The organism is Burkholderia sp. BE12 (assembly GCF_002959955.1).
Taxonomy (GTDB): Bacteria; Pseudomonadota; Gammaproteobacteria; order Burkholderiales; family Burkholderiaceae; genus Burkholderia.
Genome location: NZ_PREY01000017.1, coordinates 115,344 through 161,153, shown reverse-complemented (window position 1 = coordinate 161,153; position 45,810 = coordinate 115,344). Strand labels below are relative to the sequence as shown.

Below are 45,810 nucleotides of genomic sequence, written 5' to 3'. Positions count from 1 at the left end.
GGGCTGGGCTGGGCTGGGCTGAGCTGAGCTGGGCATCGGCATCGGCTTGGCATCGGCTTGGCATCGGCTTGGCATCGGCTTGGCATCGGCTCGGCATCGGCTCGGCATCGGCTCGGCATCGGCTCGGCATCGCCGTCGCGTCGGGGGCTGCACGTCGCGCAACGCCGCTACCCGCGCAGCGGACCATCCGTATCGCCCGCTTCGATTGCCGGCGCTTCGAGCCGGTGATCGCGCACGCCGTCGTCCAGCAGCCGCAGCATCAGTTCCGCCAGCGCGCGCCCCGATGCATGTCCGGTCGGCTGCACGACCGCCGTGACGCGATAAGGATGCGCGATATCGGGCGGCACGCCGTCATAGACGATCAGCGACATGTTCGCGCCCAGGCGCAGCCCGCTGTCGGCCAGCGCGCGAAACGCGCCGCCGCCCGCGATGTTGTTGTCGACCAGCAGCGCGGTCGGCGGCTCGGCGTGCGCGAGCAACGCCCGCGCCGCCTGCAGCCCGCCGTCGTGCGTAAACGGGCACTCGACGAGCAGCGCCGGATCGATCTCGATACCGGCTTCGCGCAATGCCGACAGATAACCGGCGCGCCGCTGCGCGGCGAAATTCAGCGTCAGCGGCGCGCTGATCATCGCGATGCGCCGATGCCCGAAGCCGATCAGCCGGCGCACCGCCTCGCGCGCGCCCGCCTCGTTGTCGAAGTCGAACCACGCATACGGGCCGGCCGCCTGCGTGCGGCCGTACGCGACATACGGAAACGCGTTCGCTCGCAGGTACGCGATACGCGGATCGTCCACCAGCGTGCGTGCGACGATCAGCCCGTCGACGAGTTTGCCGTCGACGATCCGCCGATACGTGTCCAGTTCCGCGTTCGGTCGCGCGGACGCGATGATGAAATCGAGATTGCGCTCGGCGAGCCGCTCGGTGATGCCCGCGACGACTTCGCCGAAACGCGGGTCGCCGAGATCGCCGGCGCCGAACGGATAGACGATTCCGATCACGTCGGCCCGCCCGGTCGCGAGCCGCCGTGCGGTCGGGTCGGCCACGTAGCCCATTTCCCGCGCGGCCTTCGCCACGCGCTCGCGCGTCGCCTCGCTGACGTCGTCATAACCGTTCAACGCGCGACTGACCGTGGTCCGCGACAAGCCGAGCGCGTCCGACAGCACCTTCAGATTCACCTTCACCGTCATTCCTCGCATTCGCCGATCCGCCCGGCGGCCCGACGACCGGGACACGCCGACCGGGTAATTATTTCCATTGGGTAATCATTACCGTCAAATAAATATCTTTTGCGTTCCAAACCGGTTTGAAATAGCATCCAAACCGGTTTGGACATCGATGCCCACTCAGCCGTTCACTTTCACCTTCCAAGGAAACAACGACGAGATGACATACTTTCCCCTTTTCCGCCCGGCCGCGGCCAAACGTTTGCTGCTCGCTGGCGGCGCACTCGCCGCCTTCGCGTCCGTCGCGCACGCGCAGTCCGGCGGCACGGCCGCGCCCGTGCCCACGCCCCATACGCAGCAAGCCTACGATCCCGAAGGCAATTTCACGATGCGCTGGACGCGGGCGGACATCCGCCAGATCGTCGCGCAATCGCATACCGCCGGCGCCGACAAGAATTCGCTGCCGCAGGCGCTGACGATGCCGGACATCCCGCAGGATTTCCCGCTGATCAACTCGAACGTGTGGGTGTGGGACACGTGGCCGCTGGCCGACCTGCGCGCGAACCAGCTCAGCTACAAGGGCTGGGAGGTGATCTTCTCGCTCACCGCCGATCCGCACGCCGGCTACACCTTCGACGACCGTCACGTCCACGCCCGCATCGGCTTCTTCTATCGCCGCGCCGGCATCCCCGCGTCGCAACGCCCCGCGAACGGCGGCTGGACCTGGGGCGGCCATCTGTTCCCGGACGGCGCGAGCGCCCGGGTGTTCGGCACCGCGCCGATGACCAACAACGCCGAATGGTCGGGCTCCGCACGCCTCACGCACGGCGACAACGTCAGCCTCTACTACACCGCGACGTCGTTCAACCGCTCGGCGCCCGGCGGTGCCGACATCACGCCGCCGCAGGCGATCATCACGCGCACCGACGGCCACATTCACGCCGACGACAAGCACGTGTGGTTCAGCGGCTTCGACGATCACAAGGCGCTGCTGGAACCGGACGGCAAGTACTACCAGAGCGGCCAGCAGAACACCTACTTCTCGTTCCGCGATCCGTTCGTGTTCACCGACCCCGCCCATCCGGGCAAGACCTACATGGTGTTCGAAGGCAACACCGGCGGCCAGCGCGGCGCACGCACCTGCACCGAGGCCGATCTCGGCTACGCGCCGAACGATCCGAACCGGGAAGATCTCAACGCGGTGATGAATTCGGGCGCAGTGTATCAAAAGGCCAACGTCGGCCTCGCGGTCGCGACGAACCCGCAACTGACCGAGTGGAAGTTCCTGCCGCCGATCCTGTCGGCGAACTGCGTCGACGACCAGACCGAGCGCCCGCAGATCTACCTGAAGGACGGCAAGTACTACCTGTTCACGATCAGTCACCGCACGACGATGGCGGCCGGCGTCGACGGCCCGGACGGCGTGTACGGCTTCGTCGGCAACGGCATCCGCAGCGACTTCCTGCCGCTGAACGGCGGCAGCGGCCTCGTGCTCGGCAATCCGACCGACTTCTCCGCGCCGGCCGGCGCACCGTATTCGCAGGACCCGAACCAGAACCCGCGCGAATTCCAGTCGTATTCGCACTACGTGATGCCGGGCGGGCTCGTCGAGTCGTTCATCGATGCGATCGGCCCGCGCCGCGGCGGCACGCTCGCGCCGACGGTGAAGGTCAACATCAACGGCACGTCGACGGCGGTCGACCGCACGTATGGACGCGGCGGCCTCGGCGGCTACGGCGACATCCCGACGAACCTGCCGGCGACGGGGGCCGGTCACAACGACGGCCCGGGCACCCGCCCGTAACGGCGGCGGCAATCAGGATAGCCAACGATAACGATCGTCGCTGAAGGCACGAGGTTCAGGAGGCGCGTATCGCGCGTGTCGCGTGTGCGCCTCCTCTTTTTTCGACTTTTCTTTCGAACCCTTGCGCATGCCGCCGTTGCAGCCGGCGTGCGCCCTCCTTTCCCGCTTCGCCCAACGAAGCGCCCGGCCCCGCATGAAATCGACGTCTTTCCGCTTTTCCGTCCGCCTCGTCCGGCTGCTGCTCGTTTGCATGGCCTGCACGCAGGCCGCCGCCGCTGCGTGCGACACGCAGGCCGACAACGGCACGCCGCAATGGCGGCCCGCCCTCCACTACACGCCGCAGCGTAACTGGATGAACGACCCGAACGGGCTCGTCTACGAGAACGGCCGCTATCACCTGTTCTATCAGTACAACCCGCTCGGCAACGACTGGGGCAACATGTCGTGGGGCCACGCGACCAGCACCGATCTCGTCCACTGGCGCGAGCAGCCGGTCGCGATGCGCGCGAACGCCACCGAGGAAATCTTCTCCGGCTCGATCGTCGCCGATACCCTGAACACGTCCGGTCTCGGCAAACCGGGGCACACGCCGCTCGTCGCGCTCTATACGAGCGTCTACAAGCCCGGCTCGGGTCACGCACCCGGCATACAGGCCCAGTCGCTCGCGTACAGCCTCGACCAGGGCACGACCTGGCAGCCGTATGCGCACAATCCGGTGCTGACGCTCGATCCAGAATCGAAGCAATTTCGCGACCCGAAAGTGTCGTGGTATGCGCCGGGCGGCTACTGGTTGATGACGACGGTCGTCGCCGATGCGCACGTCGTGAAGCTCTATCGTTCCGACGACCTGATCCACTGGTCGTTCCTGAGCGACTTCACGCTGCCGGACGTGCCGCATGCGGGCGCGCTGTGGGAAATGCCCGATCTCGTCCCGCTGCCGCTCGACGGCGATCCCCGCCGCATCAAGTGGGTGATGATCGTCAACGTGAATCCGTGGTCGATCGCCGGCGGTTCCGGCGCGATGTATTTCGTCGGCAACTTCGACGGCCGCACGTTCGTACCCGACCGCGTCGCGCCGGCCGGCTCGGATCCCGCGCAATTTCGCTGGGTCGATCACGGCGCCGATTTTTATGCGGCCGGCACGTTCTCCGGCGCACCGGGCGCCCGGCCGGTCGCGATCGCATGGATGAGCAACTGGGACTACGCGGCAAAAGTGCCGACCACGCCATGGCGCGGCGCGACCACGCTGCCGCGCGAACTGTCGCTGAAGACGATCGACGGCGAACCGCGCCTCGTCGTCGCGCCCGCCGCCGCCTTCGACGCATGGGCCGACGGCCGGCCCGCCGTGCATGAAGGCGACGTCACGGTCGACTCCGCTACCCGGGTGCTGTCGGCCGCCACGCGCGGCGTGGTCCAGCGCATCACGGTGACGATCTCGCCGCAGCGTGCCGCGCGCGCGGGGCTGATCGTCCGGCGCTCAAGCGACGGCTCGATCGGCACCCGGATCGTGTACGACACGGCGAAGCGCACGCTGACGCTCGACCGCTCGCAATCCGGCGAAGCGAATTTCGCCGGCACGTTCAGCCGCGAGCACATCGTCGATCTGCCGCTCGAACACGGGCAACTGCGGCTCGAAATCGTCGTCGATCGCGGGTCGGTCGAGGTATTCGCGAACGGCGGCCGCGTGGTGCTGACGGACCTGATCTTCCCGCCGCTCGATGCGGATCGCGTGGCCGTGTTCGCCGAGCAAGGCCGCGCGACGTTCGCGGGGTTGACGGTGACGCAGCTGGGAGCCGGCGGCGCGACGCATGGCGCCTGTGCGTCCCGATAGGGGTATGTGACGGGGGGCCGCTCGCCCGGCGCCGTATCGGCCGGTGACGGTCCCCGCCCGCCTCGCCCCTCAGAGCAGCCCCATCCCGCCCGACGCGATGATTTCCGCGCCGACGATGAACGCGGATTCCGGCGCGCTCAGGTGCAGCACCGTCGACGCGATTTCATCCGGCGTGCCGAACCGGCCGACCGGTACGAGCCCCCTGATCTTGTCGGCGGTCTCGTCAAGCGCCGCCGCATCGAGCCCGAGCTTGCCGTACAGCGGCGTCTGCACAGGCCCCGGGCTGACCACGTTCACGCGTACGCCCTGCGGCAGCAGTTCCGCCGACAGCGTCTTCGCGAACGAATTGACGGCCGCCTTGCTCGCCGCGTACACCGACGAGCCCGGCATCCCGATATGCGCGTTGATCGAGCCGTTGATCACGATCGATGCGCCGCGGTTCAGCAGCGGCACGAGCGACTGGATCTGGAAATACGCGCCCTTCACGTTGGTGTTGAAGACAAGATCCCACATTGCTTCGTCGCTGTCGGCGAACGGCGCGAGTTTCGCGACGCCCGCGTTGACGAACACGGCGTCGAGCCGCACGCCGGCGGTGGCGATCGCGTCGGCCAGCGCGCGGGCCGATGCGACGCTGCCGGCTTCGTTGCGAATCGCCAGCGCCCCTTCGCCGAGCGTTCGACGGGCGGCTTCCAGCGTGTCGGCGTCGCGCCCGGTGATGAGGACCCGCGCGCCTTCGGCCGCGAATGCCTTCGCGGCCGCCAGGCCGATGCCGCTGTTGCCGCCCGTGACGAGGACCGTCTTTCCTTCGAAGCGTTGCATGATGTTCTCCTGTGAACCGGTGAGTTGACCGTGAACACAGGATGCGCGCGGCGCACGGCATTGCCGTGCGGCCGGCACGACGAACATGTTCGAAAACGTCGAACATGTTGGCGCGGGCGCGCTCAACCGACGACGTCGAGCCCGTCGAGCAGCCGCTGCACGAGTCGCGGCTCGCGCAGTTGCTCCAGCCACCATTGCAGCGCGCGACCGTCGCGGTCGCCGTGCCACGCGACGTACAGCAGATTCGGCTCGCGCGGGTCCGCCGTCTGCTTCTCGACCAGCTCGCCGCGCGCGAGCAACGACGTCACGCGCCGGCGCGGCACCCAGCCGACGCCGAGCGCATCGCGCTGCGCGAGGATCTTCGCGCGCATCGACGGCGCCGCGAGCACCGCCTGCCCGCCGAGCAGGCCATACGCGCGGCCGGCCGCGCGCCGCGACGAATCGGCGACGACGACCGCGCGATGCGCACCGATCGCATCGCGCGTCAGCACCCCGCTCGCGGACGCCAGCGGATGGCGCGGCGACACCGCGAACACCCATTCCATCGCACCGAGTTCGAACCACTTGAGGCCCGGAATCGCCGGCGGCTCGTTGGTCGCACCGACGACCAGATCCGCGCGGCCGTCGCGCAACGCTTCCCAGGTCCCGCCGAGCACCTCATGCGTGAAGCGCAGCGACACGCCCGAAGCGAGCGCATCGAATGCGCGGACGACCGGCAGCAGCGTATCGAACTCCAGCACTTCGTCGGTGACGATCCACAGCCGGTCCTCCCAGCCGCTCGCGACCTGCCGCACGCGCTGCGTCAGCCGTGCGACGTCGAGCGCCAGCCGCGCGGCCTCGTCGGCCAGCAATTGTCCGGCCGGCGTGAGTTGCAGCCGGTAGCCGCGCCGGTCGAACAGCAGCGCGTCGAACCGCGTTTCGAGCTGGCGCGCCGCGTGCGACACCGTCGACGGCGCCTTGCCGAGCCGCGCGGCGGCACGCGACAGGCTGCCGGTAGCGCGGATCGCGTCGAGCAACGCCAGTTCGTCTTCGGACAGCATGAGGTCGCTCCACGATGAAGGTGTCGTGGATCGTAAGGCACTAACGGGCCGCGGTCCAATCGGGCGATGGCGGCGACAGCCGCCTGCCGCGAACCGCCGCCGGCGTCGGCCACTTCCGGTATGCTGATCGAGGCAAAATCACCCCGATCGAGGTAACCACTGCGATGGACATCGCGATCCGCATCGAAGGCCGTCACGACCTGACGGGGCAAATCTTCCGGCAACTGCGCACCGCGATCGTCGACGGGCGTCTCGCAGGCGGCGCGCGGCTGCCATCGACGCGCGACCTCGCGAAACAGCTCGGCGTGTCGCGCAAGACGACGCTCGACGCATTCGAGCGCCTCGTCGCCGAGGGCTACCTGAATACACGCGCCGGCGACGGCACGTTCATCGCCGACGGCCTGGCGCGCGTGCCGCACGCCGCGGCGACGTCGGCGCCGTCGATCGTCGACGAGATGCCGCGCATCGACGCGGTCGATGCGCGTGCGCTGTGGAACGACCTGCCCGATGCGCTCGCGATGCCCGCGCCGCACGACTCGCCCGGCTTCGACTTTCGCGGCGGCGTGACCGACAAGACGCTGTTCCCGTTCGACGCATGGCGGCGCTGCCTGCATCACGCGCTGCGCCAGCAGGCGCGCGGCCCGGGCCAATACCACGACCCGGCCGGCGACCCGCAGTTGCGCGGCGCGATCGCGCGCTACGTCGCATTCAGCCGGGCGGTCGCATGCGGTTGGGACGACGTGCTCGTCACGCAAGGCGCGCAACAGGCGCTCGACCTGCTCGCGCGCGTGGTCGTGCGGCCGGGCGACGTCGTCGCGGTCGAGGATCCCGGCTATCCGCCCGCGCGCGCCGCGTTCGCGTCGCTCGGCGCGACGGTGATCGGCGTGCCGGTCGACGCGCACGGCCTCGTCACGGAACGGCTGCCGGACGACGCGCGGCTCGTCTACGTGACGCCGTCGCACCAGTTCCCGCTCGGCATGCCGATGACGCTCGATCGCCGCGTCGCGCTGCTCGAATGGGCGCAGCGCCGCCGCGCGGTGATCATCGAGGACGACTACGACGGCGAATTCCGCTTCGAGGGGCGGCCGGTCGAATCGCTGAAGAGCCTCGACCGCACGGGCCTCGTCGCGTACGTCGGCACGTTCTCGAAGACGATCTTTCCCGAGCTGCGGATCGGCTACGCGATTCCGCCGCGCGCGTTGCGCGGCGCGCTGGCCAAGGCGAAGCAGATCGTCGACTGGCACACGTGCACGCTGACGCAGGCGGCGCTCGCGCGCTTCATGCACGAAGGCGATTTCGCGCGGCACCTGAAACGCGTGCAGAAGCACTACGACGCGCGCCGCAAGATGCTGATCGCACACCTGCGCGGCGAACTCGCGCCGTGGTTCGACGCGATCGTGCCGACCGCCGGCATCCATCTCGCCGCGTACCTGAAGTCGGGGCTCGACGAAGCGGCGCTGGTCCGCGCGGCGCGCGCGCAGGACATCGGCCTGTACGGGATCTCGGCGTTCCATGCGGGCGTGCCGGTGCGCCCGGGGCTGCTGTTCGGCTATGGCGGAATCGACGCGCTGCGCATCGACACGGCGCTCGCGAAGCTGGCCGGTTTGCTCGATGCCGGCCTCGTAGGCGGATCGCCACTGGTTACCTGAATTTCCACGAAATTGGTTATTCAAGCAGGCCAGTACGCGTCCTAAAGTAGGTCCTGTCGCGCCACCGTGGCGCTACCCAACCGAAAAGGACGTGCCATGCAACCGCGCCTGAACTTCTATGCCGCCAGCCCGAATGCCATCAAGGTGATGCGCAACGCCGAGGAATTCCTCGCGAAGAGCTCGATCGAGAAGCCGCTCGCCGAACTCGTCCGCCTGCGCGCGTCGCAGATCAACGGCTGCGCGTTCTGCGTCGACATGCATACGACCGACGCGCGCAAGGGCGGCGAAACCGACCGCCGTCTCGCGACCGTCGTCACGTGGCGCGAAACGCCGTTCTTCACCGAGCGCGAACGCGCGGCGCTGGAATGGACCGAGGCGCTGACGCTGGTGGCCGGCAGCCATGTGCCCGACGCCGTCTGGGAAGCCGTGAAGCCGCACTTCACCGACGAGGAGCTGTTCGACCTGTCGATGCTGATCGCGACGATCAACTCGTGGAACCGCTTCGCGATCGCGTTCCGCAAGATGCCCGAGTAAGGAGCCGACGATGATCCGTTCCCCGCTCCATCGCGTCGCGCCGTACGCCGGGTTCGTGCTCGTGCTCGCGGCGGCACTGCCGGCCGCCGCCCACGCGCACGACGCCGGCGACGCCGTGCACGCGATCATGCAGCAGGCCGTGCCCGAAGCGCCCGGCAAGCACGTCGTCGTCGCGACGGTCGACTATGCGCCCGGTCAGGCGTCCGAAGCGCACCGGCATCTCGGCTCGGTGTTCGCCGTCGTGTCGAAAGGCGAAGTGCTGTCGCAGGTGAACGGCGGCCCGCTGCGCCGCTACCGCGCGGGCGAAGGCTGGTACGAGCCGCCGGGCTCGCGCCATCAGGTGTCGCGCAACGCGAGCGCGACCGAGCCCGCGCAACTCGTCGTGTTCGGGCTGACAGGCGAGCATCAGCCGCTGAAGTCGCCGATCGATCAGTGATCCTGCGGATCGGGCGAACGCTCGCGACGTAAACGAAAAAACCGGCTCGAAAGCCGGTTTTTTCATACCGCATGCCGTGAGCGGCGCTCGCGCGCCGCGCGACATCAGAAGCGGTGGATCAGGCCGACGCCAGCGGCGATCTGGTTCTGCTTCGAACCTGCGCCCACGCCGTCACCGATCGACGTGGTCGCCGCGATGATGCCGTTGCCCTTGCCGTTCAGCGTGTTGCCGCTTGCGTGCTGATAAGCCTCAACCGCATACAGGCCCGTGCGCTTCGACAGGCTGTAGTACTGCGACAGCGTGACCTGGTGGTACTTCGCCGCGCTCGAGACACCGTTCGACTGCGTTGCCGCCGTGTACGAGTAGCCAACCGCGAAGTCCCACTGAGCAGCTGCCTTCCAGTGCAGCACTGCGCCAGCCGTGTTGAAGATGGCCTTGTTCCGGAAGAACGAACCCGTGCCCGGCGTGTACTGGACGTTCGAGTACGACGCCGAAATATCCCATGCCGGCGTGAACTGATAGCCCGCCGTCACGGCGAGACGCTGCTGCGATTGCGCGGTCGCGTAGCCGTTGTTGATCGACGAAACTGCCGGCTGGTTGCCGTCGCCCGTTGTCGTCAGGCCGTTCTGGACCGTCGAGTTCGCGCCCCACACGCCGCCGCCGAGCGTCGAGTTGTTGACCTTCTGGTAGCCGACCGCGATGCCTGCCGGGCCGTTCAGGTACTGGATCGCCGCGCTCCACGTCGAGCCGCGGTTCGTCGCGCCTGCCACGCCGCCGAACGAGTACGAACCGCCGACCGTGAAGCCGTAGAACTTCGGCGACATGTAGACGAGCGAGTTGTTCGCGCGGTAGCTGGTATCCAGCGAGTCGATATCGCCCGGGTGCGCGCCGTAGTACCCGGTCAGCCAGGTCGTCGGGCTATACGGCGACAGCAGCGTGTAGTACGCCGTGTACTGACGGCCGGCCGTCAGCGTACCGTACGTCGCGTTGGTCATACCGACCCATGCCTGACGCGTGAAGATGCCGTTCGTCCATTGCGACGAGCCGTTGTTCGCGTTGAAGCCCGCTTCCAACTGGAAAATCGCCTTCGTGCCGCCGCCAAGATCTTCGCTGCCCTTCAGGCCGAAGCGGCTGCCCGCCCAAATGCCGGTGGCCATCTGTACTTTCGAGTGACCGCCGGTGGTCGCACCGGTAGCCGACGAGTTGTTCTGCCAAGCGATGGCGTTGTCGACGATACCGTACAGGGTCACGCTGCTCTGGGCGTGGGCGGCGGTAGCGGCGGCGAGACCCACTGCCGTCATGGCGAAAGCGACGCGCTTTTTCATTGATTCTCCGTCCTCAAAGAATGTTTCTTTTCTGGTGTGGTTTTATGACCGACACATGTGCGAGTACATGCCGACGCGATTCTGACGGATTACCAATTGTTTCCCAACATGTGCGGTCGGTCATCGTATGATCGACGCAACGCGGCGGTTCACCAAACGGTTACATAACGACCCGAAACGCTTGTGCGGCGGGCGTTTCCGGCATTTGCCGGTGAAAACCCTAGCTTTACATTTTTACGGGTGCAACGCGACCGTCCGATGTCGTCAGACGCCTTCGGCAACCAAACGTCTTACAAAAGCGCGATCGAAGCTGACGCCGCGATTCACGCCGCCGCGCAGGATCGCCGACGTTCGTGACATCCGCATTTCGAGACACGAAATCATGAAAACGTTTTAGTCGGCGTGCCGGAGAGCGGACGGAAACGGCCCGGCGAACGCGGGCCCGGAGGCGATGCCGGTGCTTATCGCGCCGGCGATCTTCAGTGCTGCGTCGCGAGCCGCGCGCTCACCGCCTCGGCGAGCGCGCTCAGGCGCGCGCGGATCGCCGTGTTCGAACCGACCAGCGCGAGCGACGCCGCCATGATCCGGTAGATGCGCTTTCTCGGCACCTTGGCCGGCTTCGCCGGATCGAGCCACGCAGCGTGGCCGGCCAGCAGTTCGAGCGTTTCGAGGCCGATCATGATCGGCCACAGGCAGGCGAGCCGCAGCCGCACGAAACGGCGCGGAATCGCAAGCGTATACAGACATGCGTCGCGATACTGGTCGAGCGCGACGCGCAGCAGGTCGACCAGCACGCCGCGCGCGCGCGCCGAAGCCTCCGGCTGCATCAGGTCGGCCACGACGAGCCCGTGCGCGCCCAGCACGTCGTCGGGCAGGTAGCAGCGGCCGATGCGCAGATCCTTCGCGCAGTCGCGCAGGATGTTGGTCATCTGCAGCGCCTTGCCGAAACGGATGCCCTTCTCGCGCATGTCCGGCAGATCCCAGCCGCGCGCGGCGCGGGTGTGCGCGCCCGTCATGTCGGTCCAGAACTCGCCGACGCAGCCCGCGACGAGGTACGTGTAGCGGTCGAGCATGTCGCGCGTCGGCAGCGATGCGACCTGGCCCGACTGCTCGTCCGGAAACGTGCGCAGGTCGAATTCCATCCCCGCGGTGAGCGTCGCGACGACCTTGCGGATCGACGCGCGATCGGCCTCCGGCTGCGCGCGCAGCAGTGCGAGCATCGGCTCCATCGAGCCGAGCAGCAGGTGTTCGTGCGAATCGGTCTGCATCCGCGTCACGTCCTCGAGCGAACGCGACAGCGCCGCGCCGTCGCCGAGCCGCTCGACGTCGTCGCGCAGGACGGTCAGCAGGGCCGCGCGGCGGTCGGGCGCGACGAGCGCCGTGTCGGCGATCGTGTCGGCCGCGCGCGCAAGCAGATACGCGAGGCCGACCGGGTCGCGCATGCCGTCGGGCAGCACGCGCAGCGTCAGGTAGAAGGAGCGGGAAACGTTCTTCAGTAGCTCGCCGAGCAGATAGGCGGGATCGGTATGGGTCGTCATGGGTCGGGAAAAATCGGCCGGCGCGGACCCCGGACGCACACGGGCGCCGGGCGCCCGCGCCGGCCCGCGAGTCGCCGCATCGTCGCGCCAGGCGGGCGTCGGCCCCGGTGCGGCGATGCAAAATTCCCGCAAGTTTAGTGCATCCGGCGCGCGGGCAGCCCGCGGCGGCCGGAATGCGGCGCGGGCAAGGCTGGGCTCAATCGCCCCGCCGCGTGCCTCGCTCCCAAAAAACGAACAGAAAGGTCGAAGTAATACATATGTAATTATTCGATGCGACGATCGCGCACCGTTCGATTCCGCGTAGCCCGGCGCCTGCCAGGCCACCGGCGCGAGCGCCCTTTTCCGACTCCGTTTCGAAGGTCCATCGACATGCTCCTCAAGCGCCCGACCTCCCTGCGCTACGTCCCGTTCGCCTGTGCCGCCGCGTTCCTGCTCGCCGCGTGCGGCGGCGACGACGATCTGACGCGCGATCCCACGCAGCCGATTTCCGCGAAGGTCCAGGTGGTCGGCCATCGCGGCGCGAGCGCGCTGCGCCCCGAACATACGCTCGCGTCGTACCGCAAGGCGATCGAGGACGGCGCGGACGTGATCGAGCCCGACCTCGTGTCGACCCGCGACGGCGTGCTCGTCGCGCGCCACGAGAACGAGATCTCGGGCACGACGAACGTGTCGACGCTGCCGCAGTTCGCGAGCCGCAAGGCGACCAAGACGATCGACGGCGCGCAGTTGACCGGCTGGTTCACCGAGGATTTCACGCTCGCCGAACTGAAGACGCTGCGGGCGCGCGAGCGCATTCCGCAGGTGCGCCCCGCCAACACCGCGTACAACGACCAGTTCGAGATTCCGACGTTCGACGAGATCGTCGCGCTCGCGAAACAGATGTCCGCGCAGACCGGCCGCACGATCCACCTGTATCCGGAAACCAAGCATCCAACCTACTTCCAGTCGATCGGCCTGCCGCTCGAGGACCGCCTCGTCGACGCGCTGCTGAAGGATTCGTACACATCGCGCACGGCGACCGTCTACATCCAGTCGTTCGAAGTCGCGAATCTGAAGACGATCCGCAACCGGATCAAGTCGAGCCAGCCGAACTGGAAGCTCGTGCAGTTGATGGACGAAGCCGGTCAGCGCCCGTACGACTTCGTGAAGGCGAACGACAAGCGCACCTACGGCGACCTGTCGACGCGCGACGGCATGCGCGAAATCGCGGCCTATGCAAACGGCGTCGGCCCGTACAAGACGTCGATCATCGCGGTCGCCGCCGATGGCACGCTGCAGCCGCCGACGCCGTACGTGCGCTACGCGCACGAGGCCGGCCTCATCGTGCACCCGTACACGTTCCGCCCGGAGAACAACTTCCTGCCCGCGTCGCTGAAGGACGACGGCACGCCGGCCACGCGCAACACGGCCGGCTCGGTGCGCGAGATCCAGGCGTACCTGCGCGCGGGCATCGACGGCTTCTTCACCGACGATCCGGCCGTCGGCCGCACGGCCGTCGATACGTTCAAGCGCTGATCACGCTGAACGTGCCGAACCGTGCGGCGACCGGGTACGGCGCACGGCGTGCCGCGCCCGGTTGCGCCGCATCGTTCAGATCACGTTGAAGTGGTGCGTGCCGTCCCGCTTCAACTGATCGACCAGCCCGTATTCCCAGTCGAGATACGCCTGCATCGCCGCCGCCGCGTTGTCGGTGCCTTCGTACGGGCGCCGGTAGCGATCGACGCGCGGCGACGCGAGGTGCGTCTCGCCGCTTTCGAGCGGCAGCCCGGCATCGATCCATGCGGCCGTGCCGCCGGTCAGCACCGCAACCTCGGCCGAAGCCGGCAGCAACGCGCGTGCATCATCGGCCGCGAACCGCGCCAGCAGGCTCGACCCGCACGTGAACACGTAGCGCTTCGCGGGCGGAATCACCGCCAGCGCGTCGCGCAACTGCGCGCGCACGGCAAACCACGCGCCCGGGATATGCCGCTTCACGTAGTTCGCGCTGGCCGTCACGTCGACGATCGCGAGCTCGCCGGGCGCGGCCTCCTTCAGCCAGCCGGCGAGCGTCGCGGGCGACACGTCGGTCGCGGGCGGCGTCGCCGGCACGTCGCGCGGCGGCTGGCCGCGCTCGACGAATGCCGCGGTACCGGCCGGTTCGACGACGCGCACGTCCCAGCCCATCTGCGCGAGCCACGATGCGGTCATGTCCGCGCGCACGCCGTCGTCGTCGGCCAGCACGATCCGCGCGCCGCGCACGGCCGCGTGATGGTCGGTCTCCTGCACGAGCTGGCCGCCCGGCGTGCTCAGGAAGCCCGGCAGATGGCCGGCTTCGTATTCCTCCGGCGTACGCACGTCGAAGCGGTACAGCGTGCGGCCCGGTTCGCCGAGCGCCGCGACGTCAGCCAGCGCGATGCGCGGCACGCCGGCGCGTTCGGCCACCGCGCGCGCGGCCCGACGCGCTTCGGCGCGCTGCGTCGCGTCGATCTCGTCCGGAAAACGGCGCGCCGCGCCGCGCTCGAGCGTCTGGCCGGCGAGCGTCCAGCCGATCGTGCCGTTGCGCAGCGCGGCGACCGGATTCGGCAGCCCCGCGTTGACGAGCGACTGCGTGCCGATGATGCTGCGCGTGCGGCCCGCGCAGTTGACGATCACCTGCGTCCGCGGATCCGGCGCGAGCGCGCGCACGCGCAGCACGAGTTCCGCGCCCGGCACGCTCGTCGACGTCGGGATGTTCATCGTCTGGTACTCGTCGAAGCGGCGCGCGTCGACGATCACGACATCGGCTTTCGCATCGATCAGCGCCTGCACCTCCTGCGCGGACAGCGACGGCGTATGGCGCTCGGCCTCGACCCATTCGCCGAACGACTTGCTCGGCACGTTCACGTCGATGAACAGTTCGCCGCCCGCGGCCAGCCAGCCCGCGAGGCCGCCGTCGAGCAGCCGCACGTCGGTGTAGCCGAGCCGCGCGAGCGTCGCGGCCGCGCGCGGCGCGAGATCCTCGCCGCCCGCTTCGCCGAACACGACGATCGGCGTGTCGCGGCGCGGAATCCGCGTCCACGCATCGAGTTCGAGCTTCGACAACGGAAAATTGGCGGCCCACAGCGGATGGCCCTGTGCGTACGGATCTTCCTCGCGTACGTCGATCAGCGCGATCTCGTCGCGGGCCAGCAGGCGCGCGCGTACGTCCTGGTACGACGCGACGGGAAAGCGGGAGGTGGAATCGGCGGATTGCGTCACGATGTCTCTGTGTTGAATACGTTGAAGTCGGTGAAGAAAGCGGAACGGATCGAGCTTGGCCCTGCCGGCGCGCAATCGCACCGGGCCGAGCGAGCGGGCTTTGCGTCAGGCATTCGAATAGCCCGACACGAACGGCTTCACGGTACCGTCGTCCAGGTACACCGCGCGCTCGACCTTGCCGATGTTCGCGCCGTACACGTGGATGCTGATCGATACGCGGTCGGCGAACGCGTTGGTCACGCGATGCACGTCGCCGACGCGCGGCGACACGGCCTCGACCTCGCCCGGCTGCAGCCGCACGGCGTCGCCTGCAGGCACCGGCTTGCCGGTCGCGTCGAACCGGTACGGCTGCGAAAACTCGCCGCCGCGCAGCATCCCGATCAGCCCCCACACCGTGTGGTCGTGGATCGGCGTCGTCTGGCCGGGCCCCCACACGAAGCTGACGACCGAGAAGCGCTCGTCGGGATCGAGATGCAGCAGGTATTGCCGGTAACGCTCGGGATCGGGTTGCGCAAACGCGGCGGGCAACCAGTCGTCGCGCTCGACGAGCGCGGCGAGCAGCGCGCCGCCCTCGTCGAGAATGCGCGCCTCGTTCGCGCCGGACGCGAGCAGCGCATCCAGCCCCTCGACGAACTGACGCAGCGGCGCCTGGTGCAACGAAAGCGTACTCATCGGCCGTCTCCTCGAATATGATGCCGAATATGATGGATCGTCATGATGCACCCGAAAGACCATGCAGAACAAACATGAAAATTAGCGATATCGACGCTTTTGCAGCGGTCGTCCGCTGCCAGACCCTGAGCCAGGCCGCGACCGAGCTCGGGATGACGCAACCCGCGATCACGCGACGCGTCCAGAATCTCGAGGAAGCGCTCGGCGTGACGCTGCTCGACCGCAACACGAAGCCGCCGCGCCCGACCGACATTGGCCGGCAGGTGTTCGAGCAGTGTCGCGCGATCCTGCGCGAGGTCGACGCGCTGCGCGAACTGACGGCCGGCCAGCAGCCGCTCGCCGGCGAATTCCGGATCGGGCTCACGCAAGGGCTCGGCGAGTTGATGCTGCCGGCGCTCATCGCGGACCTCGCCGCGCAGTGGCCCGCGCTCGCGACGCACGTCACGACCGCATGGGGCGGCCTGCTCGTCGAACGCATCGCCCGCCGCGAACTCGATGCGGCGCTGGTCTTCCTCGCGCGCGAAATGGTACTGCCGGCGCAGGTGGAAGGCGAACGATTGCTGGCCACGCGGCTCGTCGCGGTCGGCCGCAAGGGCGACTGGCCGCGCCGCAGCTACCGGCTCGCCGATTGCCACGCGCGCGGCTGGGTGCTCAATCCGGACGGCTGCGGCTTTCGTGCCGGCCTGCGGCGTGCGCTCGACGCGCAGGGCCTGCCGATGCCGGTCACGCTCGATGCGTACGGCCGCGACCTGCAACTGCAAAGCGTGGCAAACGGCTTCGGCCTCGGATTGATGCCGCTGCCGCTCGTCGAAGGCAGCCCATTGCGCGATGGGCTCGACATCGTGCAGCTCGCCGATTTCAAGCCGCAGATCGACCTGTGGCTGCTGCGCCGGCACGATGCGGCCCGCTTCGACGCGCCGCTCGCGGCCGTCGCCGCGCATGCGCGCGCGGCGTTCGCGCTGCCCGAGCAATCGCACGGCAAGGCCGCATAACGCGGCCGCGCGGCGCCGGCGCCGGCATCGCGCCACGCCGTTGCCGTGCGCGGCAACCCGGTCCGGATCACGCATCGTGTCGACCGCGTTCGCCACCGTTGCGTGACGTTGCGTGCGCCTCCGCGCTCGTTACTCCGCGCATCGCCGCATCGAGCACCACCCGCCCCGCCGCCACCGCGATCGCATCGTCCTGCGGCGTATGCACGCGGCTGCACAGCACGTCGCGATAGTGGCGTTCGAGCGGATTGCCGCGGCTCAGCCCGTGATTGCCCGACAGCTTCAGCGCCTGCTCGACCGTGCGGATCGCCTGCTCGGTCACGGTGCGCTTGACGAGGCCGCTGGTCGTCACCGACGGCGCGTTGCCGGCGTCGGTACGCGCGATGTGATCGTCGAGGAGCACACGATTCGTGTGCAGCCAGCCTTCGATTTCGCCGACCGCCTCCTGCACGCGAGACAGCGTCGCGAGCGGCGCGCCGAGCCCGCTCGGGGCACGCGTCGCCGCGAATTCGACCAGCCAGTCCCGCGACGCACGCGCCACCGCGTCGTACAGGCTGCCGAGCAGCGTGACCATCCACGCCTGCTGGTCCGCCTGCGCGTCGGCATCCGCGTGCGTGGCGGCCGACACGGCCCATGCGTCCGGCGCGCGCACGTCGACCGCATGATCGGCCGGCAGCGGCGCCTCGTCGAATACGACTTCATGGCTTCCGGATGCGCGCAGGCCGAGGTGATTCCAGCTTTCGATCACACGGATGCGATCGCCGTCGGTATCGCGGTCGCGCGGCACGAGAAACACGCCGACGCGCGGCGCCGGTTCGTCGGTGCGCGCCCACACGGCCAGCCAGCGCAGCGCCGGAATCCCGGTGCTGTAGAGCTTGTGGCCCGACAGCCGCCAGCCGTCGCCATCGCGGCGCGCGATGGTGGCCGGCAGGCCGCCGCGCGACGGCGAACCGAGCGCGGGCTCGACGCGCAACGCATTGATCAGCGCGCCGTGCGCCACTGCGCTGTCGAACACCGCGCGCCGCACTTCGGCCGGCCAGCGATTGTCGGCGCGGCCGAGCGCGCGATGCTGCAGATACGTCATCGTCAGCACCAGCGCGGTCGCCGGATCGGCCCGCGCGACGGCCGCGACGATCCGGCTCGCCCGCGCCAGCGTCGCCCCGGCGCCGCCATGCTCGCGCGGCACGACCTGCGCGATGAGTCCGGCACGATGCAGCCGCGCGAAATTCTCGTGCGGAAAGCGGCCATCGACGTCGTTGCGGGCCGCATCGGCGGCAAGTTCGGGGGCGAGGCGCTCGAGCAGCGCGGCGAGGCGCGCGTCGTTCGTCTCGTCGGCGGCTTCGGTGGCTTCGGTGGCTTCGGTGGCTTCGGTGGCTTCGGCGGCTTCGGCGGCTTCGGCGGCTTCGGCGGCTTCGGCGGCTTCGGCGACTTCGGCGACTTCGGCGACTTCGGCGACTTCGGCGGCTTCGGCAGCTTCGGCAGCTTCGGCAGCTTCGGCAGCTTCGGCAGCTTCGGCAGCTTCGGCAGCTTCGGCAGACAGGAGACGCAGCGCAGGCTGCTGTGACGACGAGGAAGCGGCAAGGCTGGCGGACATCGAAACGGATTCCCTGGGTAGTTCGAACACGGCGGCAAACACGGCGCCAACGCGCGCCCGATCATTCACGAGCCCATAGCGTATGCGCAACGCATGCGGCCCCAAACCATGCAAATCTGATATTCAAATCGGGATTGATTATTTCCATTCCGCATGATCACGGCGTTAACCTGCGCTCCATTCCTGCCCGGCCGTGCGCCGGGAACGTCCCTGCACCGGAGACCCAGATGAGCGTCGAATTCATCGGCATGATCCAGAGCCAGAAGCAATCGGAAATCCACCCTGCGTCCGGCCCCGTGGTCGATCCCGACTACGTGCGCGACTTTGCCCGCGCCCACGAAACGGCCGGCTTCGACCGGATCCTCGTGCCGCACCACTCGACCGGCCCGTCGGCGACGCTGACGATCGCGTTCGCGGCCGCCGCGACCGAGCGCATCCATTTCATGCTCGCGCATCGCCCGGGCTTCACCGCGCCGACGCTCGCCGCACGGCAGATCGCGACGCTCGACCAGTTCAGCCGCGGCCGGCTCGCGGTGCACTTCATCTCGGGCGGCTCGGACAGCGAGCAGCAGCGCGACGGCGATTTCCTCGATCACGACGCGCGCTATGCACGCACCGACGAATACCTCGGCATCCTGCGGCGGATCTGGACCGACGCGCAGCCGTTCGATCACGACGGCGCGCATTACCGCTTCAAGCAGGGTTTTTCGGAAGTGAAGCCGTTCCAGCAGCCGCACGTGCCGATCTACTTCGGCGGCGCGTCGGAAGCCGCGCTCGCGGTGGCCGGCAAGCACGCGGACGTCTACGCGCTGTGGGGCGAATCGCTCGACCAGGTGCGCGATCTGACGACGCGCGTGCGCGCCGAAGCCGCCAAGCACGGCCGCCAGGTGCGATTCTCCGTGTCGTTCCGGCCGATTCTCGCGGCGACCGAGGACGAAGCGTGGGCGCGTGCGCACCGCATCCTCGACGAAACGCGCCGGCTGCGCGAAGCGGCCGGACTCGGCGCCGGCGGCCCGCAGCAGAGCGAAGGCGCGCGCCGCCTGCTCGCCGCGGCCGACCGCGGCTCGCGCGTCGACAAGCGGCTGTGGACCGAGATCGCGAAGCTCACCGGCGCGCGCTCGAATTCGACGGCGCTCGTCGGCACGCCCGAACAGGTTGCCGACGCGCTGCTCGACTACTACGACCTCGGCGTGACGACCTTCCTGATCCGCGGCTTCGATCCGCTCGAAGATGCGATCGACTACGGCCGCGAACTGATTCCGCGGGTGCGCGGCGCCGTCGCGGCCCGCGACGCGGCGCGCCGTGCCGCATGACGCCAAGGGAGCCGCTCGCCATGTCAGCCGTCCTCGCCCCGCCCGCCCGAACCGCATCGGGCCTCGTGCTCGCCGACACGCCGCGCCAGCACTTCTGGTTCGATCCGCCCGCGCCGCGTGTCGACGTGGCCGCCGAGCGCCGCCACCGGCAGGAGCGGCTCGCGGCCGCGTTCCGCCTGTTCGCGCGCTTCGGCTTCGCGTCGGGCCTCGCCGGCCACATCACCGCGCGCGATCCGGAGCTGCCCGATCATTTCTGGGTGAACCCGCTCGGCGTGCATTTCTCGCAGATCAAGGTCTCCGACCTGCTGCTCGTCAACGCGCGCGGCGAAACCGCGATCGGCAAGCGGCCGCTGAACAAGGCCGCGTTCGCGATCCATGCGGCGATCCACGAAGCCCATCCGCACGTCGTCGCCGCCGCGCACACGCATTCGACCTACGGCAAGGCATGGTCGACCCTCGGCCGCCCGCTCGATCCGCTCACGCAGGACGCGTGCGTGTTCTACGAGGATCACGCGCTGTTCGACGACTTCACGGGGATGGTCGTCGACACCAGCGAAGGCGCGCGGATCGCCGATGCGCTCGCGAAGCCGGACGGCACCACGCACAAGGGCGTGATCCTGAAAAACCACGGCATCCTGACGGCCGGCCCGACGGTCGAGGCCGCCGCGTGGTGGTACATCGCGCTCGACAACGCCGCGCACACGCAGTTGCTGGCCGAAGCGGCCGGCACGCCGCAGCCGATCGATCACGCGACGGCGCGCCATACGCACGGCCAGATCGGCGGCCCCGACGGTGCGCTGCATGCGTTCGACAGCCTGTTCGCGCGCGTCGTCGCCGACGAACCCGACCTGCTCGACTGAGCCGCCCTTGCGCCACACCGGAGACCAGACCATGACCCACACCACCGCACCCACGCCCGCCGACGCGCACGACGACCAGCGCCGCCGTCTGCTGCGCGCGGCCGGCGCCGCCGCGCTCGCCGTGCCGGCGATCACGCTCGGCCGCAAGGCCTGGTCCGCGCCGCCGCTAAAGAAACTCACGTTCGCGTGGAACCAGAACGCGTTCTGCCTGACGCCGATCGTCGTCGCGCAGGAGCGCGGCTTCTTCGAGAAAAACGGGCTGAAAGTCGAGCTGATCAACTACAGCGGCTCGACCGACCAGTTGCTCGAATCGATCGCGACCGGCAAGGCCGACGCGGCGGTCGGGATGATCCATCGCTGGCTGAAGCCGCTCGAAGCCGGCTTCAACGTGAAGATCATCGGCAGCTCGCACGGCGGCTGCGTGCGGCTGCTCGGCGCGAAGGCGGCCGGCGTCACGACGTTGCAGGCTTTGAAGGGCAAGACGGTCGGCGTCAGCGATCTGGCTGCGCCCGGCAAGCACTTCTTCTCGATCCTGCTCGCGAAGAACGGCATCGATCCCGAGCGCGACATCACGTGGCGGCAGTATCCGGCCGACCTGCTCGGCGTCGCGGTCGACAAGGGTGAAATCCATGCGATCGCCGACGGCGACCCGAATCTCTACCTGCTCGAAAAGCGCAGCAACGGCGCGTACACCGAACTCGCGACCAACCTGTCCGGCGAATACGCGCGCAAGGTGTGCTGCGTGATCGGCGCGCGCGGCGACCTCGTGCGCAACGACCGGCCGTCGGCCGCCGCGCTCGCGCGATCGATCGTGCAGGCCACCGAGTACACGCACGACAACCCGAACGAAGCCGCGAAAGTGTTCGCAAAGTATTCGCCGAAGATCAGCCCCGAGGATCTGCGCAAGCTGTACGCGACGCTCACCTACACGCATCACCCGACCAATGTCGACCTGCAGCAGGAAATCGCGTTCTATGCGGATGATTTCCGCCGCATCAGCGTGTTGAAGAAGAGCACGGATCCGCAGCGCTTCGCGCAGCAGGTCTATGCCAACGTACTGGGGTAACGCGATGTCGACGATCGAACACGCTTCCGCCGCACGCGCAGCATCGGCCCCGGCCGGCGGCGCGGCCAACGCCGACGCGACCCCGCGCGCGGCCTGCACGACCTGCGACGCCACGCTGGCCGCCGACGCCCGGCGCGCGCGCACCTGGCCGACCGGGATCGCCGCCGCGCTCGCGTGGGCCGCGCTCGGCGCGCTCACGCAACTGTGGCCGAACCGGATCGTCGGCTTCAGCGACTGGGCGTACACCGACACGTTCGGCTCCGCCGCGTGGACGATCGCCGCGCTGCTGCTCGTCGCCGCGACGCTCGGCCATCTCGTTGCCGCGACCCGCACGCGGCTCGCACGAGTGCGGCCGGCCGGCCCGTGGCTCGTCGCGCTGCCGCTCGTGCTCGCCGCGTGGGAAATCGTCACCGCGAAAACCGGCTGGCTGCCGACGCCGTTCTTCGCGCCGCCGCAGGCGCTGATCGAGGTCTACGTCGACGACTGGCCGCGCCTCGCCGGCAGCGCCGGCAACACGCTGAAACTGCTCGCGCTCGGGTTCGCGTATGGCGTCACGGTGGGCTTCGCGGTGGGCGTGTCGATCGGCTGGTCGCGCCGGATCGGCTACTGGGTGCATCCGGTGCTGCGCGTGCTCGGCCCGGTGCCGGCCACCGCACTGCTGCCGCTCACGTTCTACTTCTTCCCGTCGAGCTATTCGGCCGCCGCGTTCCTGATCGCGCTGTCGACCGGCTTCCCGGTCGCCGTGCTGACGTGGTCGGGCGTCGCGAGCGTCAACCGGCAGTACTACGACGTCGCGCGCACGCTCGGCGCGAACGCGCGCTTCCTCGTGCTCCACGTCGCGATTCCGGCCGCGCTGCCGCACGTGTTCGTCGGCATTTTCATGGGGCTGAGCGCGTCGTTCACGGTGCTGGTCGTCGCCGAGATGATGGGCGTCAAGTCGGGGCTCGGCTGGTACCTGAGCTGGGCCCAGGGCTGGGCGTCGTACGTGAACATGTATGCGGCGCTGATCGTGATGGCGCTGCTGTTTTCCGGATTGATCGCGCTGCTGTTCGCCGCGCGCGACCGCGTGCTCGCATGGCAGAAAGGAACCGTCAAATGGTAAGCGCCGCCGTACTCGAATCGTCCGCGGCCGCCGCGCCCGCCGTCACGCCGCCGCGCGGCGCGCGCATCGACATCCGCCGCGTGAGCCATGCGTTCGACGGCCCCGGCGGCGCGCTGCCGGTGCTCGACGACGTCTCGCTGTCGGTCGCGGCCGGAGAATTCGTCGCGCTGCTCGGCCCGAGCGGCTGCGGGAAATCGACGCTGCTGCGCCTCGTCGCCGGACTCGATGCCGCCCGGCAAGGCACGATCGCGCAGGATGGCGTGCCGATCGAGCATCCCGATCCGTCGCGCATCGTCGTGTTCCAGGACCCGACGCTGTACCCGTGGCGGCGCGTGCGCGCGAACGTCGCGCTCGGCCTCGAAGCGCGTGGCGTGGCGCGCACCGCGCAGCATCGCGTCGACGATGCGCTCGCGCGCGTCGGGCTGCAGGACTTCGCGAACGTGTTTCCGCATCAGTTGTCCGGCGGAATGGCGCAGCGCGTCGCGCTCGCCCGCGCGCTCGTCAACGATCCGCGCCTGTTGATCCTCGACGAACCGCTCGGCAAGCTCGATTCGCTGACGCGGCTCACGATGCAGGCCGAGCTGACCGCCCTGTGGCAACGCGACGGCTTCTCCGCGCTGCTCGTCACGCACGACGTGGAAGAAGCACTGTTCCTCGCGCAGCGCGTGATCGTGTTCGGGCCGCGCCCCGCACGGATCGTCGCCGAACTGCGCGTCGACCTGCCCTATCCGCGCCATCGCGGCGACCCGCGTCTCGCCGAATTGCGCCACGACGCGCTGCGGCATCTCGGGCTCGATGCGAGCTGGTAGATGCCGGGTGCCGTTCGACGTTCGGGTGCGGTACGCCGCAAACGCGCGCGATGAACGCGCCGCCGTTCGCCGACTGGGCCATCGCCTTCCTGCAACTGCTGTATCGCGCGCAGATCGCGCTGGCGCGTGTGCTGCACGCGATCGGCCTGACCGGCGACGCCGATGGCCAGGCGGCGTGGCCCTGGGCGCACCGCATCGCGCTCGAAACGCTGCGCATCGACGCGGGGCTCACGCGGCAGCTCGCGTGCGCCTGCGGCGTGACGGCGCTGGCCGTCGTGCTCGCCTGCATCACGCTGGCCGCGCGCAAGTGGCGTGTCGCATCGGGCGTCGCCGCGCTGGCCCTCGCGTGGTGCGCGCCGTGGCCGCCCGCTTCGCTGTGGCTCGCGCCTGCCGTGCCGACGAGTTTCCAGCGCGATCCCGCGCCGTTTTCCGTCGCGGACGTGATGCGCGGCGCACACCTGTATACGCAACATTGCGCGGCCTGCCACGGCGCGGACGGCCGTGGCGAAGGGCCGCTCGCGGCCACGCTCGCGCACTGGCCGCCGACCTTCGCCGGCGCGCTGCTCGCGCGCAGGCTCGACGGCGAACTGTTCTGGCGCGTGCGCCACGGCACGCAGGACGCGCACAGCGCGTCGACGATGCCGGGCTTCGCGGCCACGCTCGGCCCGCGGGACACGTGGGCCGTGCTCGACTACCTGAAAGCGCTGGCAGCCGGTAGCGGCGCGCAGGCCGAAGGCGCGTGGCCGGTGCCCGTCCCGCTGCCGGCCCTCGACGTGCGGTGCGGCGACGCCGCGCCTCAGGCACTCGAACGCTGGCGCGAAGGCCAGCGCGTGCGCGTCGTCGCGCTCGCGCCGGGCGCGACGCCCCCGCCGGAGGACGCGCGCTGGCAGACCTTGCTCGTCACCGAACGCGGCGCGCCCGTGCCGGCGTCGGGTGACTCGCGTGCGAACTGCGTCGCGACGACCGCCGATGCGTGGCTCGCGTTCGCGACGATTGCCGGCATCGCGCCCGATGCGCTCGGCGGCACGCAACTGCTTGCCGATCGACGCGGCTGGCTGCGGGCGCGTGCGTTGCCCGGCAGCGCCGGCTGGTCGGATGCCGACCTGCTGTGCCGCTCGGATGCGCCGCCCCGACCAGCCGCGCGCGCCACGAGCGGCGACGCACTGACCGCGCTGCTGCTGCGCGTCGACAACGAACCCGTGCGCGACGTACAGGCCGGGCTCCCGCATTGAACCCACGAATCCTTCCTTCGACGGAACTTCACGATGAATCCGACCCGACGCCACTTCCTCGCCCAGGCGAGCGCCCTTGCCACGATCGCCGCCGCGCCGGCCGCCCTGCGCGCGCAATCGGGCGGCCGCCCGCTGCTGCGCGCCGGCGACCAGAAAGGCGGCCTGCGCGCGCTGCTCGAAGCGGCCGGCGAATTGAACGGCCTCGCGTACGACATCGCGTGGACCGAATTCCCGGCGGCCGCGCCGCTCGCCGAAGCGCTGAATGCGGCCGCCGTCGACTGCGGGCCGATCGGCGACGCGCCGGTGATCTTCGCGCTGGCATCCGGTGCCCGCATCAAGGTGATCGGCGCGAACCGTTCCGATCCGTACGGCACGGCCGTGCTCGTGCAACCCGACGCCGCGCTCAAAGGCGCGGCCGACCTGAAGGGCAAGCGCATCGGCACCACGCGCGGCTCGATCGGCCATTTCGTCACGCTGAAGGCGCTCGACGCGGCCGGCCTGCCGCCCGATGCCGTGTCGTTCCGCTTCCTGCCGCCGGCCGACACGATGCTTGCGCTCGCAACCGGTTCGATCGACGCGTGGGCGACCTGGGAGCCCTATACCGCGCTCGCCGAAACGAGCGGCCGCGCGCGCGTGCTGGTCAGCGGCCGCGGGCTGTGGTCGGGCCTCAGCTATCTCGCGGCGACCGACGCGGCGATCGCATCGAAGCGCGACGTGCTGCACGATTTCCTGCGGCGCGTCGTGCGCGCGCAGGCCTGGTCGTACCGGCACGTCGACGCGTATTCGGCGGCGCTCGCGCGCATCATCGGCATTCCGCCGGCCGCCGCGAAGCTGCAGTTCGAGCGCCGCGGCACGCGCTGGCTGCCGATCGACGCGGCGGTGATCGCCGAACAGCAGCGCACGGCCGACTTCTACCTGAAGGCCGGGCTGCTGCGCCAGCCGCTCGACGTGCGCACGACCTTCGACGCGGGCTTCCCGCTCGCCTGACGGGCGCGTGGCGGCGCGCGGCCGTCAAACGGCTTCGGCACGATCTGGCACAATCGCGATTCGACCATCCCGCCTTCAGCCAGCGTCATGCCAGCCATCACCGAACTCTTCGTCTATCCGATCAAATCCTGCGCCGGCATCGCGCTGACGCGCGCGCAACTGCTCGAAACGGGCCTCGCTTACGACCGCCACTGGCTGATCACCGATCCGCACGGGCAGATGCTCACGCAGCGCACGCACCCGCGCCTCGCGCTGATCCGCCCGACGCTCGACGACGATGCGCTCGTGCTGAATGCGCCGGGCATGCCGGCACTCCGTACGCCGCTCGATGGCGACGCGACGCCCGCCACGCCGAAGATGGCCGCGACCGTGTGGCGCGACACCGTCGACGCGATCGACACGGGCGCCGAAACGGCCGCATGGCTCACCGAATTCCTCGGCGTGCCGACCAAGCTCGCGCGCTTCGCCCGCGACGCCCGACGCGACTGCGACCGCAAATGGACCGGCGAGATCGATACGCATACGCAATTCTCGGACGCCTATCCGCTGCTCGTGATCGGCCAGTCGTCGCTCGACGACCTGAACGCGCGGCTTGCCGCCAAAGGCGCGCCGGCGATCCCGATGAACCGCTTCCGGCCGAACATCGTCGTGTCGGATCTCGATGCGTACGAAGAGGATTTCGTCGAGCACCTCGACACCGACGGCGACACGCCGGTGCGGCTGCGGCTCGTGAAGCTGTGCACGCGCTGCCCGATGCCGACGATCGACCAGGCCACCGGCACGCCCGATCCGGCCTGGCCGCACGAGCCGACCGACACGATGCAGACCTATCGCGCGAACCCGAACTACGACGGTGCGCTGACGTTCGGCATCAATGCGATCGTCGTCGAAGGCGCGGGCGCGTGGCTCGAAGTCGGCCAGCCGGTCGAAGCGGAGATCGGCTTCGGCGACTGAGCCGGAGAGCCAAGGAGCCCGTTCACGCTGATAACGGGCTTGCGCTGGCCCGTTCCCTTCGCGCGCCGTATCGTCACGCGGCGCGCGGCATCGCATCGCGCATCGCCGCCGGCAGCCGGATCGTCACGACCAGCCCGCCGCCGCCCGCATCGGCAAGCGCCACGCTGCCCTGATGCACGCGCGCGATTTCCCGCACGATCGACAGCCCGAGCCCCGTCCCTTCGACCGTCTGCGTCTTGCTGCCGCGATGGAAGCGCTCGAACACCGCGTCGCGTTCGTCGGCCGGAATGCCCGGCCCGTTGTCGATCACGTCGAGCCGCGCCTCGTCGCTGTCGCCGTCGCGCGAGACGCGCACCGTGATCACCGCACGGTCGCCCGCATAACGAATCGCGTTGTCGATCAGGTTGCCGATCATCTCGCCGAGCAAGTCGGGTTGCCCGAGCACGTCGACGTCGGCCTCGTGTTCGAAGCCGAGATCGATGTCGCGCGCGCGTGCGACCGGCGACCAGTCGAGCGTCACGCTGCGTGCGAGCCGGTGCAGCGGGACCGGCTTGTGCGCGACCGCATGACCGCTGTCCGAATCGAGCCGCGACAGCGACAGCAGCTGCTGGACGATTTTCGCGGCCTGCCGCACCGCGCCGTTCGCGCGGCGCAGGTGCCCGTTCGCGCGCGGCTGTTCGTCGGGCCGCAACGCGAGCTCGACGCCGGCCTGCACGGCCGCGAGCGGCGTCTTCAGTTGATGGGCCGCATCGGCGAAGAAGCGGCGCCGCGCCACCTGCATCCGCTGCGTGCGGCCGATGTACTGGTTGATCGAATCGACGAGCGGCGCGAGTTCGCTCGGCATCGCGCCCGTGTCGAGCGGCGTCGTGTCGTCCTCGCTGCGCGCGGCGACCGTGGCCGACAGCCGGTTCAGCGGCCGCAGCCCGCGCCCGACGCCGAGCCACACGATCCCGAGCGCCAGCACGACGAGCAGCCCCTCCTGCAGCAGCGACCCGATCAGGATCTCGCGCGCGAGCGCCTGACGCGCCTCGATCGTCTCGCCGACCATCACCCACACGATGCGCGACTGCGCCGTCGGCACGTCGTGCACCGGGATGCGCAGCGCGGCCATCCGCAACTGTTCGCCGCGATACACGACGTCGTAGTAGCGCGTGACGAACAGCGCGCCGTCGCCCGCGTCGCGCCCCTGCGGCAGCGGCAGGTCCGGGTAGCCGGTGACCGTGCGGCCGTTGTCCTCCCGGATCAGGTAGTAGATCTTGCCGCCGTCGCTCGATTCGAGCATCTCGAGCGCGAGATACGGCAGGTCGACCTCGATCTCGCCGTCGTTGAGCCGCACGCCTTCGCGGATCGACTTCAGCGACGACGACAGCGTGCGGTCGAACGCGACGTGCGCGGCGCTCATCGCGCGCTGGTACGTGAGCCACGAGTCGAGCGCGAGCAGGCCGAGCAGCGGCAGCAGCAGCCACAGCGCGACCTGCGCGCGCAGGTTCGGGCGGGTCATCGTGCCTCCCGCCGTGCCGCCCCGAGGGGCGTGACGGGGCATTCGCGGATCATCGCTGCGCGCGATCCCATGCAGAGCACGTGAGCATGGGGGCACTTCATTCGGTTCTCTCCGCCTTCGCTTCGAGCAGATAGCCGAGCCCGCGCAGCGTGACGATCGCGACGCCCGTGTTCTCCAGCTTCTTGCGCAGCCGGTACACGTAGATCTCGATCGCGTCCGCGTTGACCGATTCGTCGAGCCCGAAGATCTTCTCCGACAGCGTGTCCTTGTTGATCGCGCGGCCGTTGCGCAGGATCAGCACCTCGAGCACCGAGCGCTCGCGCGGCGTGAGCGACAGCGGCTCGCCCGCGAGATGAAAGCCGCGGTCGATACTGTCGTACGAAAGCGGCCCGCATTCGACGCGCGAATGCTCGTGACCGAGGCTGCGCCGGATCAGCGCACGGGCGCGCGCCTCCAGTTCGGTCAACTCGAACGGCTTCGCGAGATAGTCGTCGGCGCCGAGATCGAGCCCCTTCACGCGATCCTCGACCGACCCGTGCGCGGTGAGGATCAGCACCGGCACCGGATTGCGGCGCGCACGCAGCCGCCGCAGCACCTCCAGCCCGTCGAGCTTCGGCAGCCCGAGATCGAGGATCACCAGCGCGTAATCCTGCGTGCGCAGCACGTGGTCCGCCGCCTCGCCGTCGGCCATGTGATCGACCGCGAAGCGCGCCGCGCTCAGCGCGTCGTTCAGCGACTGGGCCAGGTTCGGGTTGTCTTCGACGAGCAGCACACGCATGGGGATTCCGGTAAGGTCAGCGACAGCCCGCTACATTACATGATCCTTTCCGCCTCCACGCCTCGCGCAAACACGGGGTTGCGCGGGCGCCGCGAAGCCGCCGCGCGGCGCCGGTGCCCCCGGTCAGCACTCAGCACTCAGCGCTCGGCGGCGGGCCGGTTGCGCGCCACGATGCGCGCCTGGCCGCTCACGCCTCGCTCGCGAAAACCGGCCACCACCGCGACGAACGCGACGCTCGCGCCGACCGTGACGACGATCATCGGGTGCGCGGTGCCGTCCGACAGCCACGCCAGCACGCCGCCGCACACGGCCGTGATCGCCATCTGGATAAAGAAGAACAGCCCCGACGCCGTGCCGGCGATCTTCGCGTACGGCTGCATCACCGCGAACTGGCAGGCCGGAATCGCGATCCCGACGGCGATCATCACGACGAACATCGGCGCGACGAGCGCCGTCACCGAAGTCGGGGCGATCGCGCCGCCGATCCACAGCCCGGCGGCGCCGACCAGATTGACGGCGGCCGCCGCCGCGATGACCGAATCGGCCGTCCAGCGCACGCTGGTCCGCGCGAACGCACTCGACCCGATCAGGTAGCCGAGCACGGTCACGCCGAAGATCGCCGCGTAGACCGGCCCCGACACGCCGATTTGCCGCTGGAACAGCGTCGACGATTCCGCGATGAACGGGTAGTACGTGCAGTAAGCAAAGCTGATGGCGAGCGAATAGCGCAGGAACCGCCGCTCGCGCAGCAGGCCGGCGTAGGTCCGCAGCAGCCCCGCACCGGCTGGCGGCCGCGCCTCGCGCTCGCGGGTCTCGGGCAGATAGCGCAGCACCATCGCGGTCGCGACCAGCCCGCCTGCCGCCAGCCAGCCGAACACGCCGCGCCAGCCGAGCCACTCGGCAATCGCGCTGCCGGCCAGCGGCGCGACCACCGGCGACAGCGCCATGCCGGCCGAAATATGGCCGAGCATCGTGGCCTGCGTCGCGGCCGGAAAGCGCTCGCGCACGATCACGCGGCCGATCACGGTGCCGCTGCAGCCGCCCAGCGCCTGGAACACGCGCGCGGCAATCAGCGCCGGGATGCTGGTCGACCATGCGCAGGCGATGCTCGCGACGACGTACAGGCACAGGCCGCCGAGCAGCACCGGGCGCCGGCCGTAGCGGTCGGACAGCGGCCCCGACACCAGCATCGACAACGCATAGCCGACCATGTAGAGCGTCAGCGTGAGCTGCAACTGCGCGTCGGTGCCATGCAGTGTGTCCGCCATCGCGGGCAGCGACGGCAGGTACGCATCGATCGTGACGCGCGGCAGGCACACGACGAGCATCAACAGGAACAGCCAGCCCCATCGGGGCAATGAACGCGTCTTCATGCGGTAAGTCCGTTTCGGTCGGATGGGTGGGTCGACAGCAATCTAAGGCGAAAGTGATATAAGCTGAAGGGCCATTAAATCGACCATTGACTGGACCACTATGCCGCGAGGCAAAGCCGCGATTCCGCTGGATCTGCCACGCCCTGCCGGGTTGTCGGGCGGCAGCCCGCAGTCGAAGCAGGAATGCATCGCCGACACGATTCGCGACGCGATCCTCCAGCGCCTGCTGCCGGGCGACAGCCCGCTGCCATCGAGCCGGACGCTGGCCGCGCGCTGGGATGTCGCGCGCGGCACCGTCGAAGCGGCGTACGACATCCTGTGCGCCGAGGGCTACATCGCGCGCACGCAAGGCTCCGGGACGCGCGTGTGCGCGGTCGTGCCGGACAGCTATCTGCGCGCGGCCGCGCGGTCGCGCGACGGCAGCCCGCGTCGCGCCGCCTCGCTCGCCGCGCCGGCCGGCCCAGCCGAGCCCGAGCATGGCGTGCGTCCGGGCGTCCCGTTCGTCGCACGACTCGCCGATCCCGGCCTGCTGCCGATGCAGCAATGGAAGAAGGCGCTCGGCGCCAGCCTGCTTGCCGCGACCGCGGACGATCTCGGCGCGACGCCGGCACAGGGCGTCGAAAGCCTGCGCGTCGAAATCGCCGCGTACCTGCGGGAATACCGCGGCATCCCGTGCGAGGCCGGCGACATCGTCATCACGACCGGCATCCGCAACGCGATCGACCTCGTCGCACGCACGCTGCTCGCGCCCGGCGCGACGGTGCTGATGGAGGATCCCGGCTATGCGTCGGCCTGGCGGATCTTCACGATCGCGGGCGCGACCGTGATCGACGTGCCGGTCGATCGGGAAGGCATCGACACCGCGTCGCTGGATCGCTATCCCGATGCGCGCGCCGCGTACGTGACGCCCGCCCATCAGGCGCCGCTCGGCGTCACGATGTCGGTATCGCGCCGGCTCGAACTGCTCGACTGGGCGCAGCGCAACCGCACGTGGATCGTCGAGGACGACTACGACGGCGAATTCAGCTACCAGACCGCCCCGCTCCCCGCGCTGAAAGCGCTCGACGCGTGCGACCGCGTGATCTACTGCGGGTCGTTCAACAAGACGCTGTTTTCCGGGTTGCGCATCGGCTTCATGGTCGTGCCGGCGGAACTGCGGCCGGCGCTGTCCGCCGTGTGGCATGCGACCGCGCGCTCGGTCGGCGTCGCGCCGCAACTCGCGCTGGCCCGTTTCATCGGCCACGGCGATTTCGCGAAGCACCTGCGCGCCGCGCGCCACGCGTACCGCCAGCGGCGCGACATCGTGCTCGACCAGTTGGCGAAGCATGCCGGCGGCCGGTACACGGTGTCCGGCGAGCACGCAGGCTTTCATTTCGTGCTGTGGCTGCCGCCAGGCATGGACGAGGCAGCCTGTGTCGCGCAAGCCCGCGCGGCCGGCGTCGAGTTGCAGCCGATCCGCGGCTTCTGTCGAAGCGCCCGCTGCGAGGCGGGCGTCGTCGTCGGGTATGCCGCACTGACGGCCGCGCACGCGCGGCATGGCGGCCGCCTCCTCGGACAACTGCTGGCCACGCCCGCGTAGCCTGCACGCTCCTCCTTTCAAGCGTTGCCGCGCGCCGTGAACCCGCGGCCGCCGCCGCTTCGACCTCGGGAAATCCATGACATGAACGGCGTGATTGCGAACGGAAATGAAAGCGGGCTGAAAGTGCCCCGCAATTAACATCCGCGTCACTCGAACAACATCGACGCATCACTGGAGGAAGACATGCCGTTTGCACCGAAGCACCTCGCCGCCGCGCTGGCGATCGTTCTGGGCACTGCCGCCGGCAGCGCCGTCGCGCAGGTTCCGGCCGGCTACCCGGGGAACTACCAGGGCGTGATCGACGCCGCGAAGAAGGAAGGCAAGCTGATCGTCTACTCGACGACCGACACGGGCCTCGTGCGTCCGCTGATCAAGGACTTCGAAAGCCTGTACGGCGTGAAGGTCGAGTACAACGACATGAACAGCACCGAGCTGTACAACCGCTACATCAGCGAAAACGCGGCGAGCAGCACCAGCGCCGACGTGCTGTGGAGCTCGGCGATGGACCTGCAGGTCAAGCTCGTCAACGACGGCCTGATGGCGTCCTACGATTCGCCGGAAAGCCCGAACGTGCCGCAATGGGCGCAATACCAGAAGCAGGCATACGGCACGACGTTCGAGCCGCTCGCGATCGTCTACAACAAGCGCCTGATCCCCGAGAACGAAGTGCCGACGACGCGCGCCGACCTGATCAAGCTCCTCACCACGCAAGCCGACAAGTTCAAGGGCAAGGTCACGACCTACGACATCGAGAAATCGGGCGTCGGCTTCAACTACCTGACCCAGGACGCACACGTGAACGAGAAGGTCACGTGGGAACTCGTGAAGGCGATCGGCGCGACCGGCCCGAAGCTGCAGTCGAGCACGGGCGCGATGATGGAACGCATCTCGTCGGGCGAGAACCTGATCGGCTACAACATCATCGGGTCGTACGCGTATGCCAAGGCGAAGAAGGACAAGTCGATCGGCTACGTGTTTCCTAAGGACTACACGCAGGCCGTGAGCCGCCTCGCCACCGTGTCGAAGAAAGCGAAGAACCCGAACGCCGCGAAGCTGTGGGTCGACTACCTGCTGTCCAAGCGCGGCCAGACGCTGATCGCGAACCAGGCGAACCTGTACGCGATCCGCGCGGACGTGACCGGCGAAACGTCGGCCGCGAGCCTCACGAAGGAACTCGGCGATTCGCTGAAGCCGATCCAGATCGGCACCGGCCTGCTCGTCTATCTCGATCAGTCGAAGCGCCTCGCGTTCCTGAAGCAATGGCAGCAGGCGATCAAGCGCTGAGCCGCTGAGCTGCTGACCTCGGGCCGCCCGCCGCACGTCGCGCGGGCGGCCCCTTCCCCTTACCGACTTCCTTGAGGCGGCCATCCGGATGGCCGCAGGGGTGAACTCATGCTTTCAACCAGCACACGGGACACGGCACCGGCCGTTGCGCCCCCCACCGGCCCGCGCGACGCGATTCCCGCGCTGCCGGTCAGCGGCCTGCAGCCGCTCGCCGGCATGCTGCGCTGGATCGTCGTCGCGGTACTGACCATCGCGGTCGCGCTGCCGCTCGGCTTCATCCTGTTCCAGAGCCTGCTGTCCGCGCCGTTCTTCGATGCGAACAAAACGCTCGGCATCGAGGGCTTCCGTTTCGTCTTCAGCGATCCCGACTTCTGGTCGGCCGTGAAGAACTCGTTCATCATCGCCGGCGGGATGCTGTTCATCTCGATCCCGCTCGGCGGCATCCTCGCGTTCCTGATGGTGCGCACCGACCTGCCCGGCCGCCGCTGGCTCGAACCGCTGCTGCTCACGCCGGTGTTCGTGTCGCCGATGGTGCTCGCCTTCGGCTACGTGGTCGCGGCCGGCCCGGTCGGCTTCTACTCGGTGTGGTTCAAGGAACTGTTCGGGGTGCAGAACGTGCCCTGGAACGTTTATTCGATCTTCGCGATCACGGTGATCGTCGGCCTCACGCACGTGCCGCACGTGTACCTGTATTCGTCGGCCGCGCTGCGCAACCTCGGCTCGGACGTCGAGGAAGCCGCGCGCGTGACGGGCGCCCGGCCGTTCCGCGTCGCGCTCGACGTGAGCCTGCCGATGACGATGCCCGCGCTGCTGTTCGCCGGCGTGCTGGTGTTCTTCCTCGGCTTCGAGGTGTTCGGGCTGCCGCTCGTGCTCGGCGACCCTGAAGGCCACCTCGTGCTCGCGACCTACCTGTACAAGCTGACCAACAAGCTCGGCGTGCCGTCGTATCACCTGATGGCCGCGGTCGCCGTGTGCATCGTCGCGATCACGTTCCCGCTCGTGCTGCTGCAGCGCCGCCTGCTGAAGACCGCGAGCCGCTTCGTCACCGTGAAGGGCAAGGCCGGCCGCGCGACGGTGCTGCCGCTCGGCGTGTGGCGCTGGATCGCGCTCGCGATCGTCGCGCTGTGGCTGATGCTGACCGTGATCGTGCCGATCTCGGGCATCGTGCTGCGGGCGTTCGTGACCAACTGGGGCGAAGGCGTCTCGCTCGCCGAAGTGCTGACGCTGTCGAATTTCATCGAGCTGTTCGAGCAGGACAACCTCGTGCGCGCCATCGTCAACACGCTCGGCATCGGCGTAATCGGCGGCGCGCTCGCGATCGGCTTCTACTCGCTCGTCGCGTTCGCCGGCCACCGCCGCCCCGACTGGGCGACCCGGCTGCTCGACTATCTCGTGCTGCTGCCGCGCGCGGTGCCCGGCCTGCTCGCCGGCCTCGCGTTCCTGTGGATCTTCCTGTTCGTGCCCGGCCTGCGCGAGCTGAAGAACTCGATGTGGAGCATCTGGATCGCGTACACGGTCGTGTGGCTCGCGTACGGGATGCGGCTCATCCAGAGCGCGCTGCTGCAGGTCGGCCCCGAGCTCGAGGAAGCCGGCCGCAGCGTGGGTGCGACGCGCAGCCGCGTGTCGCTCGACGTGACGCTGCCGCTCGTGCGCTTCGGCCTGCTCGCCGCCTGGCTGCTGATCTTCATGATCTTCGAGCGCGAATACTCGACCGCCGTCTACCTGCTGTCGCCCGGCACCGAAGTGATCGGCGCGCTGCTCGTGTCGCTGTGGGCGACCGGCGCCGTCGACCAGGTCGCCGCGCTCTCTGTCATCAACATCGCGATGGTCGGCGCCGGTCTCGGCGTGGCCCTGCGCTTCGGAGTGAAACTTCATGGATAAGCTCATCGTCGACGATCTGCACCTCAGCTACGGCGCCAACCCGATCCTCAAGGGCGTGTCGTTCGAACTGAAGGCCGGCGAAGTCGTGTGCCTGCTCGGTGCGTCGGGCAGCGGCAAGACCACGCTGCTGCGCGCGGTGGCCGGCCTCGAACAGCCGTCCGACGGCCGCATCCAGCTCGACGACCGCGTGTTCTTCGATGGCGCGCAACGCGTCGACCTGCCGGTCGAACAACGCTCGCTCGGCCTCGTGTTCCAGTCGTACGCGCTGTGGCCGCACCGCACCGTCGCCGACAACGTCGGGTACGGCCTCAAGCTGCGCCGTGTGGCGCCTGCCGAACAGAAGCGCCGCGTACAGAGCGCGCTCGACCAGCTCGGCCTCGGCCATCTCGCGGAACGCTTTCCGCATCAACTGTCGGGCGGCCAGCAGCAGCGTGTCGCGATCGCCCGCGCGCTCGTCTACAACCCGCCGGTGATCCTGCTCGACGAGCCGCTGTCGAACCTCGACGCGAAGCTGCGCGAGGAAGCGCGTGCGTGGCTGCGCGAGCTGATCGTGTCGCTCGGGCTGTCGGCCCTGTGCGTGACGCACGACCAGACCGAAGCGATGGCGATGTCCGACCGCATCCTGCTGCTGCGCAACGGCCGCATCGAGCAGGAAGGTACGCCGGCCGAACTGTACGGCGCACCGCGCTCGCTGTACACCGCCGAATTCATGGGCAGCAACAACCGGATCGACGCGCGCGTCGCCGCGATCGACGGCGAATGCGTGACGCTCGCCGGCGACGGCTGGGAGCTGCGCGCCGTCGCCCGCGACACGCTCGCGCCGGGTCAGGACGCGCAGGCCGTGATCCGCCTCGAACGCGTCCAGGTCGCCGACGGCCCGGGGGCGAACCGGCTGCAGGCCGACCTCGTCACGTCGATGTATCTCGGCGACCGCTGGGAATACCTGTTTCATTGCGGCGACATGCGCCTGCGTGCGTTCGGCCATGTACCGCGAGCAGCCGGCAAGCACTGGATCGAATTCCCGACCAACGACTGCTGGGCGTTCGCGAAAGCGGGCTGACCCGATCGCGGCGGCCCGCGTGCCGCCGCGCATGCAGTCAAGCGCGCATCCGTTTCGCGCCTCGCATCGGCGCACGCTTCACGGCGTGCGCCGATGGCGCGCCGAGTACCCGTTTTCCGTTTCACCCACCCCACAACAAACCAAGGAGACACCGTCAAATGAAGTCACGCGCAGAACGTTCGATTCGAACAGTAGTCCTCACCGGTTCGGCTGCGGCAGCCTGCATCGTCGCGCCGGCCGCGCACGCGCAGTCCTCGGTCACGATATACGGGATCATGGACGCCGGCATCGAATACGCGAACCATGCGGCGCCGGATGGCGGCAATTCGTTCAAGCTGAAGTCGGGCAACAAGAACACGTCGCGCTGGGGCTTGCGCGGCGTCGAGGATCTCGGCGGCGGGTTGAAGGCGGTGTTCCGCCTCGAAAGCGGCATCGATCTTGCGAATGGCGCGTCCGACGACGGCCCCGACTCGATCTTCGCGCGCCGCGCGACGGTCGGCCTGAAAGGCAAATGGGGCGAACTGTCGCTCGGCCGAAACTTCACCGTCACGTACGACTACATGCTGCCGTTCGACCCGATGGGTTACGCGCAGAACTACTCGTGGGCGACCTCGTCGATGGCGACCGGCGGCCGCAAGGACGGCCTGTTCACGCGCTCGTCGAACGCGGTGCGCTACGACGGCGAATTCAGCGGCTTCAAGTTCGGCGCGCTGTACGGCTTCGGCAACGTGCCGGGCAGCATGAAGACCAGCTCCAAATACGATTTCGCGGTCGGTTACGAGACCGGCCCGTTCGCGGCGGTCGTCACGTTCGACCGGCAGAACGGCGCGGCCGACAGCGTCACGCCAGCCGATACCGTCAACTACGTTCAGGGCATCCACGCGGGCCTGAGCTACGACTTCGGCAACCTGAAAACGATGGCCGGCTATCGCAATTATCGACGCACGTATCACACCACGGCCGCGAACCAGTTGAGCGACATGTATTGGCTCGGCGGGTCGTACCAGTTCACGCCGACGTTCTCGCTGATCGCGGCCGTCTATCACCAGAACATCAAGGGCGGCACGGATGCCGATCCGACGCTGGTGTCGGTGCGCGCGCAGTACGCGCTGTCGAAGCGCACGGTGCTGTATGCGGCCGGGGCGTTCGCGATCGCGAAGCACGATCAGAAAGTCGGCGTGTCGCGCGATTTCAACGGGTACGGCACCACTCAGGTCGGGGTCACGGCGGGGATTCAGCAGCGGTTCTGATCGTTGCGACGTGACGACGGGCGGAGGACCGTGCGAGCGTTTCCGGGCGCGTCGTCCTCTGCTTCGTCGCATGTCGGGGCGCGGCACGGGCGAACGACGTGCCGGCGATTCGCTGAGCACGCGGACGCCATGGCGGCCCGTTCAGAGAATCGCCCGGTAAGCTTCGAGCGCCTTGCAGGTCTGAACCATCCCCTGCCGCTGCAGGATGTCGAGGTAACGATCCACCATCATCGGAGGATGCTTGAGCATTTCGCGTTGTCGCCGTGCTGCGCCGACAACCGCAGCCGGCTCGAGATCGAAGAGATTGTCGACAAACACGTCGGGATGCTGCGCCTCCACCCCGTACGCCGACAGCGCTTCGCAGGGAAAGTCCTTCTGGTTGAACGTCACGATCACACTGGCGTTGCAGCGGATCGCGGCGGCCAGTACATGCCGATCATCGGCATCCGGCAGCCTCAGGCCCTCGATCAACGCTTCGTACCCGGTCACCAGCGCATCAGGTATCGCCCGATCCATCAGACTCGCGGTACGGTCGAGTTGCGCGGCACTGAGGTCCGCGCGCTTGCGCAGCAGATTCCGTTTCCATTCGTTGTGGATATCGGCACTCCAGCGAGCCCTGAAACATCCGCTCAATGCGAGCCACATCAGGAAATCGCGCAGCGGTGCCGGGTACAGCACGCAGGCATCATAGACCGCCGTGAATGGCGAACTCGTCATTCGTAGCCCATCCCGAACGCCTGCGCTTGCCGACCCAACTCTTCCATCGCATCGGCGCTCGCCTGATCGCGTTCGGTCTTGTAACGCATCAGATCGGAAAAGCGCACACGACGATGCTTGCCGGTCTTGTGATACGGCAGCGCCTTCGATTCGAGCAGCTTGATCAGGTGTGGACGCGACACATTGAGCAGGTCGGCTGCTTCCTGCGTGGTCAGTTCCGCGTGAACGGGCACGACCTTGACCGCATTGCCATCGGCAAGCTCCGCGAGGATGTCGACCAGCAGACGCAGTGCAGAAGTCGGAAGCTCGACCTGATGCGCACAATTTTCGTCATCGAAAATCTGGATGCGCTGTATTTCCGTTCGCGTGGCCAGATAAGCCGCCAGCGCACGCTGTCCTTCGACCGCCGCCTGCACCTCGCGCTCCGCCGGCAAGATCGTATCGGACATCGAGGTATGGGGCATCGCGCACTCCCAAGCAGGTTCTCAAATGCGCCATCTTATTCGAAATAAACGAAATTCGCAATAAACGAAAATTGATAGCTCCCTTATAAGACCGCCGAACCTCGATATCAGTCAATGCGCGCCGTCACCCGGCTTCTGGTCCTTCTGCGTGGAGAGTGACGACCGCCGCACGCCCTCGCCGTTCAGTCAGCGCGCATCGTGAACACCGGACGCACGAGGCTGCTCGTATCGCCCCAGTATTCGCCGACGTCCGCCAGCGGCACCCTGCGCGTGTCGATCGCGAGGCCCGCCGGCCCAGCCGCTTCGAATACGCCGCGCACCGACGCCAGCAAGCGCGGCAGCGACACGCTGCCGATCCCGCTGCCCATCAGTTCGATTGCGGTCGCCCGCAGCACGGCGCCCGGCAGCAGCACGTCCGCGCCGCCGATCGAGCCGATCTGCACGAAACGCAGCCGACGGCCATCGGGTATCGCCTTCGCGGCCGCGCCCAGCAGCGCCTGCGCGCTGGCGCCCCACAGATAATCGAGCACGACATCCACGCCCGCGCGGAAATGCGGTTCGAGCGCCCGCGCCAGATGCGCGTCGTCCTGCTGCAGCGACACCACGGCGTCCGCGCCGGCATTCAGCAACGCCTGCAACGCGGCCGCGTTGCGGCCGGTCGCGACGACCTTCGCCGCGCCGAGATGCTTCGCGATCCGCACCGCGAGCCGCCCCGACGTGCCCGTTGCGCCATTGACGAGCACCGTCTCGCCCGCGACGAACCGCGCGCGTTCGGTCAGCGCCGCCCACGACGACATCCCCGGAATCGCGATCGCCGCGGCCGTGACATCGTCGAGCGCGTCCGGCAGCGGCACGCACTGCGTATCGGGCACGATCGTGCGTTCGGCCATCGCGCCGAACGGAACCGGCGCACCGAGGAAGTAGACGCGCCGACCGTCGTCGAGACGCCCCACGCCGTCGACACCGACGACGAACGGATAGCGTCGGTCCGACGAATAATGCGTGCCGGCCGCGCGCCCCTGCGCGAGGCGGCTCAGCGCCGACGCAGTCACGTCGATCAGGCGGTGGCCCGGCGTCGCGTGCGGCGCGTCGAATTCCATATGAACGGGACGCTCGCCGACGCCCGTCACGACTGCTGCTTTCATGGTGATTCCTTCAATCCTGGAGAATGGGTCTTTACCGGGCATCGAGCCACGCGCGCAGAGCGGGATCGCGTACTTCCAGCACGTCGAACAGGCCGAGCGCACGCAGGGCAGGCAGGGCGTCGAGCGCGTCGGCCTCCGCACGCGCCCTCTCGGCCGGCGCGGCGTCCGGATCGGTCAACACCCGCGCGTTGACCAGAAACGCGCCAACGGTCCCCTTGCGGATCGTCGTTCCGCCGGCATCGACCTGGTCGGCATGGTCGGGAAGCATCTGTTCGGCTCGCATCGCGTCTTGCTCCGGTTGTCATCGATGGACGCAGTGTAGGCGTGCCAATTCGGCCGATCTCCGGTATAACGGCCATTCGATACCGATATCCGGCCATGTCCGATCCGCTTCTGCCCGCCCGCTTCGTCACGTCCGACGACGGCCCGTTCGTGGCCGCCGCCGTCCTGTCGCAACGCGACCCGCGCATCACCGCGCCGCATTCGCATGCGCGCGGCCAGCTCGTGGGCGCGCTGAGCGGGCTCGTGACGATCGGCCTCGACGATCAGGAGTGGGTCGTGCCGGCGATTCATGCGATCTGGATTCCGCCGCATTGCCGGCATTCGCTGCGCTCGTTCGGGCCGATTTCCGGCTGGTCGGCGTTCATCGCCGAAGCCCGCTGCGCGGCGCTGCCGGCGACGCCGCGCGCGATCCGCACGACGCCGCTGCTGCGCGAAGCCGTGCAGCGTGCGGCGAGCTGGGGCGATTCCGAACTGAATGCCGCGCAGACGAGGATCGCCAACGTGATCCTCGATGAAATCGCGGCATCGGACGCCGAGGCGCTGGGGCTGGTCCGGCCGCGGGACGCGCGGCTCGTGAAGATCACCGATGCGCTCGCCGCGGATCTCGCGAACGACCGGCGGCTGGAGGAATGGGCCGAATGGGCCGGCATCGGCGCACGGACGATGAGCCGCCGCTTCGTCGCCGAGACGGGGCTGACGTTCGCGCAGTGGCGTCAGCAGGCCAGGCTGCTGCGGGCGCTGGAGCGCATCGCAGACGGCGTGCCGGTGACGACGATCGCGCTCGATCTCGGGTACGACAACGTGAGCGCGTTCATCGACATGTTCCGGCGCGCGCTGGGGACGACGCCGGGGAAGTATATGGAGGCGGCCCGGCGAGCGGAAGGATAGGTGCGGCCGTCAGCAGGGGTGAATGGTCGCGGCTCACTTACTGATATATCGGATATTCGAACTAAACGGCCCACACGGTTATCACGCTGCGCCGCGATTCGATATCGATCATTCGCGTCTGCCGGGTCCTCAGTGAGAGAACACTCCCGCCGCCCTGTTTCAAGACATCTCACCGCACTGCCCTCGACGGTGTCCCTCTTGCGAGCGATGGGCTTGGAGTCAACGATGACCGCCCCAACCTACGTCGAATGCAGCACTACACCGCTTTTAAAGAGTAATGGTGTAAATGCCGGGGGAGCCCGTTTCTGCATTCGGGCTCCCCAAATAGGTCCATTCAACATCATCGTTCGCAACGTCGATGAATTGTTCGATAGGTGATGGAAACGCCCGCCCCTTTTCGACAAACGTTTGCTGATTCCATTGGTTAAACAAAGCGGCCATTGAGTGGTCATCTGCAACGCGGCCTTCCCACACGCCTGTTTCCGTGCAGCGACGATCACCCGAGCACTTCACTGTCACCGGCTGCGCCGCTACCTCGCGCAATAATCCTGCTTCAACCATATTCGCCAAAAAATCTGCGCGCTGTGGCGGCAGACGGTACGCTTCGCCGAGGAAATGCCATTGCACTCGATCCGGCGATAGCCATTCGTGCAACGGCAACTCGAACCGCTCTCCCGTTTCAAAGCGCTCTGGCGAGCCAGAGCGAGCGATCAACCGCCCATCGGGCTCATTCGATGAACCATACAGTGCCAGCCAGTATCCCGTTTGGGGTACGCTTTGATCCCCACTGACTGCAAGCGTGCTCGCCTCCAATGCGGCAACCGCATAACCATCGGGTATAAAAGAACGTCCCTGAAGCGCACTACTCTTTTGCCGACTGACTGGTGGAGTAACCGCCTTCGCGGCATTGATCAGCGTTTGTCCATCACCGTTCCATTTGGGTAGCGGCGCCGGCGGTAACGGCAGTATCTTGTCCAGGTTGGGAAGTTTCAATCGTCCGTCGTAAAGTTTCAAGATATCAGCAATTTTTCCGTACCGTTGAGCGCGCGCTTTGTCGATATGGCCTACTAGATTGGTTCCATTTTCGAGATCCATCCCGTCAAATTCCGATACAAGGCTATCTGCACATTTGGTGCTCCCGAGCTTCACACCTTCATGCAAGACCTTCAGCGCGCGGAGCTTCGCCTCAAGTGTATTGGGACGCGCATAGATCAGACCCAGCTTCTCTGCGGCATCTCCATATCCCTGTGCAAAAGCGCATTCGAGCATCTTGGTTCCCACTGCTTGGTTGGCCCAAAAACCCTCACTGGGGTTATCGTAAGACGCAGCCAGCTTGTATCCCAGAAACGCCATTGCAGCCGGACTACCCATATCCGCTGCTCGCTGGAAAAAAGCGTAAGCGCTCGTAGCGTCCCCCTCCTTTACCACGCCGTTGAGATGATATACACCCATCCTGTCGTACGCGTCGGGGATATCGAGCCTCATCGCCTTCTCGACCCATTGAATGGCGACTTCCGGATTGTGGTCTGGTACGCCGGAATGATCACTCAAGATCAACGACGCCAGATTCAGCATCGCTTTCCAATGATTTTTTTCAGCTGCTTGTAGATAGAGCTGATATACCTTTGTATAGTCGACGTTGTCAGCAGGTACCCCCGGGGCATCTAGCCTCAACGCTTGCTGGAACCACATTTCTGCCTGTGGATCAACGGACGGCACCCGTTGCGCCTCATATACACAGGTAAAGTCTTTTCGGTGTGGATCAAAGAGCGGTAGTTTTTCGTTTCGTGGCAGATCAGACATAGCAGTGGTCAACTTATTGCCGATAGAAGTCAGGATGCCCGCATGCGCCGTAGTTGTTAACAACAAAGCGGCGAGGGCAAAACGCAACACGTAGATAAAAATATTCATGCGTACACATTTTCAGGAGAGCCACCGACGCCACCGCCATTTGGCACGGAGATCGCCCCGTACAGCGTCGTGGTCGAACGATGCTCGATGAATGGCAACAAAAAACCAGTCATCGGCTGCGTACCCGCTTGCTGGATGTCTTGATTCTTGCTCATCCGTCGATTCCAATTCCTGAATGTATCCGGCATATCTTTTGGGTGACCGCTATATTTAACATCGCCACCATAGAGCAATCCGAATACACGCTCGCGAAGATCAGCCGCATAAATACTACCGGTTGCAGCTATATTAATTTCACTATCAATAGCCATGCTTCGCTGGTTCAGGTTTGCACTACCCACCGTAATAAACACATCATCAATGATCATCAACTTCGAGTGAATATAGATTTCCCGATAAGACATGTTTTGATCAGCATCGGGACCACTCGTTCGCAGTCTCGCGACACTGACAACGACACCCAGCGTTTTCTCAAGATTTTCCACACTAGGTCGATCAAGCACTTCACCACGACCTCTGCTGCCCTTTCCATAGACAAAATCAAGTTTTCCTTTATCGACAAGCCCCTTTTGCTCAGACATCGAATCACCAGCCCCAAGCAGGGTCAGAGTATCGTATGTTCGAGGCACCATTTCCTCCCGCTCCGGATGTGGAATCACGATAAAAAGATGCAGCTTCGGCATTTCAGTAACTGGCTTATTTGCCTTCTTCATCCAGTCATCGCAATATTTTTTCCGTGTTTTGATCAGGTGACGAGCGAATTCCGGGTAAAAGAAATACTGATTTTCCATGTAAATGTAGTTGCGTGCACTACTGGTAGCCTGAAAATACACCTCCTTGATTGATTTTTCTCGTTCACGAGGTTGCGTGCGCACAATTTGCACAAGATGTGCCGGATTTCCGGCTACCCGCGGAATCTTCGCTGGTGGTGCTGGAGGAATCTGGTATGGCAATTCTCCAACATTAAGTGCCGCAGCCCATGCGTTTTCAAAATTGAAATGCAGCTGCGCAAGCGCCGGCCCTACAACTCGGCACGCGTAGTCCTGAAAGGGACGTCCATGCACATAGTTTTCGTGGCCTATTCCGCGCTGCACGTCGTTTTTCGAAAACCTGTTTTTCAGGCCCTGGTACAAACTAGTTTTTGCTGGCGCAGTCTGCGTTGAAATTTCTCGTTTCAGCTCGTCTTCAATAAGTGGCGAAGACAAGATCTCACGCTTTCGATCGTCGATTTCGTGAACGATCCGATCCCAGTAGTCGGTAACCGAATTTAGCCCCATGACGTAACCAACCGCCTTACTTCCGTTGTCGTAGTCGTAATCGATCAGAATTGGTTTCTGGTGATGTGTCCCATAGTCCTCCATCCCGCTCCGCTCATCAACAACACTGAATGTACTGGTTACAGGCTTGTCCTCTTCCGCAGGCGCAGTAGTCATCAAGGCTTTCGCATCGGCAGGCGAAACTTCACGCAGTACAACACGAAGGCGAGGATTCTTTCCGCTATTGCTTCTTCCTCCAGGTAGGTTCTCGGCCCACCATGCAACACAGGCCTTGTGACGCTCGCTCTTCTCATCGCCATACGCAGGCCCCTGTCGAAGATGGTAAACAATAGGACCACTAGTCCAATTTTCCTGCACATCTGAAAAACCGGGCATATTGTTTTGGACAGCTGAGCCACGTGGGGTAGACCAGATCAGCAATCGCACTGTGACCGGATTTTCCTTGCGGGTAGTGATCTCGTCCAATAACTGTCCGTAGGTTTGTCCACGCGGCCACGTTTCACCGTCTCTCTCGAGCTCCATACCTGGATCAAAACCCCAGCAGACGATATCTGCCGATTTCTTCGCATCGCGCAAGTCTTTGGCTATCCGCTTGAATCCCTCTTCGCCGCAAATGATGAAGCTGAGCTTGTTTCCCTTTGTAATCGGGCAGGTGCCGTCCCCATTCTTTTCTTTCACGTCGCGGTGCTCAACCAGAAATTGCATCGCATTCTTCGCCGACCTTGATTGTTCATCGATCGCGACTGTTGCGTGTTTGTGAGTTTTAAGTGGGAAATCTGCCATGTCTGCTGTTCTCAGTAGTGGATGCGATTGGCATTGCTCTCAGACATACCGCTCACCTTGATTCGTGCGTTGATCCGGGTGATCAGATTCTTCGTTGAGCGCATCCTTGACGTTTAAATTGTATTCTGCGCCGTTGCTGAGTTTAGCAGTGTAGGCTTGAGTACCTGCCTGGTGATCGTCCACAACGATCCGACCGAATTCGTCAGTGACGCCTGCGCCGATCTTTGCGCTCCCCTTGTATAGCTCATAGGGCTCGCCGGAAATCAAATGCCCTTCACCCGGTAACGCCTGCAAAGCGAAGTGCAGTTGCTCCTTCTCTGGCGGCAAAGCAGGAATAATCGGCGCGCTTACGCTATCAGGACCAACGAACGTCTGGCTTGCCGAATGCACTTCAAAGCCGCCCGATGTGCCGCTCTTGATTTGCCCGCTTGTCCACCGGGTATAGCTCCCGCCCCCGTTGATCTCGACCTCCTGCTGCGCACTAATAGTGATTTTCGTGGCCGTCACCGTAACGTTCAGCTTCGCCAGCAGATTGATGCTGTCCTTTAGTGCCTTCACGTCGATGTCGCCGGCCGCCGCAACGAGCCTCATACCGGCCTCATAGGCGAACAGGCGCAACGCTCGACGTGCACTGGCGAAAAATCCACCGCCCGTACTGACGGACATATGTTCGCCAGTGGTAACTGCAGTGGTTTTGCCACTGC

At 67.1% G+C, this 45,810-nt stretch carries 38 protein-coding genes and 1 pseudogene (1 of these 39 cut by a window edge); 21 read left to right on the top strand and 18 right to left on the bottom strand.

Features of this window, described 5'->3' with window-relative positions; genetic code table 11:
- Positions 1-167: 167 nt before the first annotated feature.
- The gene (locus C4B30_RS20485; protein ID WP_105132957.1) at positions 168-1,196 is read right to left on the bottom strand and encodes a substrate-binding domain-containing protein; all 1,029 of its coding nucleotides are present in this window, start codon (positions 1,194-1,196) and stop codon (positions 168-170) included.
- A 187-nt stretch (positions 1,197-1,383) separates the two neighbouring features.
- On the opposite strand from C4B30_RS20485, the gene C4B30_RS20480 reads away from it, so the two are divergent.
- Both C4B30_RS20480 and C4B30_RS20475 read left to right on the top strand, forming a co-directional pair.
- Complete coding sequence (locus C4B30_RS20480) at positions 1,384-2,967, top strand: glycoside hydrolase family 68 protein (RefSeq protein ID WP_105132956.1); 1,584 nt, start codon at positions 1,384-1,386, stop codon at positions 2,965-2,967.
- 193 nt (positions 2,968-3,160) lie between these two features.
- Complete coding sequence (locus tag C4B30_RS20475) at positions 3,161-4,798, top strand: glycoside hydrolase family 32 protein (RefSeq protein ID WP_105132955.1); 1,638 nt, start codon at positions 3,161-3,163, stop codon at positions 4,796-4,798.
- 69 nt (positions 4,799-4,867) lie between these two features.
- Here the strand turns inward: C4B30_RS20475 and C4B30_RS20470 are convergent, their stop codons facing one another.
- Entirely contained in the window at positions 4,868-5,617 is a 750-nt protein-coding gene (locus C4B30_RS20470; RefSeq protein ID WP_105132969.1) for an SDR family oxidoreductase, read from the bottom strand.
- A 122-nt stretch (positions 5,618-5,739) separates the two neighbouring features.
- Entirely contained in the window at positions 5,740-6,657 is a 918-nt protein-coding gene (locus C4B30_RS20465; protein WP_105132954.1) for a LysR family transcriptional regulator, read from the bottom strand.
- Positions 6,658-6,821: 164 nt separating this feature from the next.
- On the opposite strand from C4B30_RS20465, the gene pdxR (C4B30_RS20460) reads away from it, so the two are divergent.
- The 3 genes from pdxR (C4B30_RS20460) (at position 6,822) to C4B30_RS20450 (ending at position 9,276) form a co-directional block, all read left to right on the top strand.
- Positions 6,822-8,306 carry a MocR-like pyridoxine biosynthesis transcription factor PdxR gene (pdxR, locus tag C4B30_RS20460; protein ID WP_105132953.1) on the top strand — a complete coding sequence of 495 codons (1,485 nt, stop codon included), beginning with the start codon at positions 6,822-6,824 and terminating at the stop codon, positions 8,304-8,306.
- Positions 8,307-8,402: 96 nt separating this feature from the next.
- On the top strand, positions 8,403-8,840 hold the full coding sequence (locus C4B30_RS20455; protein WP_105132952.1) for a carboxymuconolactone decarboxylase family protein: 438 nt from the start codon (positions 8,403-8,405) through the stop codon (positions 8,838-8,840).
- A 10-nt stretch (positions 8,841-8,850) separates the two neighbouring features.
- Positions 8,851-9,276: a cupin domain-containing protein gene (locus C4B30_RS20450; RefSeq protein ID WP_089501686.1), complete on the top strand. Its 426-nt coding sequence runs from the start codon at positions 8,851-8,853 to the stop codon at positions 9,274-9,276.
- A 104-nt stretch (positions 9,277-9,380) separates the two neighbouring features.
- Here C4B30_RS20450 and C4B30_RS20445 read toward each other — a convergent pair whose 3' ends face one another.
- The gene (locus tag C4B30_RS20445) at positions 9,381-10,601 is read right to left on the bottom strand and encodes a porin (protein WP_027782921.1); all 1,221 of its coding nucleotides are present in this window, start codon (positions 10,599-10,601) and stop codon (positions 9,381-9,383) included.
- 479 nt (positions 10,602-11,080) lie between these two features.
- Entirely contained in the window at positions 11,081-12,139 is a 1,059-nt protein-coding gene (locus C4B30_RS20440) for a phytoene/squalene synthase family protein (RefSeq protein WP_105132951.1), read from the bottom strand.
- A 369-nt stretch (positions 12,140-12,508) separates the two neighbouring features.
- Between C4B30_RS20440 and C4B30_RS20435 the strand changes: the two genes are divergently transcribed.
- Positions 12,509-13,654, top strand: a complete 1,146-nt coding sequence (locus tag C4B30_RS20435; RefSeq protein WP_105132950.1) for a glycerophosphodiester phosphodiesterase — start codon at positions 12,509-12,511, stop codon at positions 13,652-13,654.
- 75 nt (positions 13,655-13,729) lie between these two features.
- Here the strand turns inward: C4B30_RS20435 and C4B30_RS20430 are convergent, their stop codons facing one another.
- Both C4B30_RS20430 and C4B30_RS20425 read right to left on the bottom strand, forming a co-directional pair.
- Positions 13,730-15,355: a rhodanese-related sulfurtransferase gene (locus C4B30_RS20430; RefSeq protein ID WP_105132949.1), complete on the bottom strand. Its 1,626-nt coding sequence runs from the start codon at positions 15,353-15,355 to the stop codon at positions 13,730-13,732.
- Positions 15,356-15,460: 105 nt separating this feature from the next.
- Positions 15,461-16,027: a cysteine dioxygenase gene (locus tag C4B30_RS20425; RefSeq protein WP_105132948.1), complete on the bottom strand. Its 567-nt coding sequence runs from the start codon at positions 16,025-16,027 to the stop codon at positions 15,461-15,463.
- A 17-nt stretch (positions 16,028-16,044) separates the two neighbouring features.
- Between C4B30_RS20425 and C4B30_RS20420 the strand changes: the two genes are divergently transcribed.
- On the top strand, positions 16,045-17,019 hold the full coding sequence (locus tag C4B30_RS20420) for a LysR family transcriptional regulator (protein WP_199779079.1): 975 nt from the start codon (positions 16,045-16,047) through the stop codon (positions 17,017-17,019).
- A 67-nt stretch (positions 17,020-17,086) separates the two neighbouring features.
- Here the strand turns inward: C4B30_RS20420 and C4B30_RS20415 are convergent.
- Positions 17,087-18,352, bottom strand: a pseudogene (locus C4B30_RS20415) (acyl-CoA dehydrogenase family protein); the annotation flags it as partial.
- A gap of 485 nt (positions 18,353-18,837) precedes the next feature.
- Between C4B30_RS20415 and C4B30_RS20405 the strand changes: the two are divergent.
- The 8 genes from C4B30_RS20405 to C4B30_RS20370 all read left to right on the top strand — a co-directional run bounded on the left by C4B30_RS20405 (position 18,838) and on the right by C4B30_RS20370 (position 26,933).
- Positions 18,838-19,923 (top strand): LLM class flavin-dependent oxidoreductase, encoded by a 1,086-nt coding sequence (locus C4B30_RS20405; RefSeq protein ID WP_089501680.1) that lies wholly within the window; start codon positions 18,838-18,840, stop codon positions 19,921-19,923.
- 20 nt (positions 19,924-19,943) lie between these two features.
- Positions 19,944-20,783 carry a class II aldolase/adducin family protein gene (locus C4B30_RS20400; protein ID WP_105132947.1) on the top strand — a complete coding sequence of 280 codons (840 nt, stop codon included), beginning with the start codon at positions 19,944-19,946 and terminating at the stop codon, positions 20,781-20,783.
- Positions 20,784-20,814: 31 nt separating this feature from the next.
- Entirely contained in the window at positions 20,815-21,849 is a 1,035-nt protein-coding gene (locus C4B30_RS20395; RefSeq protein WP_105132946.1) for an ABC transporter substrate-binding protein, read from the top strand.
- A 4-nt stretch (positions 21,850-21,853) separates the two neighbouring features.
- Positions 21,854-22,951 (top strand): ABC transporter permease, encoded by a 1,098-nt coding sequence (locus tag C4B30_RS20390; protein ID WP_105132945.1) that lies wholly within the window; start codon positions 21,854-21,856, stop codon positions 22,949-22,951.
- Positions 22,945-23,760: an ABC transporter ATP-binding protein gene (locus C4B30_RS20385; protein ID WP_105132944.1), complete on the top strand. Its 816-nt coding sequence runs from the start codon at positions 22,945-22,947 to the stop codon at positions 23,758-23,760. The genes C4B30_RS20390 and C4B30_RS20385 overlap by 7 nt, the downstream gene beginning before the upstream one ends.
- 50 nt (positions 23,761-23,810) lie before the next feature.
- The gene (locus tag C4B30_RS20380; protein ID WP_105132943.1) at positions 23,811-24,992 is read left to right on the top strand and encodes a c-type cytochrome; all 1,182 of its coding nucleotides are present in this window, start codon (positions 23,811-23,813) and stop codon (positions 24,990-24,992) included.
- A gap of 33 nt (positions 24,993-25,025) precedes the next feature.
- Entirely contained in the window at positions 25,026-25,979 is a 954-nt protein-coding gene (locus C4B30_RS20375) for an ABC transporter substrate-binding protein (RefSeq protein WP_105132942.1), read from the top strand.
- Positions 25,980-26,066: 87 nt separating this feature from the next.
- Positions 26,067-26,933: an MOSC domain-containing protein gene (locus tag C4B30_RS20370; RefSeq protein ID WP_105132941.1), complete on the top strand. Its 867-nt coding sequence runs from the start codon at positions 26,067-26,069 to the stop codon at positions 26,931-26,933.
- Positions 26,934-27,006: 73 nt separating this feature from the next.
- On the opposite strand, the gene C4B30_RS20365 is transcribed toward C4B30_RS20370, so the two are convergent.
- From C4B30_RS20365 to C4B30_RS20355, 3 genes are all read right to left on the bottom strand, one after another.
- Positions 27,007-28,434 carry a sensor histidine kinase gene (locus C4B30_RS20365; protein ID WP_105132940.1) on the bottom strand — a complete coding sequence of 476 codons (1,428 nt, stop codon included), beginning with the start codon at positions 28,432-28,434 and terminating at the stop codon, positions 27,007-27,009.
- Between the two features lie 97 nt (positions 28,435-28,531).
- Positions 28,532-29,212 carry a response regulator gene (locus C4B30_RS20360; RefSeq protein WP_027782905.1) on the bottom strand — a complete coding sequence of 227 codons (681 nt, stop codon included), beginning with the start codon at positions 29,210-29,212 and terminating at the stop codon, positions 28,532-28,534.
- 137 nt (positions 29,213-29,349) lie between these two features.
- The gene (locus C4B30_RS20355) at positions 29,350-30,585 is read right to left on the bottom strand and encodes a multidrug effflux MFS transporter (RefSeq protein WP_105132939.1); all 1,236 of its coding nucleotides are present in this window, start codon (positions 30,583-30,585) and stop codon (positions 29,350-29,352) included.
- A 100-nt stretch (positions 30,586-30,685) separates the two neighbouring features.
- Here C4B30_RS20355 and pdxR (C4B30_RS20350) point away from each other — a divergent pair, with 100 nt between their 5' ends.
- The 5 genes from pdxR (C4B30_RS20350) to C4B30_RS20330 all read left to right on the top strand — a co-directional run bounded on the left by pdxR (C4B30_RS20350) (position 30,686) and on the right by C4B30_RS20330 (position 37,639).
- Complete coding sequence (gene pdxR, locus C4B30_RS20350; RefSeq protein WP_105132938.1) at positions 30,686-32,164, top strand: MocR-like pyridoxine biosynthesis transcription factor PdxR; 1,479 nt, start codon at positions 30,686-30,688, stop codon at positions 32,162-32,164.
- A 183-nt stretch (positions 32,165-32,347) separates the two neighbouring features.
- Entirely contained in the window at positions 32,348-33,448 is a 1,101-nt protein-coding gene (locus C4B30_RS20345; RefSeq protein WP_105132937.1) for an ABC transporter substrate-binding protein, read from the top strand.
- 108 nt (positions 33,449-33,556) lie between these two features.
- Positions 33,557-35,329 (top strand): ABC transporter permease, encoded by a 1,773-nt coding sequence (locus tag C4B30_RS20340; RefSeq protein WP_089501671.1) that lies wholly within the window; start codon positions 33,557-33,559, stop codon positions 35,327-35,329.
- Positions 35,322-36,389, top strand: a complete 1,068-nt coding sequence (locus tag C4B30_RS20335) for an ABC transporter ATP-binding protein (protein WP_027782900.1) — start codon at positions 35,322-35,324, stop codon at positions 36,387-36,389. Before C4B30_RS20340 ends, C4B30_RS20335 begins: the two co-directional genes overlap by 8 nt.
- Before the next feature lie 158 nt (positions 36,390-36,547).
- The gene (locus C4B30_RS20330) at positions 36,548-37,639 is read left to right on the top strand and encodes a porin (protein ID WP_034185285.1); all 1,092 of its coding nucleotides are present in this window, start codon (positions 36,548-36,550) and stop codon (positions 37,637-37,639) included.
- Positions 37,640-37,780: 141 nt separating this feature from the next.
- Here the strand turns inward: C4B30_RS20330 and C4B30_RS20325 are convergent, their stop codons facing one another.
- From C4B30_RS20325 to C4B30_RS20310, 4 genes are all read right to left on the bottom strand, one after another.
- Positions 37,781-38,356, bottom strand: coding sequence for a PIN domain-containing protein (locus tag C4B30_RS20325; protein WP_105132936.1), 576 nt, complete (start codon positions 38,354-38,356; stop codon positions 37,781-37,783).
- Positions 38,353-38,820, bottom strand: a complete 468-nt coding sequence (locus tag C4B30_RS20320; protein WP_105132935.1) for a helix-turn-helix domain-containing protein — start codon at positions 38,818-38,820, stop codon at positions 38,353-38,355. Before C4B30_RS20320 ends, C4B30_RS20325 begins: the two co-directional genes overlap by 4 nt.
- A gap of 182 nt (positions 38,821-39,002) precedes the next feature.
- Positions 39,003-39,965 (bottom strand): quinone oxidoreductase family protein, encoded by a 963-nt coding sequence (locus C4B30_RS20315; protein WP_105132934.1) that lies wholly within the window; start codon positions 39,963-39,965, stop codon positions 39,003-39,005.
- Positions 39,966-39,996: 31 nt separating this feature from the next.
- Positions 39,997-40,248: a hypothetical protein gene (locus C4B30_RS20310; protein WP_089501666.1), complete on the bottom strand. Its 252-nt coding sequence runs from the start codon at positions 40,246-40,248 to the stop codon at positions 39,997-39,999.
- A gap of 95 nt (positions 40,249-40,343) precedes the next feature.
- Here C4B30_RS20310 and C4B30_RS20305 point away from each other — a divergent pair, with 95 nt between their 5' ends.
- Positions 40,344-41,135 (top strand): AraC family transcriptional regulator, encoded by a 792-nt coding sequence (locus tag C4B30_RS20305; protein WP_105132933.1) that lies wholly within the window; start codon positions 40,344-40,346, stop codon positions 41,133-41,135.
- 267 nt (positions 41,136-41,402) lie between these two features.
- Here C4B30_RS20305 and C4B30_RS20300 read toward each other — a convergent pair whose 3' ends face one another.
- The 3 genes in view from C4B30_RS20300 to C4B30_RS20290 are tightly spaced (at most 39 nt apart) and all read right to left on the bottom strand, a layout consistent with a single transcriptional unit that may run on beyond the window.
- On the bottom strand, positions 41,403-43,046 hold the full coding sequence (locus tag C4B30_RS20300; protein WP_234015448.1) for an SEL1-like repeat protein: 1,644 nt from the start codon (positions 43,044-43,046) through the stop codon (positions 41,403-41,405).
- Entirely contained in the window at positions 43,043-45,106 is a 2,064-nt protein-coding gene (locus C4B30_RS20295) for a phospholipase D-like domain-containing protein (RefSeq protein ID WP_089501664.1), read from the bottom strand. The genes C4B30_RS20300 and C4B30_RS20295 overlap by 4 nt, the downstream gene beginning before the upstream one ends.
- 39 nt (positions 45,107-45,145) lie before the next feature.
- Positions 45,146-45,810, bottom strand: partial view of a type VI secretion system Vgr family protein gene (locus C4B30_RS20290; RefSeq protein ID WP_089502350.1) — the final stretch only. 2,068 nt of this gene lie beyond the right edge of the window; only the last 665 of its 2,733 coding nucleotides appear in the window; its start codon lies beyond the right edge, outside the window — the gene reads right to left on this strand; its stop codon occupies positions 45,146-45,148.

Bases quoted from the DNA above. Each gene is read 5' to 3' on its own strand.
- C4B30_RS20485 (WP_105132957.1), bottom strand. From the start codon at position 1,196: ATGCGAGGAATGACGGTGAAGGTGAATCTGAAGGTGCTGTCGGACGCG.
- C4B30_RS20480 (WP_105132956.1), top strand. From the start codon at position 1,384: ATGACATACTTTCCCCTTTTCCGCCCGGCCGCGGCCAAACGTTTGCTG.
- C4B30_RS20475 (WP_105132955.1), top strand. From the start codon at position 3,161: ATGAAATCGACGTCTTTCCGCTTTTCCGTCCGCCTCGTCCGGCTGCTG.
- C4B30_RS20470 (WP_105132969.1), bottom strand. From the start codon at position 5,617: ATGCAACGCTTCGAAGGAAAGACGGTCCTCGTCACGGGCGGCAACAGC.
- C4B30_RS20465 (WP_105132954.1), bottom strand. From the start codon at position 6,657: ATGCTGTCCGAAGACGAACTGGCGTTGCTCGACGCGATCCGCGCTACC.
- pdxR (WP_105132953.1), top strand. From the start codon at position 6,822: ATGGACATCGCGATCCGCATCGAAGGCCGTCACGACCTGACGGGGCAA.
- C4B30_RS20455 (WP_105132952.1), top strand. From the start codon at position 8,403: ATGCAACCGCGCCTGAACTTCTATGCCGCCAGCCCGAATGCCATCAAG.
- C4B30_RS20450 (WP_089501686.1), top strand. From the start codon at position 8,851: ATGATCCGTTCCCCGCTCCATCGCGTCGCGCCGTACGCCGGGTTCGTG.
- C4B30_RS20445 (WP_027782921.1), bottom strand. From the start codon at position 10,601: ATGAAAAAGCGCGTCGCTTTCGCCATGACGGCAGTGGGTCTCGCCGCC.
- C4B30_RS20440 (WP_105132951.1), bottom strand. From the start codon at position 12,139: ATGACGACCCATACCGATCCCGCCTATCTGCTCGGCGAGCTACTGAAG.
- C4B30_RS20435 (WP_105132950.1), top strand. From the start codon at position 12,509: ATGCTCCTCAAGCGCCCGACCTCCCTGCGCTACGTCCCGTTCGCCTGT.
- C4B30_RS20425 (WP_105132948.1), bottom strand. From the start codon at position 16,027: ATGAGTACGCTTTCGTTGCACCAGGCGCCGCTGCGTCAGTTCGTCGAG.
- C4B30_RS20420 (WP_199779079.1), top strand. From the start codon at position 16,045: ATGATGCCGAATATGATGGATCGTCATGATGCACCCGAAAGACCATGC.
- C4B30_RS20405 (WP_089501680.1), top strand. From the start codon at position 18,838: ATGAGCGTCGAATTCATCGGCATGATCCAGAGCCAGAAGCAATCGGAA.
- C4B30_RS20400 (WP_105132947.1), top strand. From the start codon at position 19,944: ATGTCAGCCGTCCTCGCCCCGCCCGCCCGAACCGCATCGGGCCTCGTG.
- C4B30_RS20395 (WP_105132946.1), top strand. From the start codon at position 20,815: ATGACCCACACCACCGCACCCACGCCCGCCGACGCGCACGACGACCAG.
- C4B30_RS20390 (WP_105132945.1), top strand. From the start codon at position 21,854: ATGTCGACGATCGAACACGCTTCCGCCGCACGCGCAGCATCGGCCCCG.
- C4B30_RS20385 (WP_105132944.1), top strand. From the start codon at position 22,945: ATGGTAAGCGCCGCCGTACTCGAATCGTCCGCGGCCGCCGCGCCCGCC.
- C4B30_RS20380 (WP_105132943.1), top strand. From the start codon at position 23,811: ATGAACGCGCCGCCGTTCGCCGACTGGGCCATCGCCTTCCTGCAACTG.
- C4B30_RS20375 (WP_105132942.1), top strand. From the start codon at position 25,026: ATGAATCCGACCCGACGCCACTTCCTCGCCCAGGCGAGCGCCCTTGCC.
- C4B30_RS20370 (WP_105132941.1), top strand. From the start codon at position 26,067: ATGCCAGCCATCACCGAACTCTTCGTCTATCCGATCAAATCCTGCGCC.
- C4B30_RS20365 (WP_105132940.1), bottom strand. From the start codon at position 28,434: ATGACCCGCCCGAACCTGCGCGCGCAGGTCGCGCTGTGGCTGCTGCTG.
- C4B30_RS20360 (WP_027782905.1), bottom strand. From the start codon at position 29,212: ATGCGTGTGCTGCTCGTCGAAGACAACCCGAACCTGGCCCAGTCGCTG.
- C4B30_RS20355 (WP_105132939.1), bottom strand. From the start codon at position 30,585: ATGAAGACGCGTTCATTGCCCCGATGGGGCTGGCTGTTCCTGTTGATG.
- pdxR (WP_105132938.1), top strand. From the start codon at position 30,686: ATGCCGCGAGGCAAAGCCGCGATTCCGCTGGATCTGCCACGCCCTGCC.
- C4B30_RS20345 (WP_105132937.1), top strand. From the start codon at position 32,348: ATGCCGTTTGCACCGAAGCACCTCGCCGCCGCGCTGGCGATCGTTCTG.
- C4B30_RS20340 (WP_089501671.1), top strand. From the start codon at position 33,557: ATGCTTTCAACCAGCACACGGGACACGGCACCGGCCGTTGCGCCCCCC.
- C4B30_RS20335 (WP_027782900.1), top strand. From the start codon at position 35,322: ATGGATAAGCTCATCGTCGACGATCTGCACCTCAGCTACGGCGCCAAC.
- C4B30_RS20330 (WP_034185285.1), top strand. From the start codon at position 36,548: ATGAAGTCACGCGCAGAACGTTCGATTCGAACAGTAGTCCTCACCGGT.
- C4B30_RS20325 (WP_105132936.1), bottom strand. From the start codon at position 38,356: ATGACGAGTTCGCCATTCACGGCGGTCTATGATGCCTGCGTGCTGTAC.
- C4B30_RS20320 (WP_105132935.1), bottom strand. From the start codon at position 38,820: ATGCCCCATACCTCGATGTCCGATACGATCTTGCCGGCGGAGCGCGAG.
- C4B30_RS20315 (WP_105132934.1), bottom strand. From the start codon at position 39,965: ATGAAAGCAGCAGTCGTGACGGGCGTCGGCGAGCGTCCCGTTCATATG.
- C4B30_RS20310 (WP_089501666.1), bottom strand. From the start codon at position 40,248: ATGCGAGCCGAACAGATGCTTCCCGACCATGCCGACCAGGTCGATGCC.
- C4B30_RS20305 (WP_105132933.1), top strand. From the start codon at position 40,344: ATGTCCGATCCGCTTCTGCCCGCCCGCTTCGTCACGTCCGACGACGGC.
- C4B30_RS20300 (WP_234015448.1), bottom strand. From the start codon at position 43,046: ATGAATATTTTTATCTACGTGTTGCGTTTTGCCCTCGCCGCTTTGTTG.
- C4B30_RS20295 (WP_089501664.1), bottom strand. From the start codon at position 45,106: ATGGCAGATTTCCCACTTAAAACTCACAAACACGCAACAGTCGCGATC.